This is a genomic window from Pseudoalteromonas sp. XMcav1-K (genome assembly GCF_044005875.1).
Classification (GTDB): domain Bacteria; phylum Pseudomonadota; class Gammaproteobacteria; order Enterobacterales; family Alteromonadaceae; genus Pseudoalteromonas; species Pseudoalteromonas spongiae.
Genome location: NZ_JBIPJE010000030.1, coordinates 1 through 57,477, shown reverse-complemented (window position 1 = coordinate 57,477; position 57,477 = coordinate 1). Strand labels below are relative to the sequence as shown.

Sequence of the window (57,477 nt, the reverse complement as noted above, 5' to 3'; positions counted from 1 at the left end):
TTTTCGCTATGATATGGCTGAAATGGTTCCCGTAGAGTTTTGGAGTTATTTAAATGCGCATATCAAGCGCAAAAACCCGCACGCCACGTTAATTGCAGAAGTATACAATCCAATACTTTATCGTGATTATATCCACTTAGGTAAAATGGATTACCTCTACGACAAAGTCGGTTTTTACGATACGTTAAAGTGGATCATGCAAGGAAAGCAATCGGCCACGACCTTAATGCCTGTTCACCACGACGTAAAAGACATCGCGCCACATATGCTTAACTTTTTAGAAAACCATGATGAGCAGCGCATTGCGAGCCCTGATTTTGTTGGCGATATGGATAAAGGCAAACCGGCGATGGTGGTTTCGCACCTTATCAGCCAATCACCTAGTTTAATTTACTTTGGTCAAGAAGTAGGGGAGCCAGGTGCAGAAAATGCTGGGTTTGGTAGCCCAACACGCACCAGTATTTTTGATTATGTTGGCGTGCCGCAACATCAAAAATGGGTGAATAATGGCAAATTTGATGGTGGCTTGTTATCAGACCAACAAAAAGCGTTGCGCGAATTCTACAAAACACTATTAAATTTGGCCAAGCTCGATGCCATTAAACAAGGTTCACTGATTGATATCACCAGTGACCTAGGTGAGGCTAAAGATACGGTGATTGGCTTTATACGTAATAGCGAGCATGACACTTTGCTGATACTTGCTAATTTTGGCGATAAAGCGCAGTCAGTTACATTGCCCTATAATGTGAAGCCAGCAAATCTGTTGCGCTTTGCTGGCAATAACAAAATTCAAACTAATAATAAAACAACTAACTTCACACTAGTGCCCGAGGGCGCAGTAGTTGTGGTAGTGGAGTAATTTATGACAACACCTGTGCAAGACAAACCAACGCTGTCGTTTTGGCAAATATGGAATATGTGCTTTGGTTTTATGGGCATTCAATTTGGTTTTGCCCTGCAAAATGGCAATGTGAGCCGTATTTTCCAAACCTTAGGTGCAAATATCGATGAAATTCCTATTTTATGGATTGCCGCGCCGCTTACAGGTTTAATTGTGCAGCCGATTGTTGGTTATTTTAGTGACCGCACTTGGGGGAAATTAGGTCGCCGCAGGCCTTTCTTTTTATACGGTGCACTGGCAACAACATTAGCACTGTGTATTATGCCAAATTCGCCCACCTTGTGGATTGCGGCGGGTATGTTGTGGATTATGGATGCTGCTATCAACGTGACGATGGAGCCGTTTCGTGCACTTGTAGGTGACAACCTTCCGAAGAAGCAACGCGGTATGGGTTATGCCATGCAGAGCTTTTTCATTGGTGTTGGCGCCGTGGTTGCATCGGCACTGCCTTGGATGATGACTAATTGGTTTGGTATTAGTAATACCGCAGAAGCTGGTGTTATCCCCGAATCCGTAACATTTTCATTCTATTTTGGTGCTGTGGTATTACTGATTGCGGTACTTTGGACCATTGTCACTACTAAAGAATATAGCCCTGAAGAGCTCGCGAAGTATGAAGATCCACAAGTAACACTTGCATATTCAAACCAAGGCCACTTGCCGTTTGCTCGCATTGGCGTGGCATTACTTGGCTTAGGTTTGTTAGTTTTGGCGGCAGTGTATGTGTTATCGCTAGGTAAAGATATCGTATTCTTAGGCGGCGCGCTGAGTGTATTTGGTGGGCTCTTTTTACTTTCAAACAGTATGCAAACTCGTGGTAAAACGCAAAACGGTTTTTATACGGTGATGTCTGACATGATGAGCATGCCAAGCACCATGAAACAATTGGCCGTTGTACAGTTTTTTAGTTGGTTTGCCCTTTTTGCGATGTGGATCTACACCACTCCCGCTGTAACCAGTTTCCATTTTGGCAGCAGCGATGTTGCAACAAAAGCATATAACGATGGCGCTGATTGGGTAGGGGTATTATTCGCAGCCTATAACGGCTTTTCAGTAATTGCCGCAATTGTTATACCGCTAATGGTGAAAAAGCTTGGCTTAAAAGTAAGTCATATGATCAATTTATTGCTTGGCGCTGGCGGCATGTTGAGTTTTGCCTTTATTTCGAATAGCGATCATCTTATTTATGCCATGGTAGCCATTGGCTTTGTTTGGGCATCTGTTTTATCTCTGCCATATGCCATGCTCAGTAACGCCTTGCCGAGCAATAAAATGGGCGTGTATATGGGCATCTTCAACTTTTTTATCGTTATTCCGCAAATGTTAGCTGCAACCATTTTAGGCGCATTAGTGCGCTTTGTTTTCGATGGCGAAGCAATTTATGCACTCTCTCTCGGTGGCGTTTCATACTTGATTGCTGCCATTGCGGTAACGCGTGTGACCTATAACAAGTAAATGACAACAAGTGAAAAATTAACCATGTTTAAAACTAAATTTGTTAAACAATCATTGCTTGCAAGTGCAGTAGCACTTGCAATTTCTGGCTGTGGTGCTGAAGTGGCAAAAACTAACTCAGAAAATACAGCGCAAAACAATTTAACTGCCCCAGGCGCACCAGGTAGCAAACCATTCTGGGCTTATTCAGGCAAAACTGGTATCGGTACCAGCTACGAAGCCTATTTAGATGGCAGTTACAGTGATAAGGCGGCAACAGGTGCCGTTTCAAAAGTGTGGTTCTCGTTAGCGCAGGGGATTATTACCGAAACCATGTTTGGTTTAATTCATCAAGCACAGTTAAAAGAAATGCAATTTGTAGTGAAAGGCGATAATTTCATTGCTACAGAACTTGATGATACCCAGTGGCAAATTGACTACCTACAAAAAGATGAGCTAGGCAGACCCTTGTCACTTGCTTACAAGCTGACGAATACTGACAAACAAGGCCGCTTTAAAATTGAAAAGCACATTTTTACTGATAGCAACAATCAAACGTTATTTGTAAAAGTGGTTTTAGAATCACTTAAAGGCGAGCCATTATCACTTTATGTGCATGCTAACCCGTATGTAAATAATAACGGTGTTGGCGATAAAGCTATGGTGAAAGAAGGTAAATTAGTAGCAGTTGATGGCGATAATTATCTGACACTTTCAAGTAACACAACATTTGAACAAGCGAGTGTAGGTTTTGTTGGTACATCTGATCTGATATCACAAATGAAGTCGGGCAAAACGTTCATAAGCTATGCAACAACCGGTGATAAACCTGGTAACGTGTCGCTTGACGCCTTACTTGGCAGCACATCAAGCAAAGCAGAATTTGATTTAACACTGTCATTTGGTAACACCTTGGATGAGAGTATTGCGGCAGCAAACGCAAGCCAACAGAAAGGTTACCAAGCACTATTAACTGAATTTGGTGCTGATTGGCAGAGTTATTTAGCATCGCTTGATCTTGAAGCGCTAAGCTCACAATCAGCTGATAATGGCCGCTTAGCGTATGCAAGTGCCTTAGTGTTAAAAGCGCAGGAAGATAAAACACATGCGGGCGCATTGATTGCATCACTGTCAAACCCTTGGGGTGATACCGTACCTGCAATTGAAGGGCATACCGGATATAAAGCTGTTTGGGTACGTGATTTCTACCAAGTAGCAATGGCGTTTTTAGCTATGGGTGATAAAGCCACCGCTAAAACCGCGTTTGAATATTTAGAAAAAGTACAAGTGACGGATAAAACACCGGGTAACCAAGGTGATACGGGCTGGTTTTTACAAAAGACCCATGTTGACGGTGAACTAGAATGGGTGGGTGTTCAGCTGGACCAAACAGCTATGCCAATTATGCTTGGTTGGAAGCTTTATCTTGCCGATGTGCTTAGCAAAGAAGAACTGATCCTTTGGTTTAACAAAATGCTCAAACCTGCGGCTGATTTTCTAGTTGAAGGTGGTCTTGCTAAAATTTTATGGAATGACACCGAAATAAAGCCGCCATTTACTCAGCAAGAACGTTGGGAAGAGCAAGCGGGACATTCGCCATCAACCACAGCTGCTGTAATTGCTGGTCTTATTACGGCAAGTGAAATTGCAAAGCTGGCAGGCGATGATACCTTGGCTACTAAGTACTTAAATGTAGCAAAAGATTACAATGCCAAAGTTGAATCGCGCATGTATACCACTAAAAGTACGTTACCAAGTGATGCATCAAACGGCCAGCACTATGTACGCATTAGCCAAGATGACGATGCAAACTCAGCGACGGTGCTAGGCGATAACAATGGCCGCAAAGGTTTAGTCAAACAAAGCATTTTGGATGGCGGCTTTTTGGAACTTGTGCGTTACGGTGTAAGAAGCGCTGAAGATAAGCATATTATTGATACGCTTGATGAATATGATGCACAAAATTTACCTGAAAACCTTAAAGTAAAATATAACTTTACTTTTGAGGGGGTAAAGGGGCAATTCCCAGGCTGGCGTCGCTACGGTAATGACGGTTATGGTGAAGACGAAGTTACTGGCACCAACTACGCCGAAGGTGGTAATAATACCCCAGGGCAACGTGGACGTGTTTGGCCGTTCTTTACCGGTGAACGAGGCCACTATGAAATTGCAAAACTCGTGCAATCTGATTCGTTCGATACGAAACAGCAAGCCGCATTGACGCAAACCTATGTAAAAGGCATGGAACAATTCGCCAACGAAGGCTTAATGTTACCAGAGCAAGTGTGGGATGGTGTTGGTGTTAACCCGCATAATTACACATTTGGCGAAGGCACAAATTCAGCGACACCACTTGCATGGACACACGCCGAATATATTAAATTATTGCGTTCAATGTCAGACAAACAAGTTTGGGACTACTACCCAGTAGTCAAAGAAAAGTTGAATTAAAAAAGGCGCTTAACGCGCCTTTTTTAATTCAGTTTCAAAGATTAGCACTTCTGGAAGCCCTGCAGTAAGTGATTTGAAAAATATGTTTTTAAGTGATAACGTTCCAATTAGTAATTATTAATTTACAAGGAGTGTATATGGCAAAAAGATTGATTTACATTGCGACAGCAATTGTTTTATTCGGGTGTAATTCAACTGCTGATAAAGAAAGTCGTAAATACGCTGATTTGAGCGTATCAAACGATTTTTCGGAATTATTGCAGTTTAATTCAGTAAAGAGATTTGCACCACGTTATCCTGAAGATCAAGTGGTTTCACGCAAGCAAGGGTGTGCAACTATTGAATATGTAGTAACAGCGGAACACAAAATTGAAGATATAACGTTAATAAACTCTACTCATAAAAGCTTTGCGAGAGAGGCAAAAAACGTTATTCCTAAATGGAATTGGCAAGCGTTAAGTGGAGCAGGGATGGATAAACCTATAAAGCTCCGAACTCGGTTTGAGTATTGCTTAGAAGATGGAAAAGGAAACTGTGCAATAAATAAATTAATTGCAAGGAGTCAATGTCCTGGCAATGATGTTGTGGCATCTGTTGGCACTTTAATAAGTAAAGAAATAGCATTTTAAAAGGCGCGTTAAGCGCCTTTTTTATGCTGAATGCCTCACAACCAAGGTGGGCTTTAGCTGGGTTTGTGCTGGTGGCTCGTCTTTTAATTGGGCTAGCAAATTCGCCACAAGCATTTCTCCCGCAACAGACGTACTTTGATTAACTGTGGTGAGGGCGGGCTCAGTAAAGCTCGCAACAGGAATATCATCAAAACCAATCACGCTAATATCTTCAGGTACATTTAATCCCGCTTCTTTGATTGCGCGAATAGCGCCAATTGCAATTAAGTCACTAGCAGCAAAAATAGCATTAATAGGGCGTTTTAAGCTAAGCAAAGTCTTGGTGGCGTTATAGCCTGACTCATCGGTTGAAATGGCATTAATAATTTGGCGCGCATCAACATCTAACCCATGTTTATTAAGCGTGTCCTTAAAGCCATTAAAACGGGCGAAAAATTCAGGGCTGTGTTCTGATGCATCACCGATAAACGCACATTGGGTGCGCTTTTTAGCAACTAAAAACTCTGCAACTTGCTCACCGCCAAAATAGTTATCACAGGAAATAGAAAGCTCTGGACGCGAATCAACACGTGCGCCCCAACAAACAAACTTAGTGTTGTTTTGTAACAGTGTGGCAAGTCGCGCTTGGTAATCTATGTAATCGCCGTAGCCCAGCAAAATTAAGCCATCAGCGCGGTGACTGTCTTCGTATTGCGCTTGCCAATCTTGATCCATTTGCTGAAATGACACAAGCAAATCATAGCCTTGATTAGCACAGGCACGTGTGATTGAGCCCAACATTGATAGAAAAAACGGATTGATCATTGATTCATCGCTGGTGGGATCTTCAAATAGTAACAGTGCAATGGTATTGCTTTGTTGCGTGCGCAGGTTACTGGCGTTCTTATCGACTTTGTAATTAAGTTTTTTGGCAATCTCAAAGACTTTCTTTTTGGTTTCCTCGTTCACTAACGGGCTGTTGCGCAATGCGCGCGAAACCGTAGATTGTGATACGCCTGCATAGTGGGCAATATCGAACGATGTGGCTTTGGATTTACTCAACTGTGCACCTTTTTATGATAAACACGCTAATTTAGACGGTATTTTAGCCATAAACTTAATAAAAAAACTAACTTTATGTGATGAGATATTGAATTTAATCTGACACCGGTGTCATAATTAGTCAACTTAACCGAAGTCAATTGGGTTTGTTGCCATTTAGTTGATTGTCTGTAGCAGGGCAAGATATAACTAGTTACGAGTTGCAATTGCTGCACTTAAAAATTAGCTAATTCAATTGAGAGAATTAATATGTTTGAGCCTATATTAGTTGCGGATGTTGGCGGTACAAATGCACGCTTTGCACTCGTTACAGCATTTGATAAAACGACAAAAGAAATTGTATTTAACAACATTCAAAAGTTTTCAAGTTTAGACTTTGATAGCTTTGCTGATGTTGTTGCAGCCTACATTGATACGCTAGAAAGCGTGCCCAACAATGCATGTTTTGCCGTTGCGGGTCCACGGAAAAAAGACACGGTCTTTTTAACTAACTTAGGTTGGCAATTTAATGTAAGCGATATTAAACAGCAATTCGGCTTTGCTAATTTTAAAGTGATCAATGACTTTGCTGCATTTGCACACGCATCTCCTTACATTGATAACTCTGCAAACTTAGTCATTAAAGACGGGCATAGTCACAATGATGGTAATATTGCAGTGATTGGTCCTGGTACAGGGTTTGGCGCTGCTGCACTTGTGAAATGCGAAGAGCAGAATGTGGTATTGAGCTGTGAAGCCGGCCATATCAGCTTAGCGGCATGTAATGAACTTGAACGCAACTTAATTACTGCATTAAGCGAAGAATTTGAACATGTTTCAGTTGAACATGTATTTTCCGGTCAAGGCATTGAAAACTTGTACCGTGCGATGGCGAAAGTCCATGGGCAAACAGCAAAGAACTTTGATGCGCCAACAATTACACAACTGGCGCTCGCAAATGATGACGACATTTGTGTAAAAACACTCAACCAATTCTGCGATTGGATTGGCGCTGTAGCAGGTGATTTGAGCCTGACCTTTAACGCGACCGGTGGTGTGTATATTGGCGGCGGTATTTTGCCCCGTTTTCAAGATAAGCTACAGGCGAGTGAGTTTGTAAAACGTTTTGTTGCAAAAGGAAAAATGCAGCACATTGTTAACGATATTCCGGTAATTTTAATCACTCAAGACAATATTCCGTTGTTGGGTGCGGCTGCCAGTTTAGATACGAAGTAATAATTAGAGATTTATATGGAAAAAGTGACGATAAATAGTGTGGCTAAACACGCTGGGGTATCAAAAAAGACGGTATCTCGCGTGCTTAATAACGAGCCAAACGTGTCTGATGCGACCCGAGAGAAGGTTCAGCAAGCGTTTAAAGAACTAAATTATCGTCCTAATCCGATTGCCCGAGGCCTTGCGCATAACCGCAGCTTTATCATTGGTTGTTTGTATGACAACCCGTCAAAAAGTTATATCACCCGTGTACAGTCAGGCGCGTTAGAAGCCTGCCAAGAGCGCAACTATAACTTACTGATCCACCCGTGTGAATTACGTGGTGAGCCGCTGATTGATAATATTGAAACACTTATTAGCACATCGCGCTTAGATGGTATTGTATTAACGCCCCCATTTTCAGATAACCAAGAGTTAGTAGACCATTTAAAGCTACGCAATATCCCATATGCGCGCGTCGCACCGGTGACCTTAGACGACCAATCAATCTCGATTAAAAGTAACGATACGCAAGCGGCTTACGATATTACCAAGTTATTGCTAAAACTCGGCCACAAAGAAATTGCGTTTATTAAAGGCCACCCAGATCACAGTGCTACTGAAGCGCGTTTCGCCGGCTATGTTGATGCCTTGAACGAAGAGGGCATAACCCTTAAAAGTGAGCTAGTTGCCGAGGGTAACTTTAGTTATCATTCTGGTGAAGACAGTGCGCGACAAATCCTTGAATCAGCAGCTCGACCAAGTGCGGTATTTGCGTCGAATGATTACATGGCCGCAGCGGTATTAAAAGTTGCCTCGCAAATGTCATTGAAAGTACCTGATGAGCTTTCAATTGCAGGCTTTGATAATGCCCCGATTGCACGCCATATTTGGCCAGGCCTTACAACGATTGCGCAACCGGTAGAAGATATGACATTTCGTGCGGTTAACTTATTAATCGATAAGATCAATGCGCCTGAAAGTGAAGACATTGAAGAAGTGTTCGCTGGCAAATTAATTGAGCGTGAATCGACAGCGCCTGTGCAAAAATAATTTGTCACGTAAGACTTCACGCCTTACGAAACATAACGGTTGATAATTCCCAGTTAAAACAAAGCGTTTCTTTTATGTAAGAGGCGCTTAACATTTCACTTATACCACAGCAATACGCGGTTCCTTTGCCGCGTTTTTTCTTTATCGCTTTATATCTAAGCGTTCCTCGTAAATTATTTTTTCTGTCATTTTAATGTCATTGTCACTTGTTGAACTCAATTTATGCTTTTTATTGTAGATAAATTGGGCAGTTCACAAGAAAAGCACTAAAATTAGGGTTGACACCGGTGTCATGGATCGGTTTTAATAATGTGACACCGGTGTCATAGAGTGGTTGTGAGAGACGCTCGATATCGGACCTTTGAACGGGTAGACAAAGTCGCTCGGTACTTAGACTAGCAGGAGTCTCTAATTTAAGTACTGAGCCTTTTTCCCAAATCTTTATGAATGAGTGCGAAAATGCTACACCCAAGAATCCAAGAAGTAACCGAACGAATCATTGAACGCAGTAAAGCAACGCGTCAAGCGTATTTAGCGCGTATGACAGCAGCTAAATCTAAAAAACGCGTACGTGCTGGCTTAGGTTGCGGTAACCTTGCACACGTAATGGCAGCCTGTTCAAGCTCAGACAAAGCATTATTAACCAAAGACGAACAACCTAATCTTGGTATTATCAATTCTTACAACGACATGCTTTCAGCGCATGTGCCTTACAAAGAATACCCAGATCTAATCAAAAAGGTTGCAACCAAATTTAATGCCACTGCACAAGTTGCCGGTGGTGTACCTGCTATGTGTGATGGTGTAACGCAAGGCCGTGATGGCATGGAGCTTTCACTGTTTTCCCGTGACGTGATTGCAATGTCTACGGCTGTTTCACTGTCGCACGACGTTTTTGATGGCGTATTTTGTTTAGGTCTGTGTGACAAAATTGTCCCGGGCCTTGTAATTGGCTCACTGTCTTTTGGCCACTTGCCAATTTACTTTTTACCAGCAGGCCCAATGCCTTCAGGTATTCCAAATAAAGAAAAAGCGCGTGTACGCCAAAAATTTGCGCAAGGTTTAATCGGTCGTGATGAATTACTTGCAGCAGAAAGCGCGTCATATCACAGCGCCGGTACATGTACTTTCTACGGTACTGCTAATTCTAACCAAATGTTGATGGAAATTATGGGTCTGCACCTGCCAGGCAGCTCGTTTGTAAATCCATACACAGAATTACGTGATGGTTTAACGGTTAACGCAGTAGAAATGATGCTTAACCAGCTTATCACCAGCCAAGATGCCAATCCAATTGGTGAAATTGTCAGTGAAAAAACCATTGTGAATGGTTTAGTTGGCTTACTTGCGACGGGTGGTTCAACTAACCATGCAATTCACTTAGTTGCAATGGCAAAAGCAGCAGGCGTAGAAATTACGTGGAAAGACATGTCAGATATTTCTGAAGTTGTGCCATTACTTGCACGTGTTTATCCAAATGGCTCGGCAGATGTTAACCATTTCCATGCAGCAGGTGGTTTACCGTTCTTAGTGAAAGAGCTATTAAAAGGCGGTTTCTTACATGAAGATGTGAAGACCATTGTTGGTAATAGCCTAAACGATTACACCAAAGAGCCAGTAATCGATACTTCAGTAATTGCTACCGACAACCAAATTGCAGCGAAAGTGAAATGGCAAGATTGCCCAGAAAATTCGCACGATGAAGAAGTACTTCGCCCAGTTACAAATCCATTTAACCCGCAAGGTGGCTTGCAGCTATTAACGGGTAACTTGGGCCATGCGGTGATTAAAGTTTCTGCGGTACAAGAGCAGCATCAAACAGTGACTGCACCTGCAAAAGTATTTAATTCGCAAGCAGGATTGCAAGATGCCTTTGCTCGCGGCGAACTTGAAACTGACTTTATCGCTGTAATTAAAGAGCAAGGCCCCAAAGCGAAAGGTATGCCGGAGCTACACAAGCTAACGCCAATTATGGCAACGTTGCAAGACAAAGGCTTTAAAGTGGCGATTGTTACTGACGGCCGCATGTCGGGCGCGTCAGGTAAAGTGCCAGCGGCTATTCACCTTGCGCCAGAAGCAGTCGAGGGTGGCTTTATTGCAAAAATCCGCGAAGGTGATGTGGTAACACTTGATGCACCAAATGGCGTATTAAATGTACATGTTGCTGATGATGAATTTGCACAGCGTGAAATTGAAATTAGCGAACAAGTTCAAACTTTTGGTACAGGTCGTGAGTTGTTTGAAGGTATTCGCCAAACGGTATCTAGCGCAGATTTAGGTGCCAGTGCATTTGGTCTTATCTACCCAAATACAAACCAATAACAGGAAGTAAAAATGAGTATTGAAAAAATTCTTCAAGCAGCACCGGTAGTCCCTGTTGTTGTTATTAATAACCTTGAAGATGCAGTGCCACTTGCAAAGGCATTGTACAACGGTGGTTTGCGCGCATTAGAGATTACCCTGCGTACACCGGTAGCGGTAGAAGCAATTAAACAAATTAAGCAAGCATTGCCAGAAGCTTACGTTGGTACTGGCACTGTAATAGATAAAGCAACTTTTAATGCATCAATTGAAGCGGGCGCTGATTTTATGGTGAGCCCTGGTGTTAACGATGAGTTGTTAGCGCTTGCCAGTGAAACGGATGTGCCATTTTTACCAGGTGCTGCAACACCAAGTGAAGTGATGCAGCTGGCAGCAAAAGGCTTCGGCTTTTTAAAGTTTTTCCCAGCAGAAGCCGCCGGTGGTGTGCCAATGTTGAAGTCAATTTTTGGTCCACTACCACATGTTAAGTTTTGCCCAACTGGCGGTGTAAGCCTTGCCAGTGCGCCTAACTATTTAGCACTGCCAAATGTAGTGTGTGTGGGTGGTACTTGGATGTTAGATAAAGAATTAATCGCAAATAAAGACTGGCAAGCAATCGAAGAGTTAGCGCGCCAAGCAAGTAAAGTGAATGAGGGTGAATAAGATGATCAGAGTAGCTATTAACGGTTATGGCCGTATTGGACGCAACGTATTACGCGCGCTTTATGAGTCAAATCGCGAACAAGAAATTAAAATTGTTGCAATTAACGACTTAGCACCAGCTAATGTAAATGCACACCTTACACAGTACGATTCAGTGCATGGTACATTTGGTAAAAAAGTAACGCTTGCTGAAAACACACTGGTTATCGATAACGACGAAATTGCATTAGTACAAGAACGCGATCCTGCAAACTTGCCTTGGGCTGATTTAGCTGTGGACATCGTGCTTGAATGTACTGGTCTTTTCACATCACGTGACGCGGCAGCAAAACACATTGAAGCGGGTGCAAAACGTGTAATCGTATCTGCACCAGGTACAGATATGGACGCAACGGTTGTGCACGGTGTTAACTCAGATGTGTTAAACGCTGATAGCATTATTATTTCAAATGCGTCGTGTACAACTAACTGTTTAGCGCCTGTTGCTAAAGCGCTTAACGATACAATTGGTATTGAGCAAGGCAGCATGACAACAATTCATGCTTACACTAACGACCAAAACTTATCGGACGTGTACCACAGCGATTTATACCGTGCACGTAGCGCAACACAAAGCATGATCCCAACTAAAACGGGCGCAGCAAAAGCAGTAGGCTTAGTACTACCTGAGCTTGCTGGTAAGCTAGACGGCATGGCGGTACGTGTTCCAACTATCAATGTATCACTTGTGGATTTAACCTTTGTTGCTAAGCGTGACACGACAGCTGAAGAAGTAAACGCAGCGGTTAAAGCAGCAGCTGAAGGTGCAATGGCAGAAGTACTTGAGTACAATGAAGCACCGCTTGTATCAATTGATTTTAACCACAACCCAGCATCATCAGTATTCGATGCAACGCAAACTAAGGTTGATGGTAAATTAGTTAAAGTAATGGCTTGGTACGATAACGAGTGGGGTTTCTCAAACCGCATGCTTGACCAAGTAACAGCATTAGGTAAGTTCTTATAATTTACTCTACCGACTAAGTAAAAACGGCTGCATTTGCAGCCGTTTTTGTTTTACAATGCTAAAAAACAAAGGATTGTTTATGAGTTTAGCATCACACCCCGCGACATGGTCGCACTCAATTGCCAAGTCTAAATTGCGCGTTATCGCATTTTCGCTTCTTCATTTCGCTTTACTGTTTTTTGCCCTTTGGCTGCTGTTTGACCAAATGTCCCTTAAGCAGGATATTAAGGCACTTACGTTTACTGATTTACTTAGTGCGAGCAGCTTAGTGTTATTTATTGGTGGGTTTTATCCGTGTTTCTATCTGTATGCCATTTATCGTTTACTTCAAACGAATGCGTCAGACTCTAAGTTATAAAAGTCTTATGGTCACTGTAAGCTTGTTATAAAATGCGCATTATCACCTAATTTTATTTACGTTTATTTTGTTTTAGTTTTTGTGAGGGAATATGAAAAAATCATTATTGGTTATTTTTGCTTTATTATTTTTAAGTGCATGTAGCGAACCGTTACCAGACGATAGGTTATCGTATGCGGGTGAGTGGTCGAGTAAAGAAATGTATTTGCTAATCTTGCCTGACGGCACAGTATCTTATAAGCGCCTAAAGGGCGGCGGTAGCACCGAGGTTAATGGGCCACTTAAAGAGTTTCAAGGTGATGATTTCATTGTGGGTGTGGGATTTTTAACGACTACCTTTGATGTAACAGAGCCACCTTCGATTGAAAACGATCAGTGGGTAATGACAGTCGATGGTGTTAAGCTCACTAAACGTGAAGAATAATACCAATTCTGTTAAGTATGAGAGCAGGAGTAGCGCTGGATAAATGAAATGGTAACAAGGCAGAATTTTTCTTATGTAGTTGTTCTACATTGATAAATTCTAACGCAGTTAGCATGATATTTAGTTCGCTAGGATGAGCTGCTATTTAAGTGAATTGGTATAATCCCAGCTCTGATTAAAAAAGCCGACACTGTTTGTCGGCTTTTTTATACGTTATAAACGGCTTCAGTTAGCTTGAAAGCGTTTCTGCTACATCGGCAATTTGTTGGCGTAGCCAAATATGGCTTGCATCGCGGTGTAATAATGGACTCCAAATCATATCGAGTTCAAACGGTGGAATTGGGAACGGTGGCTCGACTATTTTTAGCGCGTTATCACTTTCATAAATTTTAGCTACTTTGGTTGGTAGCGTGGCGATTAGGTTTTGTGCTTTAGCAAGGTGGATAGCCACATGGTAATTACGGGTAAATGATGCAATATTGCGGTGTTTACCAAAATGAGCAAGCGCTTCGTCAACCCAGCCAAGTTTTTGTACATCGGCAGGATCCATGCCCACCCCCACACCAAAACCCGTTTTACTTACCCAAATATGACGGGCTTTTAAGTATGCATCTAAGCTGTAGTTTTCTAATACGGGATTGTTGGCATTCACTACGCACGAAAAACTGTCTTTCCATATACGCTTTTGGTGAAACGATTGCGGTAAATTATCAAACCGGTTAATCGCCATATCCACTTTACCGTTTTCTACGTCGTGAAAGGTTACATCACTGGGCGTAACAATATCGAGCGTTGTATCAGGGGCTAAGGATTGTAAGCGATTTAATAACATAGGCGCGAGGGTGCTTGCAGCGTAATCGCTGGCCATGATACGAAATACGCGATTACTGCTTGCTGGTTCGAAATCGCGGTTAGGCTGCAGTGTTTCTTCAAGGGTTAATAATACCCCGCGGATCACAGGTTGTAATTCTTTAGCGCGTTCAGTCGGTACCATGCCATCACTGGTTCTCACCAAGATTGGGTCGTTTAACAGCGCTCGCAGGCGTTTTAAACCATTACTCATAGCGGGTTGTGTAATGTTTAACTGATTCGCAGCACGCGTCACATTACATTCTCTAAGCAGGGTATCTAAATACACCAAAAGGTTTAAATCGACTTTACTAATATTCATTTTATTTATGTGGCTAAAGTATTTTATAAAAGACTTTAATAAACGAATGAATAAATAACAAGATGTTATCGTAATTTAAATCTTAGACTTTCGGGGTAAGGGTAAATATCTGTACTTATGCCTTGTTTAATTTTTTGTTGTTCATCACGCCAGAAACTTGCGGTACTGAGCTCAGGGTGTTGGTCGAGCAGTAAGGCTTTTATATGTGGATCTGTGGTAACAAACGTGGTGAGTTGTTCAATAAAGACATCTTGTGGCGCAACTGAATAGGCATCGGGGTAATCAAAATAACCGTCGGATTTAGGTAAATCGCGGAAATTCATATCGGTTAAATACTGCACTTCGTCATAATCATAGAAAATAACGCGTTTGTGCTTAGTTACACCAAAGTTCTTTAACAGCATATCGCCTGGAAAAATGTTGGCCGACATCATTTCTTTAAGTGCTTGGCCATATTCGCCCATCACATGGCGTTTATCTTGCTCGTTGGCATCTTGTAAAAACAAATTAAGCGGTGTCATACGCCTTTCAATGTAAAGATGTTTAATGATTAATAAGTCACCGTCAAATTCGAGTGAACCGGCAATTGATTTTTTAAGCCGATTTAACAAAGGCTCTGGAAAGCGCGAAATTGGGAAGGCAACATCTGAAAATTCAATGGTATCGGCCATGCGCCCGACTTTATCGTGTTGTTTTACCAATTGATATCGCTCAAGTACGGTGCGTCTGCCAAAGGGTTTACCATCACCAAATTTATCGCGAATAACTTTAAATACATACGGAAAAGTAGGGTGGGTAAATACTTCCATAACCATGCCAGGTGTACCTGCCGCTACTTCGAAATCTTCCTTACACGAAGCTAAATGGTTTAAAAACTCGCGATAAAACTCACTTTTACCTTGTTTATGAAAACCAATGGCGTTGTATAGCTCAGCAGGTGTGCGGTTCGGCATAAGCTGATTTAAAAAGCTTACAACACCAGATGGCGAGCGAGTATTGACCATAAAGTATGCCCGAGCAAAGCCAAACACCACCCGCATTTGAATTGAATTTGTTAGCACGGCATCAATATACAGCCCTTTATTTTTTTTGTGCAAAATAGGAATAATAAACGGCTGTACGCCATTTTTACTAACAATACGGCCGACAATGTAAGCTGCTTTGTTGCGATAAAACGGTGCTTTCAATATATCAAAGCGCATTTGATGATTGCGCGAGTTAACATTCGGTGCTTGCTTAACAAAGGCCTTAACAATATTTTTTATATCTGATTCAAGGTCGATAAACGGTGCTTTTAAGTCGAATTGGGCGAATATTTGTTTAATGGTGGGCAATAAACCATCGACGACGGGAAAAAAGCTTTTGTATTCTTCTTCAACCGGAACCAGTGGCGCGGTTAAAGTACTTTCAACAAAAATAAAGTCGTTATTAAAATATTTGCGGTGGTATAAGCGGCAAAATACCGAATTAAAAAAGGTTTCAGCCAGCTCGGCTTGTGGGTGAAAACTCAGTAAATCGGTATACTCGGCTTTCGTGGCAAGCCATAATTCGGTATCGATATGCGAGGCATCAATGCGGCGCTTTAACTTTTCAATACATTCATTTACGCGCTTGTCGTAGTAACTAATGCGCTCAGCGCTAATACGCTGCATTGATTGCCAATCGGCATTGGCAAAATGCACTTGAGCTTGCGAGGTTAACCCTTGAAACAATGAATAGTGATGGCTAAACCCTTTTAAAATTAGGTTAGCAATAACCTGGCTCAATTGCATTTTTATATCCCTTTATTGTTATTATGGTTGTTGACGACCTCGAGCGTGTTTAACAATAATCGCCACCGCTTCTTCGATATCATCGGTTACAGTGAACAACGAAAAGTCACTTTGGTCAATCAATCCTTTTTTAACTAGCTGTGCTTGCATCCAATCAACCAGCCCTTGCCAAAATTCTGAGCCAAATAGCACGATAGGCATTTTTGAAATGCGGCCGGTTTGTAGTAGCGTAAGCGATTCAAATGTTTCATCGAGTGTACCAAAGCCACCAGGCATACAAATATAGCCCATAGAGTATTTTAAAAACATCACTTTACGGGTAAAAAAATAGCGAAAATCAAGAGGTTGATTTTGATATGGGTTAGGCACTTGTTCGTGTGGCAGTTCAATGTTTAGGCCAATGCTTTTGCCGTTTGTTGCACCGCGATTGGCTGCTTCCATGATCCCAGGCCCACCGCCAGAAATCACCGCAAACCCTTCTTCTACAAAGCGTTTGGCAATATCGACGGTTGCTTGATAGTACGTATCGCTTGGCTCTAAGCGTGCTGAGCCAAAAATAGAGATGGCAGGACCCGTATCTGATAATTTATCAAATCCATCGGCAAACTCACTGATAATACGAAACATGCGCCATGATTCGTCACCCTTTAAATCATCGATCATTGTGCATCTCCTTTTAACACCATAAACCACGCGTCAATATAATCCGGCATATGTCGGTTTGCATCGTAATAGGCGTTAATGCCTGGGTAACTGCCTGCTAAATAGTCCAGCTGATACAAGTTATTTTCAAACGCGCCACCGGTATCGGCCATCACTGCCATTCGGTATTCGCTATGACTTTTAAAATCAAATTGCGCAAAAACTAATGCGCCCAGCCCGAGTTGATAAATATCACCCGCAAACGTTACTTCCGGTAATACTTCAATTTTATGGTCTGCGTCTTTGCCATAGCCTAAAATGCCATCTACTTGTTTAAAGTACCAGTAACGATTTTGTAAATATGGCTTAATTGCTCGGTCGTAGGTAATGCCGTTATTGCGATGCACATTGTAAACACGCTGCTGTCCCTTAATATCAACAACGATAGTACCTTGTAACAGTGCTGACTCTATATCTTCTCGTGACAAATAAACAAGCGGTTTTGCTAGCTTTTTGGCGTCAATCACACCACCTAAAATAGCTTGTTTACCGTATTTGAATCGCGTTAGGTGTTTTTTTGTATTTGCTTCTTCTAGTGATAAATGGTGTTCATCAAACGGCAGCGCATAAAGTGGAAACGGTGTTTCGCTTGTTTTGCTGTCACTGCCGCTCGCTAAATGCACATAGTATTTTGTCATTAACACTTTATCGGCGGTGAGATTTTTAAGTAATGGTTTTTTGTTACTTAGTTTTTTCGCATGTTTTGTGTCTGAACTAATACGATAGAAATCATAATGTTTCGTTAGAAACTCAAAGTTTGTCAGCTGATGGGTATTATTCATATCATCGTGTTTAGCAAATTCACACAGTGATTTAAGCGTTCGTTCGATGTCTTTTTCAGTAATCCCAAATTGCGAAAGTTTATTTGCATGGATCACCGCGGGATCGTATGCGTTACCCAGTGCACGATAGGCAAGGGTATTATCTGCAACCTGACAAAGCTTATCGCTGTCAGTATTAATTTTAAGGCTTGTTGGCGGTGTTTGTTTGCTAATTGAAAAAGCATTCGCGAACAGGTGAGTTGAGTATATAGCGCACACTAGAAAAGAAAGTAGAACATTAAACTTCATTTAAACATCAATAAGTAAGCTAAGTGATAGATGCCAGTTTACTAATTTCAAAAGTGAGAAGCTAGAAAAACGCATAGATGATGAAGCTAATAGAAGAAACTTATGAACGTAGAATAAAATTAGAAACAACGAATATTTAAGGGGGAAGATATTTTGGAATTAAATGGTGGGTCTGAGTGAATTCGAATCACCGACCTCCACGATGTCAACGTGGCGCTCTAACCAACTGAGCTACAGACCCTCTATTTATGGTTCGCATTCTACATAGAATTTTTTGTTGCACAAGCAGAATTTTCACCAAACGCGTTTAACTGATGGATTTATATGCAGTTTGCTGTGTTCTTTTATATTCATGTTAGACAGATGTAGATATTGAGCGTAAGTCTAAGACGACGCCAACTCAACCACAAAAGAACATCGGGCTTAGCCTGGTTGAATGTTGCAGCGTTTATACAGTTGTTGCCACCAAGTAACATGCGTAACTGAATAGTGCTTAAGGCTGGTATCGAGCGAAAGCGGATGAATTTTTAAATCACTTTTGTAAGGTTGTTGGTTCTGATTTTGCCAAAGGCCAAGTAATGCAGGCTTTACTTGCATATATTCCTGCAACAGATAGTTGTGATAGCCTTGAATTTTGCTGCCATAGAATTTGCTAAAAATATTTGTTAGTACGGTGGCGCTTTGATTGTTATGTCCGGTTTTACAAATATCGTTAAACGATACAGATTCGAGTGCTTTATTTTGTTGCTGCAGTATAAAAATTTGTTCGTACAAAGCTCGCAACAAACTTGGCAAATAGCTGTTTTTGAATAGTGTTGCTAAATGCGCTTCTAATTCAGCGCTGTTTATTTGGTTAAATTCTTGATTTACCAACGCGCTTTTAACGCTCGCTAAATAATTTAAGGTATTAAGTGTGTGTTGCTTTTGCGTTTGGTTAACATCGAGCAGTGAATAAGATACAGGTAAATAAAGCGAGGCAAGTTGCTTGTCTAAAAACAGCATTTTTTCCCAATAAGTAAACAGCAAGTCAGCTTTTTGTTGTTTTACTTCGTTGAGCTGCTTTGTAAGCTCAGCGTCGTTAAGTGTTGTAACACAATTAGGTACCATCTGGATAAAACGCACGTTATATACAAACTCGCTGCTTGGACCGCTGACTTTCCCCAGCTGTGAATTGCGCTCAGCAATCAATTGACCTAATTGGCAATGCTGTAACTTATTAAGTTGTAGAATGCCAATAGTGCTAGCATCGATGTTGGAAAAGGTTGGTAAAACCAACTTTTTACTGTCTTGATAGGGGCTAAGCTCGGGTAACGTGAGCTGTGTATTTAAGCGTGCGTGGTAATCCAAATTAATCTCGCTAGGTGCCTTTGAGCACCCAGCAAGTATTAAAATAATTAAGGTTGTGGTACTAAGCGTTATTAAATGGCGCGTTAGCAAGACGTTTCCTCACGGTATAAATTAATAAAACGGCTGCGGTTGATAAACCAACAATAATGCCGAGCCAAAAGCCTTCTGGTCCCATAGGCTCAACAATTAAATCAGTTAATGCTAATACGTAACCTAAACTAAAACCGATTAACCAGTACGATATAAACGTAATATACGAAATAGGCGCGGTGTACTTTAAGCCACGTAAAATACCTGTTGCAGCGACTTGCAGCGCATCGGGTAATTGATAAAAACACGCCAAAATTAAAATCGCGCTGGCGAGGGCGATCACTTCGCTATTATCACTGTAAACACTACCGATCACGCTACGTGACAAGAACGTAATAAGCGCTACTAGTGTTGAAATCATCAATGCTAATAACAAACTAGTTGATACGGTACTTTTTACTGCGGCATAGTTTTTTTGTCCGGTAAGATTACCAACACGAATGCAAATGGCGAGCGCAAGGCTTAATGGGATCATAAATAATACCGTTGATACACTTGCAGCCACTTGGTGACCTGATACCGCAATAGCCCCAAGCGGTGCAATAAAAAGTGGAATACAGGCAAATAGCGTTACTTCAAAAAAGTGTGCAAGGGCAATGGGTGTGCCAAGCTTGGTAATCGTTAGCTGTGTAGCAAAGTGTGGTTTAATTGCGCGAGAAAATAGAAAACGACCTTTTAGGCGTTTTGAATACAGCATATAAATAAACAAACTGAACGCCATTGACCAATACACAATAGCCGTGGCGATTCCGCAGCCAGCACTGCCGTAGGCGTCGATACCGAATTTACCGTGAATGAAAATATAGTTGGCGGGAATATTAATTGCTAAGCCAATTGCGGCAATGTAAACCGCAGGCTTGGTGTATGCCATACCTTCACAGACACAGCGAAGTACATTGTAAATTAAAAAGCCAAGTAAGCCCCATTTAACATAGCTAATATAACCAAGAGCAAGACCTGCTACTTCCGGTTCCATTTTGATATAAGAAAGCGGAATATCAACAAAGAATATGAGTGCTAAACCAAGTGCCGCAAGCAGCAAAGCTAAGTAAAACCCTTGATACATATCATGGCGAATTGCAAATAGCTTCTTTGCCCCAAAGTTTTGCGCTACCATACCCGTTAAAGCTAATAAGACACCCAGTAGTGTCAGTAAAACTGGGTTCCAAATACCTAACGCAATGGCAAGCGCTGCTAAATCATAGGCACTTACTTGTCCCGCCATTACGGTATCCACAACGCCCATTAAAATCATGGTAACTTGGGCAATAAAAACAGGGATAGCCAAGCGAAGAATAAATCTCGCTTCAAAAACATTAAAGGTCATACTTGCGCATTCTAGCAAAATAAGGAAAATCGTAGTTTACTGAATGTAGAGATAGATAGGAATTAAATGTTTACTGGTATTGTACAAACAAAGGCGTCGGTGGTATCTGTTTCCAAAAGTGGTGAAATTATGCGTCTAGTTTTGTCTACTCCCAACGCATATTTAAATCATTTGGACATTGGTGCGAGCATTTCAATCAATGGTTGTTGTCTTACTGTGGTGGAATACGAGCTCGGTCATAAAGACGTAGTTGGCCAAGTGCATTTTGATGTGATCGACGAAACCTTGAAGCTCACTAACTTAGGTAAATTAAAACAAGGCGAAAAAGTAAACTTTGAACGCTCGGTTACCTTTGGTACTGAGTTGGGCGGACATATTGTCTCTGGGCATATTCACACCGTTGCTAAGCTTACGCGTATTGAACGTGAGCAAGATAACTGCGCAATGTTTCTTTCGTTACCGGAAAAATGGCTCAAATACATTAACTACAAAGGCTTTATTAGTGTAAACGGCTGCAGCTTAACGGTTGGCGAAGTTACTCACAACGGATTTTATCTACACCTAATTCCAGAAACGCTAGAAGTAACCAATTTGGGTCTTGCACACATTGGTAGCGAATTTAATATCGAGGTGGACCAACAAACCTATACTATTGTTGAAACTATCGAACGTTATATGAAAGCGAAAGGTCTCTAATTGCTGCCGAAAGGTTTAAAAAACCTGTTCGTCATCACTGTCGACACTGAGTTCCACTTTGTTGTAAATCCTATTTATGTGCATATTTAAATGGATAGGATTGCAACAGGCTGCACAGTCTTCGTAGTATTCTTGGTCGCCGAGTGTTGTATCAAGTTCTACATCGACATGATTGCCACAATGCGGGCAAGTGATCCGTTGAAATTTATGGTCTCTCATAGCAGTTTCCAACAATAAAGACACTTGTTAAAGTGTAGTCGAAAACCTTAATTTTACCCGCTAGTCTAGACCATATCGTTGCTGGATTTTAACAACTTGCATATGCGCATCTTCAATATATTGATTACCAAAAATATTTCCATGATTAAGCACGTGGTACAAGTTATAAATATGCTTTCTTTCTTGGTAAGTTTCGGGCAGTGGATAGGTATCTTGATAGCCAACATAAAAATCATGGTGAAATTTGCCAAACAGCTCGGTCATAGCAATATCGGCTTCGCGGTCGCCATAATAGCATGCTGGGTCAAACACGCTCGGTTTGTGTTGGCAAAAGCCTACATTGCCTCGCCATAAATCACCATGCAGTAATGATGGCTGACAACGATGGGTATGCAGTATTTGCTTTATTAAATCGACAAAGCGGTCAATATCCACCAAATGAATGCGTTTTTCCGCCAGCAGTTGCAGTTGAAAACCAATTCGCTGTTCGGCAAAAAAAGTATCCCATTTTTTATGCCACTCATTAGGCTGAGCAGTTAAACCTATGTAGTTATCTAAATCAAAGCCAAACATTTGTTGTTGATGTTTTTTATGAAGTTCAGCTAATGTCACACCAAAGTGATACCAATCGGTTTCTCTGCCGTCATCTAAATCAAGCCATTCAATTACATGGTAGGCAAACTCATTACTTTGACCGACAAGCAGCGAATCGGCAACGTAAAAAGTGCTTTCTTTGGTAAGGGTGTTTAAACCAATGCGTTCTTGTTCAAAGTTATCGAGTTTGTCTTTACTTGCGACTTTAACAAAAAAACTCTGTTTATCATCTGAAAGTTTATAAAGCAGATCATCTCCAGAGTTCGACAGTTGAATTTTGTTCGATATAGCGAGGTTACAATGTAGGGTTTTTGACAGTTCGGTGATTAGGGCATTCCACATGATTAAGTCCTTCGCGCGATTTAGTTTGCTAGTGGCGCAAGCACACAGTTGAGCAACAAACTAACTATAGTCAAGGCTCATTATTTTTGAGCACCGTTTACAAAAAAGCACATAAAATAAGAAGAAATTCGGCTTTTTGCCCTTGCTTCTAGCCAAACCCAAACTTTAAAATAGCGGCGATTTGGGTTTAGCTGGAATTTGGAGGGTTAGTTGAACAAGCACGCTATCACCAATCTTGTCGCTGTGGTGTTAACAGTGGCGGGTTTTGTATTGTCTTTACCGTGGTTACTTAGCATTGGTTTATTTGCGTTATCAGGTGCGCTAACAAACTGGCTTGCTGTGCACATGTTATTTGAAAAAGTACCCGGTCTTTACGGTTCGGGTGTGATTCCAAATCAGTTTGAACAGATTAAATTAGCCATTAAGCGCTTATTTATGTCGCAGTTCTTTACTCAAGAAAATATTAATAAGCTCATGTCAGCAGAGCTGGATAATAGCGATAATGGCATCGATTTCACGCCGATCATTGAAAATACCGATTTAAACCCTGCGTTTGACTCGTTGGTAGACGTGGTTGAAAACTCGCAGTTTGGCGCGATGCTTGGCATGTTTGGTGGTACAGCAGTACTTGAACCAATGAAACAGCCGTTTATTGAAAAAATGCAGTCATCGCTTATTGAGATCAGTAGCTCTGAAGTATTCCATAAAACTGTGCAAGCACAGCTAACATCTAACACCAGTGCGGAAAAGCTCCAATCAAAAATTGAAGCGATTATTGAGGCGCGTTTAACCGAGTTAACGCCTGAACTTGTCAAAGAGCTTATTCAAAACCTTATTAAAGAGCACCTAGGCTGGTTGGTTGTTTGGGGTGGAGTATTCGGTGGTTTATTTGGCTTACTTGCTCATTTTATTTAAAGCCGATTATCTATTAAAAAGAATTACGTAAAAACGGAGGCAGAGCCTCCGTTTTCTTGTCTTATTCCTGTCATTATCCAAACACCATGTTAAGGTTACTTGCTGCCTGAAACATAGATGATTTGTTTTTTCGCCATTGCTAAGTCTTGAATACTGGTTGATGTTTTAACTTCTAAGTTTAAATATTTGCCAGTGCGGTTAAGGCCATATGTATTTGCAAATTTCGCCAGCGACATATCATTACAAGTTAGTTTATCCGCCAGTGAATGCTTTTTAAGATAAGTTTCTTTAAGTTCACGATGTAGTTTAAGCGGTTTGTTTGTTGTCATTGCCATACAAAGCGCAGTACCCGGCGAATTATCTGCTGCGACAAATTGTGTATCTGCAGATGCGTTTACTGAAGCGAAAAGGGTGGTGCTAATAAGTGCTGCTGCTAAAATTTTCATGTTAAATTCCTCATTCCAACATTAATTAAAGTAAATGTTCACGTTTTCAATTGAACGTACTTATATAGTCGCTGAAACTCGAAAAAATGCTGTTAACCGAACGTGACAGGGTGTAAAAGAGTATTTCAAATGTGTCATTAGCGCATAAAAAACGCCACTTTTCATGGCGTTAATATGTGACATTTGCAATAAATAGCTGAAATTATTTTTTAACTTTTTTCATTGCTGAAGTAATTACACGTCGCTTTGTGTTAATTTACCAGTCGATGCCTTTACGCGCTTTAACGCCGTTTTCAAAGGCATGTTTGACATTACGTACTTCGGAGACTGTGTCAGCGAGCTCTTCTAACTTACGGTGTGCTGCGCGACCGGTCACAATCACGGATTGCTCTTTTGGGCGTTTGGCAATTGCCATTAGTACGTCATCAAGGTCAATATAGTCGTAATTAATCATGTAGGTGATTTCATCAAGTACGACCAAATCTATGGTGTCATCTGATAAACACTGTTTGATGTCTTGCCACACAGCTTGCGCGGCTTGTGTATCTGATTCTCGGTTTTGCGTTTCCCAAGTGAAGCCTGTCGACATAACAAAAAAAGTGGCGCCGGCATTTTCAAGTAAATTGCGCTCACCACACTCCCAGCCGCCTTTAACAAATTGTGCTACAGCTGCTTTTTGCCCATGACCTACAGCACGTGCAACCGTGCCAAACGCACTGGTCGACTTCCCTTTGCCATTACCAGTGATAACGAGAAATAGTCCTTTCTCTATGGTTGCTTTGGCAACTTTCTCATCGACCGCTTTTTTGATTTTTTCTTGACGCTTTTGATGTTGTTCAAATTTATCTGACATTGTTATTCCAAAAATAATAAAACTAAGCAATATATCAATACTTCGAAAATTTGCTGAGCCGCGCCCAAACAATCTCCGGTATAGCCATTAATGTGTTTTTTAAACCAAGCGATAAGTACGCTGCGAACCGCGAAACAGGTCACAAAGAGTGCTATAAGCTGTAGTAAACTCATGCCATACAAAAATAACACAGCACATAGTACACAAAAGGTAAGCCATAAACGGTTCTGAGCGCTGCTTGGCAAGTGTTTGGCAATTGGTTTTACTTTGCTTATGGTGTCTTCTGTGACATAAGGGCATGTGCCAATAATACTAGTGGCAAATGCACGGCTAATACCATGTGCTGCGATTAATGCCATGACAATATGACTTGTTGCAACGAGGGTTTGATACTTGATTGCAAACAGCGAAATCAGAGCTAGTGTACCATAGGTGCCAAGGCGTGAGTCTTTCATAATTTCCAGTTTTCTATGGGCATCGAATGCACCGCCAAAGCCATCGGCAATATCTGCTAGGCCATCTTCATGAAAACCGCCCGTAAGTAATAAACCAATTATTATTACAAGCACAACCGATACGCTAATTGGCAACACAAGTTGTAAAAGGTAAACACATAACCCGAGTAAACACCCAATAAATACGCCAACTAGCGGAAAATAACCAGACGCCTTGTTGAGTTTGTCATCACTGTAGTCGTCTATATGAATGGGAATACGCGTTAAAAAGCTGAGCGCTAACTTAAATAACGCGATTTCATGTTGTAGCGTCATTACAAGGCAATTCCCAAATCTTCAAAACTGGCCATCTCATTGTAAAAGTTAACGGCTGCCTCAATTAACCCAAGGCAAAGTGCGGCGCCAGTGCCTTCTCCTAGCCTTAAAGAAAGATCAAGCAATGGCTCTACCGCTAATTTGTCTAACATTTGGCCATGTGCGGATTCGTTTGATTTATGGGCAAATACTAAATTAGTTCTAATACTTGGTTTGATTGCCAGAGCAATAGCCGCTGCGCTTGTTACAATAAATCCATCAACCAATATTAATTTGTTGTGTATAGAAGCTTCCAGCATGGTAAAGGTCATGGTAGCAATCTCAAAACTACCTAGCTGGCGCAAAATTTCGAGCGGCTGGTCGCTGTCTACACGCTTAACCGCCTTACTTATAAGCAAACGTTTGTTGTTAAATTGTTGCTGGTCAATGCCAGTGCCATGTCCAACCACATTTTCTACAGGTAGCTTAAATAGTTTTGCAAATATAGCACTTGCTGGACTGGTATTACCGATCCCCATTTCGCCAAAGGCTATTAGATTAGTATCTAGCTGTTGTAGCAACTTTTCACTATGCAAGCGTGCTTCATCGAACTGTGTTTCAGTTAAAGCGGGCTCTACGCTTATATCACCACAAACATTACCTAAGCGCGCGTTTATTAAATTATTATGCGTTGGTAATTGGGTCTGAATACCGCAATCGACTACCTTTAATTGCCAATTTGTTGACTTTATAAAGCTATTGATCGCAGCTTGCCCGCTTAAAAAGCAACTCACCATCAACGTGGTAACGTCACTTGGGGCAATACTGATATTGTGTTTAGCAATACCATGGTCACCAGCAAACACAAGTAACGTAGGATTTAGAATAGATAATGAATTTTCACTGCTAGGGGTAAGGTGTAGCGTAGCGATTTGCGCTGCAAGTTGTTCTATTTTACCAAGCGAGCCTAACGGTTTAATCTTACCGTTAATGGTGTTTTGAATTGTGTCGGCAATATTGTTGCTGGTAGACATCTGGATTTCCAAATATTTTTTAGTTATTGTGCGTGACAAACCCAGCAGTAACAAGGGCTTTTGCTTTTAATGAAGAAAAATTTAGTAATTGGTGGTGTGCGTTCTGGTAAATCCCGTTATGCCGAACAAACAGCGCAAGAATACGCAACTCAGCTAGGACTTCCGGTTGTTTATATTGCAACCGCTGAAGCGTTTGACGATGAAATGAAAAGCCGTATCGAGCGCCACAAACACACGCGCCCTAAGCAGTGGCAAACCATTGAAAGCGGTCCCAAACTTGTTGACTCATTGAATGCAGTTGAAGAACCTTGCATTATATTGATTGATTGCTTAACGGTTTGGCTAAATAACTGTTTGTATTATCAACAAATTGATTGGCAAGAAGAAAAGCAACGCTTTCTTGATTGGTTAACGCGAACTAAAAATGCTGTGATTATGGTAAGTAATGAGGTTGGTTTTTCTATAACCCCCGATAATGCATTAGCGCGCCAATTTGCCGATGAGCAAGGTTGGTTAAATCAAGATGTTGCGCGTATTGCAAGCACGGTTACGTTTACCATTGCTGGGATCGCTCATGAACTCAAACACGACTAACATTTACTTACTACGGCATGGGTTACCAGAGGGTGATAAATGCTTACGTGGATTGACGGATTTTGCGATCACCGAACACGGGCTTTCACAAATGCAGCAAGCTAGCGATGGGCTAACTATCGATGCCGTTATAAGCTCGCCACTTAAACGCTGTTGCTACTTTGCAAAAACCTACGCCGATGACAAAAACCTCAGTTTTGAAACGATGAGTGATTTTGCTGAAATGAATTTTGGCGATTGGGATGGCAAACCATTTAGCGAATTATTTGAGCACCATAACAGCCAAATTATGGCATTTTTTAAATCGCCGTATTCGGTATCGCCTCCTAATGGTGAAACCATGGTGGCGTTTAATCAACGTGTAACCACAGCGTTTAAATTTGTCTGTCAGCAGTATCAAGGAAAGAATCTATTACTGGTAAGTCACGCTGGCGTGATGCGCGAAATTCTTCAGTTAGTACTCGGGGTACAACAATCCGATGGGCAGTTTCAGCAATCCATTGATTTAGCCTACGCTAGTTTGTTAAAGATTAGCGTGATAAATGACAAGGGCGACTATTTTTACCGATTACATTTGTAGCGTTTACATTTGTTTATAGCAAATAAGCGGGTGTTTACCGTAAAAATGTGCAATTGCGGCTTTTATTCGCTACATTTGAGCAGTATTTTTTCGGAGAATAACAATAATGCAAAGATTTATCCCTTCTGCGTTAGTTGTTGCTATGTCACTGGGGCTGGCAGCTTGTAATAAACAAGCACCACAAGGTGAGCACGTTTCAATTAACAAAAATCCATACCCGAGTACTTATCAACCTTATGAAAGTACAGAATTACTGATTAAGAATGCTACCGTATTAACAGGTACTGGCGAACGTCTTGATAATGCAGATGTATTGATTTTAAATGGCCAAATTTCAAAAGTAGGCGAAAACTTAAGTCATGCAAGTGCACGCGTAATTGACGCCAATGGCAAGTGGGTTACTCCGGGTATTATTGATGTACACTCGCATTTAGGTGCCTACCCAAGCCCGTCGGTTGAATCGCACCAAGACGGCAATGAAATGACTAGCCCAAATACCGCTTACGTATGGGTTGAACACTCAATCTGGCCACAAGATCCTGGTTTTAATACTGCCCGTGCTGGTGGTATTACATCACTGCAAGTTTTACCAGGCTCAGCTAATTTATTTGGCGGCCGCGGCGTAACGCTTAAAAACGTACCAGCGCACACCATGCAAGCAATGAAATTCCCAGATGCACCTTATGGTTTAAAAATGGCATGTGGTGAGAACCCGAAACGCGTATATGGTAGCCGCAAAGAGTCACCAGCAACACGTATGGGTAACATGGCTGGCTATCGCAGCGCATGGGCTGAGGCAACAGAATACAAACTTGCTTGGGAAAAATACGATCGCGAGCATAAGTTAGGTTTAACCGTTGATGCACCAGAGCGTGATATTAAACTAGATACACTACGTGGCGTTTTAGATGGCGAGATCATGATCCATAACCACTGCTACAAAGCAGAAGAAATGGCGATGATGATTGACCTATCAAAAGAATTTGGTTACCACGCAGGTACGTTCCACCATGGTATTGAAGCATACAAAATTGCAGACTTACTAGCAGATAACGGCAGCTGTGCTGCACTTTGGCCTGATTGGTGGGGCTTTAAGATGGAAGCTTACGACATGGTGCAAGAAAACATTGCCATTGTTGATGCGGTTAAAAATTCATGTGCCATCGTTCACTCAGATTCAGACACAACAATTCAGCGTCTAAACCAAGAAGCGGCAAAAGTAATGTACCGCGCTAATGAAAACGGTTTTGATATTAAAGAAGAGCATGCTATTCGTTGGATCACGCAAAACGCTGCGATATCGCTGGGTGTTGAAGATAAAGTGGGTAGCCTAGAAGCCGGCAAGCAAGCAGATGTTGTTATTTGGAATCAAAGCCCATTTAGTGTTTACGCACAGGCAGAGCAAGTATTTATTGACGGCGCAAAAGTATATGACCGCAACGATGAAAAATACCAAGCGAAAAGCGACTTTATGTTAGGCCAGCAATAAGGAATACAGTGATGAAATTATTTAAACAGACCTTACTTGCTGCAGCGGTGTTAAGTTCAGCAGGCGCAATGGCGCAAACAACTGCAATTATTAATGCACAAATCCATACTGCATCTGAGCAAGGTGTTATTAAAAACGGTAGTGTGATCATCGAAGACGGCAAAATCAAAGCCGTTACTACTGACGCAGCAACCGCAGATGTGATTATTGATGCACAAGGTAAAATTGTAACGCCTGGTTTTATTGGCAGCATGAACCAACTTGGTTTAGTGGAAGTGGGCGCCGTTGCTTCATCGCGTGATGGCAACGAGAAAAAAGGTGGTATTACCTTTGACCCATCACTTGCGTTTAACCCAAAATCAACACTGATTGCGTATGCACGTAAAGGCGGGATCACCCGTGATGTTATTGCGCCAAGTTGGGGTGAAAGTCCATTTGTTGGTTTAAGCTCAACGGTTAATTTAAGCGGCGAGTTTGGTACAAGTGTGGTTGATAGCCAAAATGCGATTATTGTTAATCTAGGCGGTACTAAAGACGGTTCACGTGCAGCGTCTTTAAGTGAATTTATCGATACGCTAGAAGAGCAGCAAACGAAAATTGCGAAAGCAAAAAAATCTGACAAAAAAGACGATAAAGCAGAGCCTTCTAAAAAAGAAAAGCTATTAACAGCGGCATTAAACGGTGAAAAACCTGTTGTTGTGCGTGTATCACGTGCACAAGACATGCTTGAGCTAATTAAAGTGAAAGAGCGCTTTGGTATCGATTTGGTGATTTCAGGCGCGGAAGATGCATTGCCAATCAAAGCAGAACTGGCGGCAGCTAAGGTACCTGTTATTTTAAGTGCGATGGCAAATTTACCGGGTGATTTTGATTCGTTAAATGCGTCACTTGAAACAGCTGGCGAGTTAGAAAAAGCCGGTGTGCTGGTGGCACTTACTATTGCAGGCGATAGCAGCCACAATGTGTATCAACTGCGTTATGATGCGGGTAATGCAATTGCCAATGGCATGAGCCGAGAAGGTGCACTGAAAGCGATTACAAGTAATGTTGCTGAAATCTTTAATATTGAAGATGCAGGTAGCATTGAAGTTGGCAAGGCTGCAGATTTAGCTGTATGGTCGGCAGACCCATTTGAATTCAGCACTACACTTGAAAAAGTGATGATTAATGGTGTTGAAGTATCGACTGAGTCGCGTCACGATAAATTACGTGACCGTTATATGGCTGAAACCAATATGCCACGTGCTTACACTAAGTAAACTCAAGCACATTAAAAAAGGCGCCAATTGGCGCCTTTTTACTTACGCTTTATTATAAGTGCGGTGCGTTAGGTCTATGTAGGCTGTAAAAAATGCCGTTTCTTGAAACTTTTTAAGGCCGGTATCTTCAAAATCAATTGGCAACGGATTTTTCTTCAGCTGTTCTTTCATTGCCGTTGGATTAAGTAATACCACACGCATATCGTCAATCAGTTGCAGTGCCGCTTCAATTTTAAAGCCTTGTGGGCTGCCCGCGAATTTCCCTTTTTGTTGACGCTCTTTGATAGCAATGCTATCAACTTGGTAATCTTGCATTAGTTTTGCAAAATCAAACTGAAATTTACGGATTTCTTCAGCATCATCGCTTTTTGGTAATACAAATCGTGTTTGGCGCACATCACGAATATCAAATACATCGTTGTCTTTTGCTAATACACAAATTAAGGCTTCAGAGCCTTTAATTTCAACACCACATGTTCTCATTGGGGCATTCCTAACTAAAAATTTTCGCTAGTTTACCACAGGCCTTATAAATAACATTAGTGTGTTCAGATAAATTACGATGATTAATGGCGCTGTTAGGAAAGGGTAATACAGACCATTGCATGATCGGTTGTTACGTTGATTTCGTCTTGGCTAATATGCTCGTCCTGCACCTTGAAATCAAGTGTACCCAAATTTAATTCACTTAAAATCGATTCAGGGCAAACGATGTAGTCGAGCACACTGCCTTTGCCATAATAATAGTGAGTTGGTTTACGGGTTTGTAATTGGCTCAAATAAAAGCTGTCGAGCAGTTTTAAATCGCCATCAAGGTCTTGTTTAAATTCAGTTTCTTCGGTAAAAAATGCTAAGTTCGATTGCACCGCTTGTTGATTAAAATCTCCCATAATAAAACTGGGAAGCGGGTGTTTAAGTTGCTGACTGATAAAATCAAAATACAGTGCCATGGCTTCATCGGCACGTTGTTTATCAGATAGTATTCGGCCAATATGGGAGATTGCGACAGGTGATATTTCGTCTGCGTTAGGCAGTTCGTCGGCAATGTCGGTTGCGCGTTTTGATTTTAAATGTGTGCCGTATAATCGTATATGGCCATATTCAGGGTGAGTGATTTCACAATTAATAATTTCACGCGACAGCGCCGACATTTTTAAAAATGGCGGCACATCAATGCGCCTGACATTGGTAATAGGAAACCGCGATGCAATTAAAACAATTGGACGTTTATATAAATAAGGATTGTGCTCATCGAGCGCAGGTTCATCGCAAATAGCAAAGTGGGGAAGCCCGCATTGGGCGATTAGTTCAGTTAATGCGCATACTGAGAACACTTCTTGAAAACAAATGACATCGGGGCGGGTGTTTAATAACAATTGACTCAGCCACGCTTCTTTTTGCTGCCATTGCGCTTTAGTGTAGGTCGATTCGAAGTCATAAAAGCTGTAAGGTGGCTTGCAGTAATTGCATAAATTTAGAGAGGCTATGGTCAGTGACATTGTCTTTACTTCGCTTGCTGATTACCCCTAAGTATGTGTGATTTGGAAAATTAGTCAATCGGCTCGGTTTCTCCTTGTAATTCATAATTTGCTAGTTAAAATAACTGTTTTACTTTCATGAGCCGAGTATTTAAGTAACCACACTTATTGTAAAAGTGTTTTGAATGCTGGACTCACTTTATTAACTGCATGTGATGCATTGTAGGCATCACCACTGTAGCAAGGACAAAACATGCCAATTATTACTCTTCCAGATGGCTCACAACGAGCATTTGATAATCCTGTTTCTGTATTAGACGTTGCACTAGACATCGGCCCTGGTTTAGCTAAAGCAACCATTGCTGGTCGTATCAATGGCGAACGTGTAGACGCATGCCAGCTAATCACCGAAGACAGCCAGCTGGAAATCATTACCGCAAAAGATGACGATGGTTTAGAAATCATTCGTCACTCATGTGCTCACCTATTAGGTCATGCAATTAAGCAGCTTTACCCAGATGTTAAAATGGCGATTGGTCCAACAATCGACAACGGTTTTTACTACGACATCGATATGGAGCACTCATTAACAGCGGAAGATCTAGAAAAACTAGAAAAGCGTATGTTAGAACTTGCGAAAACAAATTACGACGTTGTTAAAAAAGTTGTTACTTGGCAAGAAGCGCGCGATGCATTTGAAGCGCGTGGTGAAACGTACAAGATGGAAATCTTAGACGAAAACATCAGCCGTGATGATACTCCAGGTCTATACCACCACGAAGAATACATTGATATGTGTCGTGGTCCACACGTACCTAATATGAAATTCTGTCAGCACTTTAAAATTATGAAAGTGGCAGGTGCATACTGGCGTGGTGACTCAGATAACAAAATGCTACAACGTGTTTATGGCACAGCGTGGGCAGATAAAAAACAATTAAAAGCGTATTTAAAGCGTCTTGAAGAAGCAGAAAAACGTGATCACCGTAAAATTGGTAAAGCACTGGATTTATGGCACTGGCAAGAAGAAGCGCCAGGCATGGTGTTTTGGCACAATGACGGCTGGAGCATTTACCGCGAGCTAGAAGACTTTGTGCGTGAGAAACTGCGCGAATATAAGTACGAAGAAGTAAAAGGCCCATTAATGATGGACCGTGTACTTTGGGAAAAATCAGGTCACTGGGATAAATATGGCGATGCGATGTTTACCACTGAATCTGAAAAGCGCGAATATGCGATTAAGCCAATGAACTGTCCAGGTCACGTTCAGATCTTTAACCAAGGTTTAAAATCATACCGTGATTTACCACTGCGTATGGCTGAATTTGGTTGTTGTCACCGTAACGAACCATCGGGTGCACTACACGGCCTAATGCGTGTACGTGGCTTTACACAAGACGATGCGCACGTATTCTGTACTGAAGAGCAGGTAATGGAAGAAGTATCATCGTGTATCAAAATGGTATACGACACATACGAAACATTCGGCTTCGAAAAAATCGTGGTAAAACTATCAACGCGTCCGGAAAAGCGCATTGGTGAAGACGAAATGTGGGACAAGTCAGAAAAAGCACTGGCTGATGCACTTGATGCAAATGGTATTGAATTTGAATACCTACCAGGTGAAGGTGCATTCTACGGTCCGAAAATTGAATTCACATTATACGACTGTTTAGAGCGTGCGTGGCAATGTGGTACGGTTCAGTTAGACTTTGCATTACCAGGTCGTTTAGGTGCAACTTATGTTGCAGAAAATAACGAACGTAAAACGCCAGTGATGATACACCGTGCGATTTTAGGTTCAATTGAGCGTTTCATCGGTATTTTAACTGAAGAATATGCGGGATTATTCCCAACTTGGTTGGCACCAAAACAGGTTGTGGTAATGAATATTACCGATAAACAGTCTGAATATGTTACAGAAGTTGTAGAAAAATTGAATAATCTTGGATTTAGAGCCTGTGCTGACTTGAGAAATGAGAAGATAGGCTTTAAAATTCGCGAGCATACTTTAAAACGTATTCCGTATTTACTAGTTGTTGGTGATAAAGAAGTAGAACAACAAGAACTAGCAGTTAGAACACGTACTGGTGAAGACCTTGGCAAGTTATCAGTTGATGACTTTATTGCTAAGCTTGCTGAAGAAGTTAAAAATAGAAAATAAAATAGTGCAAGGTGTGTATAAATAATGTACATTACGCACCTTGTTTTTAATCTTGGTATTTCGTGGAGGAACGAACCATTAGAGGCGGAAAAAAGGGCCCAGCGGCTCAAAAAAATCGTATCAACGAAGAAATTACAGCAAAAGAAGTCCGTTTAGTCGGCTTTGAAGGTGAGCCATTAGGCGTAGTTAGCCTGCAAGAAGCATTTGATAAAGCAGATGCTGCCGGTGTTGATTTAGTTGAAATTAGCCCAAATGCAGAGCCACCTGTTTGTAAAGTGATGGATTTCGGTAAGTTCATCTTTGAAAAAAGCAAAGCACAAAAAGAACAAAAGAAAAAGCAGAAGCAGATCCAGATTAAGGAAATCAAATTCCGTCCAGGTACTGACATCGGTGATTATCAAGTTAAATTACGCAATTTAACTAAGTTCTTAGAAGCGGGCGATAAAGCAAAAGTTACTATTCGTTTCCGTGGTCGTGAAATGGCGCACCAAGAAATCGGTATTGATTTATTAAACCGCATTAAAGACGATTTACAAGACATCGCTCAAGTTGAGTCTTTCCCTAAAAAAGTGGAAGGCCGTCAAATGATTATGATGTTATCACCAATTGCTAAAAAGTAATGGTGCAAAGATAAACTAGGTATAAAGTGAGGCTTTTAGCCTCCACCTTGTTTAGCCGGTTAAAGTGAACTTTGTTCCACCGGTAATTGGTAGTAAGTTAGGCCTGCAAAGTGAATGTAAATTCCGCCTACTTGCTGAATATTAAAGCAATATCAATTGGAGTTATTGCAATGGGCTATAAATTAAAAAGCCACAGAGGTGCTGCAAAGCGCTTCAAAAAGACTGCTTCAGGCGGTTTCAAGCGTAAACAAGCGCACTTACGTCACATTCTGACTAAGAAATCTTCTAAGCGTAAGCTTCACTTACGTCCTAAGGCTATGGTTCATAAGAACGATATCGGCCTTATCAACCGTATGTTACCATTCGCTTAATAGGGGTTTTTAGTCATGGCAAGAGTTAAACGCGGTGTTATCGCACGTGCACGTCACAAGAAAGTTTTAAAGCAAGCTAAAGGTTACTACGGAGCACGTTCACGTGTTTATCGCGTAGCGTTCCAAGCAGTAACTAAAGCAGGTCAATACGCTTACCGCGACCGTCGCGCTAAGAAACGTACTTTCCGTCAATTATGGATTGCACGTATCAACGCGGCAGCACGTCAGAACGGTCTATCTTACAGCCGTTTCATTAACGGTCTTAAGAAGTCATCTGTTGAAATCGATCGTAAGATCCTTGCAGATATCGCTGTATACGACCAAGTAGCTTTCGCAGCACTAGTTGCTAAAGCAAAAGAAGGTCTAGCTGCTTAATCTTTGATTAAAACGCTTTACAGATTTAAAGGGAGCTTTTGCTCCCTTTTTTAATTTCTAAGTATTGAGTGTTCAGATTTAAGATTTCAGAATACTCCAGAACCCAGAACCCAGAACCCAGAACCCAGAACCCAGAACCCAGAACCCAGAACCCAGAACCCTATCTCGACTTGGTTAAAATGCTGTCCATTAAGCGGGTCGATAAAATACGCTTTAAGTAGCCAAATAAATAGGTAGGGAAGGTCACGTAGTAGCGTGGTTTCGCACGTTTTGCTTCAATGGCATGCAGTAACTTTTTATAAACCGCTTCTGGGCCAAGTGTAAATGGTTGCGCTTTACCTTTTACTTCAAGACGTGCCTGTTGTTTTAAATAGTTTTCATAGTGGGCACTGTTTTCAGCGTCAATCTCAGCACTAAAAAATGCGGCTAATGCGTTGTCTCTAAATTTCGATTCAATTGGCCCAGGCTCAATTAAACTAACCTGAATATTGGTATCTGATAGCTCTTGGCGCAGAGTGTCGGTTAAGCCTTCTAGTGCAAATTTACTGGCATTATAGGCACCACGATAAGGTAAAGTGACTAAACCTAACACAGATGAATTTTGAATAATGCGGCCTTGGCCACGTTCACGCATATGCTTTATGGCTAGGCAGGTTAAATGGTGCCAACCGAATAAATTGGTTTCAAATTGGGTTCTCAGTGCATGTGTTGGCAAGTCTTCTACTGCGCCCGGCTGGCCATATGCACCGTTATTAAATAGCACATCAATATGACCGAGAATATCGAGCGCTTGGCGATAACCACTTTCAATACTGGCTTCACTCGCAAGGTCGAGCTGGACACTGTGAATACCTTCTTGTTGTAGGCGCGCAACGTCTTCTAATTTACGGCAAGTTGCGACGACCTTATAGCCACGTTCAACGAGCGCTTTTGCACAGTAATAGCCAATGCCGCTTGAACTACCTGTTATTAGTACTGTTTTAGTCATATGTTCTGATTTTAAAGAATAATTGGCCCTACCTTAACGCGTTCAATTGCAAATTCAAGTTAATTTGATTACCGTAAAGCCAAATTATTATAAAGAAATAACACGCATGTTTTTAAACGCTTTATTACTGACTGCGAGCCTTTCTGCAGTTGACCACTTACCGCCACTTACCGCGTGGCAAGGGCAAAGTGAACGCCTATTACAACCAACCAATCCACTGGCAACACAATTTGAACGTTCAGGTGGTATGGAATCCCCTAATTATCACGATACCATGGTGTATCTCGATAAACTGGTTGAGGCAAATAGTAAGCAGTTTAAAATCGAGTCGATTGGTACCAGTGACGCGGGTCGGCCAATAAAAATGCTTATCGCCAGTGAAACAGGTCAAATCGATAACAATAAAGCGACTATTTTGCTACAAGCGGGTATTCACTCTGGTGAAATAGATGGCAAAGATGCCACCTTTATGTTGCTGCGTGATATCGCTCAAGGGCAGCGAAATGATATTTTAAAACGCGTAAATTTACTGTTTATTCCGATTTTAAATGTCGATGGACATGAAAATGCGAGCCGCTTTAACCGTATTAATCAGCGTGGTCCTGAGGTCATGGGGTTTCGTACTAATGGTCGCAATTTAAACTTAAACCGAGATTACACTAAGCTTGAAACCCCTGGCGTTCAGGCGGTGATGCGCGTGATTAATCAATATCAACCAGATATGTACGTTGATATGCATGTAACCGACGGTGCGGACTATCAGTATGATATTACCTATGGCTCAACGCCTAGTTTCGCTTCGGAATCACCAAAAATTGCGCAATTTATTACAGAAAAGATCAATCCGGTAATTGACGCGAAACTGTCACGTTTTGGCCATATCCCAGGCCCACTGGTGTTTGTTATGAATAAGCGTGAAATGAGCGAAGGTCTAGCAGGTTGGGTTGCCACGCCGCGCTATTCTAATGGCTGGGGTGATATTACTAATTTGCCAACCATTTTATTAGAAAATCATTCATTAAAACCATACAAACAACGTGTACTTGGCACTTACGTATTTTTAGATGGTGTGATTGATGCCGTTTCAAATAATTTGAGCAAGTTACGCCGCACAGTGAAAATTGAAAAAGACTTTATGCCGCGTGAATTAGTTGTTGCCCGTAGTTATAGCAAGGTACCGGTAAATATTGACTTTTTGGGTATTGAATATGAAAAGTACTTCAGCGAATTAAGCGCTCAACAAGAAGTGCGTTACACAGGTAAGGCAATAACGTACAAAGGGTTACCGGTTTTTTGGCGTAAAGAGGTGGTTGAAAAAGTGAAAGTGCCTGCCGCATATTATTTACCAAAAGCGTGGAGTAATATCGCAGCAAAATTACAGCAACATGGTATTAAGCTTGAGCGTGCCTATGGTGTTGTAAATAACTTAAAAGCAATTACGGTTACCGATCACACTTTTTCATCAACACCATTTGAAAGCCGATTGCAGGTATCTGGCCAATTTGAGTATTCAAATGCCGCTAAAGTTGATTTAAGTACGTATTACAAAATAAGCACTGCGCAACCAAATGGTAAATTGGCGGTGCATTTACTGCAACCAGAAGCGGAAGACTCGTTCTTTAAGTGGGGCTTTTTTAATAGTATCTTTCAACGCACTGAATATTCAGAAAACTATGCGTTATTGCCGTTTGCAGAAAAAATGCTAGCAAATGACCCAGCGTTGAAGCGTGCGTTTGACGAAAAGCTAGACAGCGATAGTGAGTTTAAAAACAGCGCGCAAAAACGTTTAGCGTGGCTGTACAGCAAAACCCCATTTTACGATGGCGGGTACTTAAATTACCCCGTTTTAATTGAGTATGAGTGATTATGTTAGACGTTTTTACAAATCCTGTTACGCCGTTTGCACAAAATGCTAATTTATTAGTGTGTAAAACAACTAAACATGCTGCAATTATTGATCCCGGTGGGGATATTGAAAAGTTAATCGCGGCAATTAATAGTGCAAATGCCTCACTAAAAGCGATTTTATTAACACATGGTCATTTAGATCATGTTGGTGCTGCGAAGCAATTGGCCGAAACTTACGATGTGGACATTGTTGGTCCTCATCTAGGCGATAAGTTTTGGCTAGATGCATTGCCACGACAAAGTGAAATGTTTAACTTTCCGCTTGCTGAGGTGTTTACCCCTAATACCTGGCTAGCGGACGGTGATACCTTTTCATTTGGTGAAATCACCCTAGAAGTGCGTTTTACCCCAGGGCATACGCCAGGTCACGTTGTTTTCATTGAACATGACTCTAAACGGATATTCGTTGGTGATGTTTTGTTTAACGGTTCGGTAGGGCGCACTGATTTTCCAGGTGGCAATGCACAGCAGCTAAAGCAGTCGATTGAATCACAGATTTATTCGCTGCCAGAGGATTATACGGTTTACCCAGGTCATGGGCCAACCACAACTGTAGGTCATGAAAAACGTACCAACCCATTTACCAGTGGTCGCTTTGGCTAAATTATTAATAAATCAGCAGACGCAAAGACTATTGTATAGTATTATTTAACCATTAATGAGTAAATTTAAGAATAAGCTATGTCATTAAACCAAGTAGATCGTCAAATACTCGCATTGATTCAAAAAGACGCGAGCTTATCAACGGCAGAGATTGCCGACAAAGTAGGGCTATCACAGTCTCCTTGTTGGCGTCGTATTTCTCGTTTAGAACAAGAAGGATACATTAAAGGCAAGGTAGCGATTTTAGAGCCGAAAAAACTCGGTTTTGATATGTTGGTTTACGCGCATGTGCGCCTGTCTAGCCATGGCCGCGCGCAGCTAGCTGAATTTGAAGAACTTATTCAAAGCTATGATGAAGTAACTGAGTGTTACACCATGGCAGGCACTATGGACTTTATGCTTCGTATTATTTCAAAAGGCATTGAAGGCTATGAGCAGTTTGTGCGTGATAAATTATTAAGTTTAGATTACGTTCAAGAAGTACACTCGAACGTAACCATGACCTGCGTAAAGCGCTCAACTTCGCTGCCGTTATAATTTTGAGTTATTGAGCACTACAACGGGGCTCACAGTTAACAAAATTTGTATTTAAACCGCCTTTAGGCGGTTTTTTTGTGAAATTTAATAAATTGTTATAAATCGTCGATTCTGCTAAACTTCGCGCCCTCAAAATAGACTAAAATAAACGCATTACAGCAAGTTTTGCTCAATGTTGTGCTACTCAATGGGAGATCCATGTTTAACTTATTATCTAGAGCCCCTAAATCGGCAAAGAACGATATTCTGTCTGGTTTAACCGTCGCACTAGCCCTTGTGCCAGAAGCGGTGGCTTTCGCATTTGTTGCGCACGTAGAACCTTTGGTTGGCTTGTATGCAGCATTTATTGTTGGTCTAATTACTGCTGTATTTGGTGGTCGCCCAGGTATGATTTCAGGTGCAACGGGTGCGTTAGCGGTTGTTATGGTGAGTCTAGTTGTCACCCACGGTGTAGAGTATTTATTTGCAACCGTACTCTTGATGGGTATTTTGCAGATATTAGCGGGTGTGCTAAAGCTTGGTAAATTTATTCGCATGGTGCCGCACCCTGTAATGCTCGGGTTTGTTAATGGTTTGGCTATTGTTATTTTCTTAGCGCAGCTAGGGCAATTTAAAGCGCCTGATGCAAATGGTGAAATGCAATGGATGACAGGCGAACCAATGTTTATCATGGCAGGCCTTGTTGCGTTAACCATGGCGATTATTCATTTCTTACCAAAACTCACATCTGCAATTCCTTCATCACTTGCGGCAATTGTTGTAGTAACTGGTTTGGTGATTGGTTTAGATTTAGAAGCACGTACTGTTGTTGATTTCTTAAAAGATATGACGGGTGACGTAAACGCGACGATGGCAGGCGGCTTACCTGAATTTCATATTCCGAACGTACCTATGACACTTGAAACTCTGTGGATTATTTTACCGTATGCTTTAGTACTTGCGGCAATTGGTTTAATTGAGTCGTTATTAACGCTAACCTTAATTGACGAAATTACTGAAACACGAGGCAACGGAAACCAAGAATGTATTGGCCAAGGTGCGGCAAACGTAACATGCGGTTTCTTTGGTGCGATGGGGGGCTGTGCGATGATTGGTCAGTCAATGATCAACATTAACTCAGGCGGTCGCTCACGTCTTTCAGGTATTACAGCGGCAGTTATGCTACTGATGTTTATTTTGTTTGCAGCCAGCCTAATTGAAATGATCCCGCTTGCAGCACTTGTAGGCGTAATGTTTATGGTAGTACTTGGCACATTTGAGTGGTCAAGCTTCCGTATTATGAAAAAGGTGCCTAAAACAGACGCGTTTGTGATTGTGTTAGTATCGGGTGTTACGGTAGTAACCGATCTTGCCGTAGCGGTATGTGTTGGTGTTATTGTGTCTGCGTTAGTGTTTGCTTGGGAACACGCAAAACATATTTACACGACGTCTTACATCGATGAAAACGGCTCAAAAGTATATGAATTGCACGGTCCGGTATTCTTTGGCTCAGTTAAAAACTTCTTAGAGCTATTTGATGTTAAAAATGACCCAGCGGATGTGATTGTTGAGTTTAAACACAGTCGCGTTGCCGATCACAGCGCCATTGAAGCAATTGATAGTCTTGCAGAACGTTACACTAAGCAAGGTAAAAAGTTACATTTACGTCATGTTTCTAAAGACTGTCAGAAGTTATTGTCTCGCGCAAAAGACTTAGTCGAAGTTAACGTAATTGAAGATCCAACCTATAAAGTTGCGTCTGATAAATTAGGTTGATTTATAATCACTTAACTATTGAAAGCTGGCTTCTGCCAGCTTTTTTTATGGCAAATTGCAACTGCCTTGCGATGAGTTGCATGGAAAGCAAGGTAGCTGTCAGTGCCTTTCTGGCCCACATTCTTATAATAAGAGATACCAAGTATACATGAATTTAAGAATTTTGAACTGGCAAAGACTAGTAGAAGACAGACAAAAGTTTTTTTGGGTATTACAAATAGCCGGCTGGGTTGGTTATGCCTTAGTAAACTATATTGGCTCACGCGTTTTCGAAATGCGCGACATCTACGTATTTGTTATCGTGCTAAATGCCTATGCAGGATGCTTGTTAACGATCCCTCTGCGTTATTTATATCGTAAGATTTGGAATGCCAAGCCGCTATTTTTGATTTTTGTGGTATTTGTCGCCTCCTATATTGTCGGTACATCTTGGTCAGTTATTCAAAAATTTAACTTGTGGGAAATTTATCGCCATGGTTATCGCCCTGATGAATGGTTTTATTATTTCAAACAAGGCTTAGATTCAGTTTACATTGTGCTGTGTTGGAGTGGTTTGTATTTTGGTATTAAATACTATCAACTACTGCAAGGCGAAAAGCAAAAGGCGTTAAAAGCCAATACCATGGCACATGAAGCGCAATTAAAAATGTTGCGTTATCAACTTAATCCACATTTCTTATTTAATACGCTTAACGCAATTTCGACGTTGATTTTGGTAGAAGAGAATAAAAACGCTAACCAAATGGTCTCTAAGTTAAGTGAGTTTTTACGTTATACCTTAAACACCGATCCCATTAAACGCGTGCCGTTTGAACAAGAACTACATGTTTTGGGGTTATACCTTGATATTGAAAAAGTACGCTTTGACGATCGCTTAAGCATAGAAATTGATGTAAGCGAAGAAGCAAAACATGCGCTGGTACCCAGTATGATTTTGCAGCCCTTGATTGAAAACTCAATTAAGTACGCCATTGCCAATTTAGAAAGTGGTGGGGCGATAGCAATTAAGGCACAGGTGTTTGCTAACGAATTATTATTAGAAGTATCCGATAACGGTCCTGGTACGGATATCAGTGAGGGTGAATTAGTGAAAAGTTCAGGCGTAGGGCTTGCAAATACGCAAGATCGCTTAAAGACGCTTTACGAACATAACTATTCATTTGTATTATCTAACAATCAGCCGCAAGGTCTTGTTGTAAATATACGTATACCGTTTGAAAAAGGATAACCATGAACACAATAAAAACACTTATTGTTGATGACGAACCTCTTGCACGAAAGGGGTTATCAATAAGGTTAAGAGATTTCCCACAAATTGAAGTAGTGGGCCTTTGTAAAAACGGTGAAGAAGCGTTGGCGGAATGTAAACGTCAGCAAGTAGATCTAATGTTTTTAGATATACAAATGCCAGGGTTGTCGGGGTTAGAAGTTGTAAAACAACTGTCTGAATCGGCGTTAGGGATCCCTGCAATTGTATTTGTTACTGCATTTGATCAATACGCAGTGAAAGCATTTGAAATTCACGCATTAGACTACCTTCTTAAACCAGTAGACGACAACAGATTGAAGAAGGCGGTAGAAAAAGTGCAAACATATTTAAAATCACAAGAAGATACAAGCCATAAACGTAAACTTGCTAGCTTTGTTGCGGGTATTACGGGTAACAACTGTGAAGAAATTCTTAAAAAGCTTGCTGCTGGCGATAAACTAGAAGAAACCCGTTTCCCAGAGTCCATTGCGGTAAAAGAGCAAGGCGAAATTGTTCGTGTGCAGGTGAGCAGTATTCAATGGGTTGACGCCGCAGGCGACTACATGTGTTTACACTGTGCTGATGGTAAAACACATATTTTACGCAAAACCATGAAAGAGCTGGAAGCCGAACTTGATCCAAAAGAGTTTGTGCGCGTACACCGTAGCGCTATTGTAAATAGCAAGCAAATCAACAAGCTAGTCACGCAGGTAAGTGGCGAATACTTACTGGTACTAGAAAACGGTCAAGAATTAAAAGTAAGCCGCAGCTACCGCGATAAAGTAAAAGCCGCCTTAGCGAGCTAAGTTGATAAATCGCTAGCATGCAGTATCTGTTGCGCATATCGAGCAACAGATACTTTATTCACGGCGTGTTGCCAAATTTTCACTGTGGCAATTTAATCGCGCTTCTTATGTTTCACTTCTCAATTGCTAATAACCAATAGCCAAATTATTCGAAATTGAGCACAACACGACCACGTCGCCCTTTTTGTAAAAATCGTGAAATAGCACTTTGGTAGTCTTCGAATAGAAACTCACTATCAACACAGGTTTGGATTTCCCCTTGCGCGACCCAATTTGCGATCTGTGTTAATTTTGCGCTATCACCTTTATCCACGTACAAGTATTTGGTTTTTCGCTTTCTAAATGCATTCATAACAAAACTTAAAAAGTGTTTGTTAGGCTCAGCAGGTATAAAGACCCCATCACTCACTAGCAAGTGCTTAACTTGTTTATATAATTTTGTATTGGATAAGTCTAAAACAACGTCGTACTTGTCTTTTAAAGATTCTAAAGGGCTCGCGTGATAGTCGATTACATCATCGGCGCCAAATGATTTTAAAAATTGCAGATGTTTATCACCTGTAAGCGCTGTGACGTGTGAGCCAGCGCGCTTAGCAATTTGAATTGCATATACACCAAGTCCGCCTGATGCACCGATTATAAGCACTTTGCTGTTACTCGTGAGATTAACTAATTCGTTAAGCGCAACATAACTTGTTAGTGCACCAAGCGGTAGGGCCGCTGCGTGTGAAAACGACAAGTTCGCGGGTATTTTTGCAATGTATTGCTCGTGTACGCTAACAAATTCTTGGTGAGTTTTATCGCTTTTTAGCAGATTGACGTAACCAAAAACCCTGTCGCCTTTTTTAAATGCGTGACCATCCGTTGCCACTAGACCTGAAAACTCGATACCCGTCTTAACTGTGTGGTTATTTCTTGCCAATTTAAGAAACAAATCATACTTACCTTTCGCAAACTCTAAATCGATTAAATTAATCGTTGTGCTTTTAACTTGAACTAGTACTTCTCCTTCACCAACTAGTGGCATGTTCAAATCGCGTTTAATTACTAATTGCCTATTTTCAGCGACAAGTCCTTTCATATTTCACCTTATATAATTATTAGGTCACTCGACCTATTGTTATGTTTGGTCAGTCGACCTAAAATGTCAATAGTTGGTGTATTTAAAATTTTAACGTTAGTAGATATCCCGTAATGACTAAACAAAACGATAAAAATAAAAAGATATTGCAGGTGGCAACTCAGTTATTAAAAAGTGAAGGTGATATGGGCTTGACGATGCGTAAAGTGGCAACCTCAGCAGGTATCTCGCTTAGTAACGTGCAATATTATTACACCAACAAAAATGTCCTGCTTCAGGCGATAGCAGATCAATATTTTGATGATTGCGTAACACAGTTAAAGCAACAAACTCCGCTTGAGAACTTTGAGCAGTTACAAGTGTTAATTACATCTCAGCTTAATTATGCTCGAGAAGTATCGGATATGTGTCGAATATTCAGAGAGTATTGGGCGATTTCAACACGAAATGACGATATAAATGAATATTTACGCCGCTACTATGAAACGGTGTTTACGGTGATATGCGATGTGTTAAGGCCGTTAAGCAGTGATGATTGCACGCTTAAAACATCAGCAGCACTGCTTGTGTCTTTTGTTGAAGGTTACTCAGTAACAGGTAAATTTATGCCTGTTGAGAGTGAGCGTATCGCAAGTACCTTACTAGAGGCTGTGCGTGGCAGTTTAACTAAGTAATAAGCTTTGTCACCCAGCAACAATTAAAGTGTTTGCTGGGCGCAGTGAAAGGGGCTTGGTAGGCCAAAGCTAATCGGTTTTAATCTAAATTAAAGTTCAACTGGTTAAGACGTCTGATAATTTTCTGATTATACGTGTTTCTGTAACTGGTGGCGCTAAAGGCAGTTTCGGTGGCGGTGTTATTTAGCATGCCAACCATAATATTGCTTTTATTCGCTTTTATTGCTTCAACCGCCGCGACACCTAACTGAGTTGCGAGTACTCTGTCAGGCGCAACCGGACTGCCGCCGCGTTGAATATACCCTAAAATCGCTGCTTTGCTGTCTACACCGGTATAGCGTTCGATTTTCTTACTCAAGTCATGAGCGCTAAAGCTAAGAGAATTTTCCGCCATAACGATAATGTAGCTGTCGGTTCGATGATTGCGAATGGCTTTATTGATGTTGACGAGTAGGTTATCAATAAACTGAACTTCGTCTTCAATAATTTCTTTGCAAACAATATGTTCCGCACCAGAACCTATGGCGGACTCAACCGCTAAAAAGCCACAGTTTCGGCCCATTACCTCAACAATAAAAATACGCTCAAACGCGTTAGCGGTATCGCGAATTTTATCTATGCTGTCGAGCGCGGTTTCTACTGCGGTCCAAAACCCGATTGTTTGATCTGTGCCGTTAATATCGTTATCTATGGTGCCTGGAATACCAATGATATTACCTTGCCACAGTTCGCTAATAGCTAAACAGCCTTTAAAACTGCCATCACCACCAATCACAATTAATGAGTCGATGTTATTGCTGTCTAAGGTGTCAACTACGCGTTTTGGACCACTACTGTCAAGCATTTCAGGGCAGCGCGCTGACTTTAAAATGGTACCACCTTTACGAATAATATCGTCGACTTTATGGCAATCAAGGGTAATAAAGTGATTGTCAATTAACCCGTTATAACCGCCGATAAATCCAAGTACCTGATACTGATATTTTTCAGCTTGCAGTGTTACGGCGCGAATAGCGGCATTCATGCCGGGCGCATCGCCGCCAGAGGTAATTAATGCAATTTTTTTAGACATAGTAACGCGAGCCATATTGAGGGCTGATAAGCCAATACTAGTAAAAAACAGTATTAAATTAAATAGTTGTTTGATATGAAAAAGAAAGCCGAAGCTTCCTTTTATAAAGAGATAAGTAGTAAATTGATTAGAGTTGTATAACGTTCACGTCTTGTTCGTCAATTTCTAACCCAACGGGTACCGCAGGCACATCAGGTTTATCAAGGGCGATATCACCTTCATCAATCTGCGAATCTTTATTTAACTCAGCAAAATTAAAGATTGATGGGTCCGCTAAATGCGATGGCACCACGTTTTGCATTGATGTAAAAATAGTTTCTACACGGCCTGGGTGAGTTTTATCCCATTCATTTAACATTGCTTTAATGTGCTTACGTTGCAAGTTTTCTTGCGAACCACATAAGTTACACGGAATAATTGGAAATTCTCTTGCTTCAGCGTATTTTACAATATCTTTTTCTTTACAGTAGGCAAGTGGACGAATAACCATGTGCTGACCATCATCGCTTAATAGCTTTGCTGGCATACCTTTCAATTTGCCACCATAAAACATATTTAAGAACATGGTTTCAATCATGTCATCACGGTGGTGACCGAGTGCGATTTTAGTTGCGCCCATTTCTTTTGCTGTACGGTATAAAATACCGCGACGCAAGCGTGAGCACAGTGAGCAGGTGGTTTTACCTTCAGGAATTTTATCCTTTACGATGCTGTAGGTATCTTCTTCTACGATTTTAAACTCAATGCCCAGAGACTCCAGGTATTCAGGTAAAATATGCTCAGGGAAACCAGGTTGCTTTTGATCTAGGTTGATTGCAAAAAGCTCAAAGTTAACCGGCGCAGAGCGTTGCAAGTTTTGCAAAATATCAAGCAGTGTATAGCTGTCTTTACCGCCTGATAAGCACACCATTATGCGGTCGCCTTCTTCAATCATATTGAAGTCTGCAATTGCTTGACCAGTAAAACGACGAAGTCGTTTCTGTAACTTATTAAGGTTATATTTCGCTTTAGCTTCTGCTGAATGCGACATACAAATACGCCCCTAGAACAAATAAAGGGGCGTATTATAGGTGAAAATATTAGCGAGGTTAAGACTTATCTAAAGGGCTTTTATAACCTTGTGGTTTTAAGGCTAATACATCGCAATTTAAACTATCAATTACATGTTCAGCGGTGTTACCAATAAGTGCTGCACTAATGCCAGTGCGCCCAACGGTGCCCATGACAACCAGTTCTGCATCTAATTGGTTTGCTACTTGTGGCAGTACATCTTCAGGTAAGCCTTCGTTAATATAGCAATGACTTGGCTCGACTTGATATTGCTCTGCAAGCTTATGGGTAGTTGCAACATGGTGTGCCTTTACTGACTCTGCGTATTGACCTGCGTCGAATTCTGGAATTTCAATTGCAATATTAACCGGTGTACCTGGATAGGCATTGACTAGGTTAAGATTACCGTCAATTAAATCAGCCAGATAAGCGGCTTCTTTCATAATTGTATGGTTAAGCGCTTGATGGGTTTCTTCTTCGCTTGATGCATTAACTGCAGCTAAAATTTGTCCGCCTGCTGGCCAATCATGCTCTTTTACAAGTAACAAAGGCACTGGGCATTTTCGAATTAGGTGCCAATCGGTCGGCGTGAAAATAACCGATTTAAGCGTATCATGCTGGTGCGTGCCTTTTACAACCATGTCGTAGTTTTGCTCTAGCACCGCTTCAATAATGGATTCGAAAGGGCGGTTATGCCAAACCACTTGGCAATCCACTTTTATGTCACCGCCATGCTGGTTAATTAAAGATGTGATCCATTCTTTTCTGTCGTTGATAACCGCGTCGCGCATGGCATCGCGCTCTTCACGACTGAGCATAGTTGTCATCTCATATGAAAAGTCGTAAATAGACAAAAAGGCAGTAATTTGAGCGCCGGACTTCCTTGCCAACTCGAATGAGCGGTTTAGCGCGATTTGCTTATCTTTACTTGGGTCGATAACCGCAAGAATTTTTTTGATGGTATTCATAAAAACCTCCCAAATTATAAATTCAGTGTACTGGATCTATACTAATTTGAAAGGTTTCTAATAGATTATTTTGTTTTAGATCAAGACTTAATAGAAGCGACTTTGAATAATTCGTCAGCATCTAAAATGGTAATGAACTTACCTTCAACATTGATGATCTCGGCTTTTTGGAAGCGGCTTAATAAACGGCTGATAGTTTCAACGGTTAGGCCAAGGTAATTACCAATTTCACCACGGGTCATGGTTAAACGGAATTCTTTTTTACTAAAACCACGCTCACCAAAACGGGTAGAAAGATTCGCTAAAAACGCAGCTAGGCGCTCTTCAGCTGTCTTTTTGTTCAGCATCAGTAACATTTCTTGGTCGTAATTGATCTCATTGCTCATCATACGCATCACTTGGTGACGTAATTTAGGCAATTTCCCTGAAAGGTCATCTAATGTAGTGAATGGAATTTCACATACCATGGCTGTTTCCATCGCTTGTGCGTAGCTTTTATGGCTCATCGTGCTAATGCCATCAAAGCCAACAATGTCGCCCGCTAAATGAAAGCCAGTGATTTGCTCTTCGCCACTTTCAGTTAAGGTATATGATTTAAACGAGCCTGAACGCACGGCGTAAATAGAACGAAGTGGTTGTCCGGCTTCAAATAAGTAATCACCTTTATGAAGCGGTTTCTTTCGCTCGATGATGTCATCTAACTTGCCCATTTCTTCCGCGTTAAGAGAAACCGGAATACACAGCTGACTGATACTACAATCCTGACACTTAATCGCGCAGTTTTTCGATACTGATTTTTTGTTCAATTCCATGACACACCTAGAGAAAAGGAAATACCAGAATAATTTATACTAAAACCTTATAGTAACGCAATTATCAAAAGGTATAAACCGTAGAAAATGAAGATGTTACCAAACACCATACGCATCATCGTATGATTAAGTATTTGCTTAAATTTTTCTGCCGCAAATGCCAGTCCAACCATGGCAGGTAACGTGCCAATGGCAAACAACAACATAAAGGCAGCACCTTGCACTGCTGATTGGGTTGATATAGCAAAAAGCAGGGCAGAATAGACTAAGCCACAAGGCAACCAGCCCCACAACATACCATACGCAAGTGCTTTTGATTTTGTGTTAATCGGTAATAAGCGTTTGTTTAGTTTAACTAAATGTTGCCAGATAGCGACTTTACCAACACTTTCAATCCAATTAAGCGAAAACGTAAGGCGCATAATATAAAGTCCAACCAAAATCATAAACACACCGCTTAATATTGATAAAGCATGTGAAAATGAGGTTGATTGCGAAGCAAACTGCTGACTGATGCCTGCTGCCAGAGCACCGGCGATGCAATAGCTTAGTACGCGGCCTAAATTATAGAGTAGGGTATAGCGTTTAATTTGTGCTTTGTCTTTAACGGCGAGCGTTAATGATGACGCAACACCGCCACACATTGCTAAGCAGTGTCCGCTGCCTAACAACCCCATAATAAGCGCTGATATTAAGTGACTAGTTGTCATTACTTTTGTTGTGCTGCTCTTTATCGTCTTCGAATAATATGCTGTGTGCTTGTTTATCAAGATTATTAAACTGCTCACTGCGAACAGCCCAAAAGAACACGCCAATTGCGACAATTACCAACAAAATAGCGATGGGAATTAATACATAAATAATGCTCACTGTTACGTGCCCCTTTATTTAAGTAAACGTAATGAATTACCGATTACAATTAGTGAACTTGCCGACATACCGATAACAGCTACCCATGGCGGTACCATACCCATTGCCGCAAGTGGTAATATAGAACCATTGTAACATAGCGAAATAGCAAGGTTTTGCTTTATCACTCGGCGAGTCAATTTAGCGGTATTAAATAATCGACTGATGCCATTAAGTTCGCTGTTTAGCAAAACAACATCGGCGGTGTTTTTCGATATATCTGCACCCGATGCCATCGCAATTGATAAATGCGCGCTATTAAATACCGGGCTGTCATTCACGCCATCACCGACCATAGCAACAATTTTGCCTTGATGCGAAAGTTGCTCAACCTCTTTTTGTTTATCGCTTGGGCTACAACCTGTTTTTACATGATCAATATCTAAGCTTGATACTAGTTGTTTACCTGCAAGTGAAGGGTCGCCCGTTAAAACTTGCAGCTGTAAATTATTAGCTTTAAGTGCACTTAAGGTATCTGCCGCATGGTCGCGAATTTTATCCTGCAATTTAAAGCCCGCGATCACGCGCTCGTTTAGGTATAAAAACACGTCGTGCGTTGTATCTGCTACTTGGCAATGCCAGTTTGCTTTACCGATAGCAACAGTTTGCTGTTGGAATTCTGCAGAGATACCTTTTCCTGTTTCAATTTCAACATCACTAATTGCGACAGGTGGCACATCTAATTCGGTAAAAGCTTTACTAATAGGGTGCTCTGAATAGGTTTCCAAGGTTTTTGCCAGCGCGTAAACCTGTTCTAATGACACGCTGTCATCAAACAATTTGGTATCAAGTAAGGTGAATTTACCTTCGGTTAACGTACCCGTTTTATCAAACGCAATATCAGTAACCTTAGTTAAGGTTTCGAGCACGTGGGAGCGTTTAATTAGTACTCCTTGCTGGGTGAGTTTGGCAACAGCACAGGTAAGTGCTGTGGGGATAGCTAAACTCAGAGCACATGGACAGGTAGCTACCAGTACTGCGATGGTCACCCAAAACGCATGTTCTGGTTCGATGTGGTACCACGAAAAAGCGGTAATCGATGCAAATACAAGTAAACATGCCACAAACCATTGCGCCACTTTATCGGTAATTTCTGCGATTTTAGGGCGCGAAGTGAGCGCTTGATGTTGCAGGCGGACTATCTGATTGATAAGAGTGTCTTGCCCAATTTGGTTAACTTCAATGCTAATAACGCCATCATGATTGACCGTGCCGGCATAAACTTGGTCGCCAACCGTTTTTGCAACGGCGGCGTGTTCGCCTGTCATCATTGCTTCGTCAACAGACGTTTTACCGTCAATTAAAATACCATCCGCAGGGATTGTTTCACCTGCTTTGATCATCACTTTGTCGTTTAATTTAAGACGTTTTGCCGCAATGATTTCTTCTTCATCATTTACTAAACGGGCGGTAAGCGGTAACAGTTTTTGCAAGTTGGCAGTAAACTCAGAGGCTTTTAATCGGGCGCGGAATTCTAGATATTTACCTAACAATAATAAGAAGGTAAACATGCAGATAGATTCAAAATACACTTCGCCAGTTTCAAACACGGTTGCCCAGCAACTTGCACCATACGCACCAAAAATAGCAAGTGATACCGGTAAGTCCATATTCAGTTGCTTGGCTTTTAAACCGCGAATAGCTGACGTAAGAAATGGTAGGGCAGAGTAGAGAATAACCGGTGTGGCAAGCACTAAGCTGATCCAACGGAAGTATTGTTCAAAGCCTTCATCCATTCCTGAGAACATACCAAAGTACATGGCAAAAGCGAACATCATGACTTGCATGGTCATCAGGCCAGCGACACCTAACCTGCGCACATAGGATTGCGCTGTTTGTCGCTTTTGTTGCTCTTCGTGATCTTGTTGAAAGGGGTAGGCACGGTAACCAATGCGTGCCAATGACTCAATAATGGTACTGAGTTTTAGGTTAGACTGATCCCATTTTACCATGGCGCGATAGGTTGATGTATTTACATCAACACGCACCACGTGACCTAGATTAAGTAACTGTTTTTCAATAAGCCAAGCACATGCCGCGCAACTAATGCCTTCGACACTCAGCAAGATTTCTGCGATATCACCTTGCTTGGTGAGAAATTCTGACTGAATATCTTCATCATCGTAGCTTTGGAACATTTTAATCTGTTCCGGCACAAGTTCTTGAACTTTACCTGCGCTGTCGGTGCGGTATGTGTAATAATCCGACATACCTTGGTCGATAATCGCCTCGGCAACTGCTTGGCAGCCCAAACAACACATCGGCTTTTCGTCATTTTCAAAGGTAATGCTTAATGAAATACCTGCTGGAATAGGCTCTAAGCAATGAAAACAGTTTTTAGACATAGGTTACTTATATTCTGGCTTAATCTTAAATGCGCTGTCGTAAGGTAGTTTTATGTTTTCCTTTAATTTCCATTCGCCACCAATCGGTTCAATAAATACCGTGTAGCGTGCATCAAGCAATTCGTCTGTAACGCTTGAATACGCACCGTTGGCGTTAGGTGCTAGCATTAAGTCAACGTCTTTATCTTTTAATGTGGTGTGATAAAACGATACTTTTAGTGCTGCTGGCTTAAGTGAGTCGCCCTTTGTGAAATTAACGGTAACAACACCGTTACTAACGGTCAGGTCTGCGTGCAAGTAAAGTGCTTTAGCACGGTCAAACTTAGAGAGTTCTAAGTTAATTGCTTTGCCTTTTTTGTAGTAGTCGTCAACAACCATTGAAGGCCCTTTGTCAGACATATAAAAAAGCAGGGTAATACATGCGATAACGGCACTCGCTGGTACAAAGATGATAAACCAAGGCCAAAATTGTTTATACCAAGGGGTTGTAGACATAGTGAATAATCGTTAAATCAAATGTGGCGTTATTCTACTTGATGTGGTGTGAAAAGGGTAAAAAAAAGCTCCCGATTGGGAGCTTTTTTGATCTAGATTCGTACTCTTAACGCAATTTTAAAATTAGTTTAAATAACGCGTTAAGTTTAACTAATCAATTACTTATCTTGAGATAAGCTGTATACGTACGCTGTTAAGATATGTACTTTATCTTCGCCTAGGATATCTTTCCACGCTGGCATTACACCGGCACGGCCATTGCGAAGCGTTTCTTCAACCGCGCGTTGTGAACCACCGTATAACCAAACATTATCTGTTAGGTTAGGTGCACCAAACGCGTAGTTACCTTTACCGTCCATACCGTGACACGCAGCACACATTGCAAATTTAGCTTGGCCTGCAGCTGCATCTTTTTGGTTAACAGTACGACCAGAAAGGCTTAGTACATAAGCTGTCATTTCTTTAACGCCATCTTCACCAAGTGCATCAATCCACGCAGGCATTGCAGCAACACGACCGTGAAGAAGTGTTTGTTTGATAGCTTCAGGTGAACCACCGTATAACCAATCGTTATCCGTTAGGTTAGGGAAGCCTTGGCCGCCACGTGCATCAGAGCCGTGACACTGTGCACAGTTTTGCGAGAATAAACGTTGACCGATTTCTAGTGCTTCTTCGTTAGTCGCAAGATCTTTAATATCTTGTTTTGCGAATTGCTGGAATACCGGGCCGAAACGCTCTTCTGCAGCTTCCATTTCTTTATCAAGCTGTACGCGTTTGTCTGCGTTAGCTATTACAGCGTCTTTCGACTCTTGGATATTCAAAACACCTTGGTTTGAACTCGTCCAGTCTAAAACACCTTTAAAGTTACCCATACCCGGATAAAGGATAAGGTATACAACGCCCCATACGAAGGTTGCGAAGAACATAATTGTCCACCACTTAGGTAGTGGGTTGTTTATCTCTTCGATACCATCGAATTCGTGGCCACATGTTTCATTTTCTTCAACGCCTACGTAGTTCTTTAAGTTCCAAACTAGTAGTCCGAAGCAGATTGCTAAGCATGCTATGGTTAATACAATAACCCAAATGCTCCAAAACGTAGTCATTTCTCAGACTCCTTTTTTTCCTTTTCGCCAACTGTATTGTTATGTACGTTTTCGTCTTCGAAAATCGCGTTTGCTGCTTCATCAAAGTTCTTTTTAGAACGTTTGCTGTAAGCCCACCATACAATGGCAATAAAAAGTACTAATAATACCAGAGTAAATATGCCTCTGAATGTGCCGTAATCCATAGTGGTTTACTTTAAGTGAGTACCAAGCTGCTGTAGATACGCGATAAGCGCTTCCATTTCAGTTTTACCTTCAATAGATTTAACATCAGCTTGTAATTCTTCATCACTGCCGTAACCACGACCTGGATACGCTTCTTGGCTAATACCAAAGTTGTCACGGAACACTTGTAATTTCTTAAGTGTATGCGTTGTGTCAACTTTGTTTGTCGCTAACCAAGGGTAACCTGGCATGTTTGACTCTGGAACTACATCACGTGGGTTTACCAAGTGAGCATAGTGCCAATCGTCTGAGTAACGACCACCTACGCGAGCTAGATCTGGACCAGTACGCTTAGAACCCCACTGGAATGGGTGATCCCAAACGCTTTCACCCGCTACCGAGTAGTGGCCGTAACGCTCAACTTCGTCACGGAATGGGCGGATCATTTGTGAGTGACAGTTGTAACAACCTTCACGCACGTAGATATCACGACCTTCCATTTCTAACGCTGTTAGCGGACGTAAGCCATCTACAGGTTTTGTCGTATCTTCTTGGAACATTAGTGGTGTAATTTCCACAAGTGCACCAAAGCTGATTGCGAAAACCGTTAGGATAGCCATTAGGCCAACGTTCTTTTCAACAATCTCGTGTTTGTTTTGTGAATTATTCTGGCTCATACATTACTCCTTAAGCAGGCTGAGCTTCAGCTTGCAATGCACCTTTTTCAGCTGCAACAGTTTTAACAACGTTGTATAACATAATTAGCATACCAACAACGATGAATACACCGCCTACAAAGCGCATGAAGTAGAATGGATACGATGCTTCAAGTGACTGAACAAAGCTATACATTAATGTACCGTCAGAGTTAACTGCACGCCACATTAGACCTTGCATTACACCTGAAATCCACATTGCAACGATGTACAGTACAACACCTACTGTGTGTAACCAGAAGTGTGTGTTGATAAGCTTAGTACTGTACATGCGAGCTTGACCAAATAGGTTAGGGATTAAGTGATAAACCGCACCGATTGATACCATTGCAACCCAACCTAATGCACCTGAGTGTACGTGACCAACAGTCCAGTCAGTGTAGTGAGATAGTGCATTTACAGATTTAATTGCCATCATTGGGCCTTCGAATGTTGACATACCGTAGAAAGATAGTGAAACAACTAAGAAACGAAGAATTGGATCGTGGCGAAGTTTATGCCATGCGCCAGATAGCGTCATGATACCGTTAATCATACCACCCCATGATGGTACAAATAGAATTACTGACATAACCATACCTAAAGACTGAGTCCAGTCAGGTAGAGCAGTGTAGTGTAGGTGGTGAGGACCTGCCCAAATATAAAGCGAAATTAGTGCCCAGAAGTGAACTACCGATAAACGGTAAGAGTAAACTGGACGGCCAGCTTGCTTAGGAACGAAGTAGTACATCATACCTAGGAAACCAGCTGTCAGTAGGAAACCTACTGCGTTGTGACCGTACCACCATTGCACCATGGCATCTACTGCGCCCGCGTAGATTGAGTACGACTTAGTTAGGGAAACTGGAATTGCCATGCTGTTTACAATGTGTAAAACAGCAACAGTGATAATGAAACCACCATAGAACCAGTTAGCAACATAAATATGCGACACTTTACGCTTGATTAAGGTACCAAAGAATACAACCGCATAAGCAACCCAAACAACCGTAATTAGGATGTCGATTGGCCACTCTAGCTCAGCGTACTCTTTACCACTTGTGAAACCAAGAGGCAGTGTAATTGCTGCTAATACAATAACAAGTTGCCAACCCCAAAAGGTAAATGCTGCAAGCTTGTCTGAGAATAAACGCGTTTGACAGGTACGTTGTACAACGTAGTAAGACGTTGCAAATAGTGCACTTGTACCAAATGCGAAAATAACTGCGTTCGTATGTAACGGACGAAGTCGAGAGTAAGTTAACCATGGAATGTCAAAGTTTAACGCAGGCCATACTAGCTGAGCTGCGATGAAAACCCCGGCACCCATGCCAACAATGCCCCAAATCACCGTCATAATGGCGAATTGGCGTACAACTTTATAGTTGTATTCTGTTTGTGATGCTACTGTTGTTTGGCTCATTTTCCGGTTTCCGCTGCAATAAATTGCAATAAGAAATGAATTTCCCAGTTCTAATTAAAGAAATGGGGCCTCTAAAATATTTACCAAATTCGTTACCTTACTAACTCGAACTTTTTTGTACGACTAAAGTCAAAGATTAAGCTGGCAAGAAAACAAACCCAGTAAAACTCTTTTTTTGCATGAGAAATAATAAAATTTTTGCTTTTAAAAAGATAGCGCATTTGCCCAAAATTATGACCTCAATCAAATATTCTCGGTGAGGGTGATTTATTTTTGTGCAAATTTAGTCTAAATTCGCGGCCATCTTACAAACGCCCGTTATTGAAGAGAAATTAATGCGCATTTTAACCATCATTTTTACAGCACTAATTTTAACAAGCTGTGGTGAGTTTAGTCGTTCACAAAAAGCACCGAGTAAAGAGCAACACATAAACTCTTCTGAGCTCAAAATTAATGAACAAACCGTCAAACCAGAAACCGAGTTTGAGATTGTTTTTACCCCGCGTAATAAAATTGACATCATCGACGCGCATATTGAAGGGGTAAATATGTATATGGGAAAAATCCCATTATTTTTTTCGCAAAAAGATGACTCAACTTATCACGCCATGGGCATGGTTGGGGTATGTAGCAAGCGCGAAATGGTGTGGCAAATTCAGCTACGTTACCGTGATGTTTCAAGCCAGCGTGAAAAAACAGCAACTCTCAACTTTGTCGTAACAAATGCTTAACTGAGCGTCTACAGATGTAGCTTGGTTACAATTGATTACATCTGGTAACGCACGAAAACGAGTATCAATAAAAGCACGTTATTAGTGTGTAACATGCTGATAAATAAGCGGTACAGATGTTATTTCTGTTAATCTAATAGTAACAAACGGCGCATCCTAAGCGCCGTTTTTTATATCTGAACAAAAGCTGAACTCGCATTCAGTTTTCATTCATTTTCACAAGCCTAGTTTGCTGCATCCGTTTTCAGATTTCTCCCTGGTTTTATATCCGAAGCCATGTTTCTAGCGTCAATTTAGGAACAACAATCTGTATCTGAAAGTGGGTAATGCAACAAGTTATTCACTTAGTTGAAGTGCTTTCAACTAAAGGGTTAGACAACTAATAAAGGT

General features: G+C 41.3%; 58 protein-coding genes and 1 tRNA gene (1 of these 59 only partly in view). 29 read left to right on the top strand and 30 right to left on the bottom strand.

All coding sequences use genetic code 11. The features are described from left to right. From ACHSBP_RS04595 to ACHSBP_RS04580, 4 genes are all read left to right on the top strand, one after another. Window positions 1–862 carry the final stretch of an alpha-amylase family protein gene (locus ACHSBP_RS04595; RefSeq protein ID WP_395388227.1) on the top strand. 941 nt of this gene lie to the left of the window's left edge, so only the last 862 of its 1,803 coding nucleotides appear in the window; the start codon falls outside the window, past its left edge; the stop codon is at window positions 860–862. 3 nt (window positions 863–865) lie between these two features. Next, on the top strand, window positions 866–2,359 hold the full coding sequence (locus ACHSBP_RS04590; protein WP_138628708.1) for an MFS transporter: 1,494 nt from the start codon (window positions 866–868) through the stop codon (window positions 2,357–2,359). 24 nt (window positions 2,360–2,383) lie between these two features. Further along, entirely contained in the window at window positions 2,384–4,789 is a 2,406-nt protein-coding gene (locus ACHSBP_RS04585; RefSeq protein ID WP_395388226.1) for a glycoside hydrolase family 15 protein, read from the top strand. A 137-nt stretch (window positions 4,790–4,926) separates the two neighbouring features. Further along, window positions 4,927–5,418 (top strand): energy transducer TonB, encoded by a 492-nt coding sequence (locus ACHSBP_RS04580; protein WP_395388225.1) that lies wholly within the window; start codon window positions 4,927–4,929, stop codon window positions 5,416–5,418. 21 nt (window positions 5,419–5,439) lie between these two features. Here ACHSBP_RS04580 and ACHSBP_RS04575 read toward each other — a convergent pair whose 3' ends face one another. Then, window positions 5,440–6,459 (bottom strand): LacI family DNA-binding transcriptional regulator, encoded by a 1,020-nt coding sequence (locus ACHSBP_RS04575; RefSeq protein ID WP_105171502.1) that lies wholly within the window; start codon window positions 6,457–6,459, stop codon window positions 5,440–5,442. A gap of 249 nt (window positions 6,460–6,708) precedes the next feature. On the opposite strand from ACHSBP_RS04575, the gene glk reads away from it, so the two are divergent. The 7 genes from glk to ACHSBP_RS04540 all read left to right on the top strand — a co-directional run bounded on the left by glk (window position 6,709) and on the right by ACHSBP_RS04540 (window position 13,458). Continuing rightward, window positions 6,709–7,674 (top strand): glucokinase, encoded by a 966-nt coding sequence (gene glk, locus ACHSBP_RS04570; RefSeq protein WP_395388224.1) that lies wholly within the window; start codon window positions 6,709–6,711, stop codon window positions 7,672–7,674. 15 nt (window positions 7,675–7,689) lie between these two features. Beyond that, the gene (locus ACHSBP_RS04565; RefSeq protein ID WP_100913254.1) at window positions 7,690–8,706 is read left to right on the top strand and encodes a LacI family DNA-binding transcriptional regulator; all 1,017 of its coding nucleotides are present in this window, start codon (window positions 7,690–7,692) and stop codon (window positions 8,704–8,706) included. Between the two features lie 459 nt (window positions 8,707–9,165). Then, window positions 9,166–11,028 (top strand): phosphogluconate dehydratase, encoded by a 1,863-nt coding sequence (gene edd, locus ACHSBP_RS04560; protein WP_395388223.1) that lies wholly within the window; start codon window positions 9,166–9,168, stop codon window positions 11,026–11,028. A gap of 12 nt (window positions 11,029–11,040) precedes the next feature. Continuing rightward, complete coding sequence (locus ACHSBP_RS04555; RefSeq protein WP_010560260.1) at window positions 11,041–11,670, top strand: bifunctional 4-hydroxy-2-oxoglutarate aldolase/2-dehydro-3-deoxy-phosphogluconate aldolase; 630 nt, start codon at window positions 11,041–11,043, stop codon at window positions 11,668–11,670. A gap of 1 nt (window position 11,671) precedes the next feature. After that, window positions 11,672–12,676, top strand: a complete 1,005-nt coding sequence (gene gap / locus ACHSBP_RS04550; protein WP_010560259.1) for a type I glyceraldehyde-3-phosphate dehydrogenase — start codon at window positions 11,672–11,674, stop codon at window positions 12,674–12,676. Window positions 12,677–12,755: 79 nt separating this feature from the next. Further along, window positions 12,756–13,034 (top strand): hypothetical protein, encoded by a 279-nt coding sequence (locus tag ACHSBP_RS04545; RefSeq protein ID WP_395388222.1) that lies wholly within the window; start codon window positions 12,756–12,758, stop codon window positions 13,032–13,034. A 91-nt stretch (window positions 13,035–13,125) separates the two neighbouring features. Beyond that, complete coding sequence (locus ACHSBP_RS04540) at window positions 13,126–13,458, top strand: membrane lipoprotein lipid attachment site-containing protein (protein ID WP_010560257.1); 333 nt, start codon at window positions 13,126–13,128, stop codon at window positions 13,456–13,458. Between the two features lie 229 nt (window positions 13,459–13,687). Here the strand turns inward: ACHSBP_RS04540 and ACHSBP_RS04535 are convergent, their stop codons facing one another. From ACHSBP_RS04535 to ACHSBP_RS04505, 7 genes are all read right to left on the bottom strand, one after another. After that, complete coding sequence (locus tag ACHSBP_RS04535) at window positions 13,688–14,629, bottom strand: LysR family transcriptional regulator (RefSeq protein ID WP_010560256.1); 942 nt, start codon at window positions 14,627–14,629, stop codon at window positions 13,688–13,690. A gap of 65 nt (window positions 14,630–14,694) precedes the next feature. After that, window positions 14,695–16,401: a bifunctional isocitrate dehydrogenase kinase/phosphatase gene (gene aceK / locus ACHSBP_RS04530; protein WP_010560255.1), complete on the bottom strand. Its 1,707-nt coding sequence runs from the start codon at window positions 16,399–16,401 to the stop codon at window positions 14,695–14,697. A 21-nt stretch (window positions 16,402–16,422) separates the two neighbouring features. Continuing rightward, entirely contained in the window at window positions 16,423–17,064 is a 642-nt protein-coding gene (locus tag ACHSBP_RS04525; RefSeq protein WP_010560254.1) for a TIGR00730 family Rossman fold protein, read from the bottom strand. Next, window positions 17,061–18,173: a hypothetical protein gene (locus ACHSBP_RS04520; protein ID WP_395388221.1), complete on the bottom strand. Its 1,113-nt coding sequence runs from the start codon at window positions 18,171–18,173 to the stop codon at window positions 17,061–17,063. The genes ACHSBP_RS04525 and ACHSBP_RS04520 overlap by 4 nt, the downstream gene beginning before the upstream one ends. Window positions 18,174–18,337: 164 nt before the next feature. After that, window positions 18,338–18,414: transfer RNA gene (locus ACHSBP_RS04515), tRNA-Val, on the bottom strand. Window positions 18,415–18,596: 182 nt separating this feature from the next. Further along, window positions 18,597–19,520: a DUF3080 family protein gene (locus ACHSBP_RS04510; protein ID WP_010560252.1), complete on the bottom strand. Its 924-nt coding sequence runs from the start codon at window positions 19,518–19,520 to the stop codon at window positions 18,597–18,599. Between the two features lie 61 nt (window positions 19,521–19,581). Continuing rightward, entirely contained in the window at window positions 19,582–20,937 is a 1,356-nt protein-coding gene (locus ACHSBP_RS04505; RefSeq protein WP_010560251.1) for an MATE family efflux transporter, read from the bottom strand. Window positions 20,938–21,003: 66 nt separating this feature from the next. Here ACHSBP_RS04505 and ACHSBP_RS04500 point away from each other — a divergent pair, with 66 nt between their 5' ends. After that, on the top strand, window positions 21,004–21,633 hold the full coding sequence (locus ACHSBP_RS04500; protein WP_010560250.1) for a riboflavin synthase: 630 nt from the start codon (window positions 21,004–21,006) through the stop codon (window positions 21,631–21,633). Window positions 21,634–21,648: 15 nt separating this feature from the next. On the opposite strand, the gene ACHSBP_RS04495 is transcribed toward ACHSBP_RS04500, so the two are convergent. Both ACHSBP_RS04495 and ACHSBP_RS04490 read right to left on the bottom strand, forming a co-directional pair. Then, window positions 21,649–21,852 carry a CPXCG motif-containing cysteine-rich protein gene (locus tag ACHSBP_RS04495; protein WP_010560249.1) on the bottom strand — a complete coding sequence of 68 codons (204 nt, stop codon included), beginning with the start codon at window positions 21,850–21,852 and terminating at the stop codon, window positions 21,649–21,651. Between the two features lie 60 nt (window positions 21,853–21,912). After that, window positions 21,913–22,788 carry a fructosamine kinase family protein gene (locus tag ACHSBP_RS04490; RefSeq protein WP_010560248.1) on the bottom strand — a complete coding sequence of 292 codons (876 nt, stop codon included), beginning with the start codon at window positions 22,786–22,788 and terminating at the stop codon, window positions 21,913–21,915. Between the two features lie 210 nt (window positions 22,789–22,998). On the opposite strand from ACHSBP_RS04490, the gene ACHSBP_RS04485 reads away from it, so the two are divergent. Then, window positions 22,999–23,703: a hypothetical protein gene (locus tag ACHSBP_RS04485; RefSeq protein ID WP_010560247.1), complete on the top strand. Its 705-nt coding sequence runs from the start codon at window positions 22,999–23,001 to the stop codon at window positions 23,701–23,703. A gap of 95 nt (window positions 23,704–23,798) precedes the next feature. Here ACHSBP_RS04485 and ACHSBP_RS04480 read toward each other — a convergent pair whose 3' ends face one another. The 4 genes from ACHSBP_RS04480 to cobT all read right to left on the bottom strand — a co-directional run bounded on the left by ACHSBP_RS04480 (window position 23,799) and on the right by cobT (window position 26,785). Then, complete coding sequence (locus tag ACHSBP_RS04480) at window positions 23,799–24,149, bottom strand: DUF3718 domain-containing protein (RefSeq protein ID WP_010560246.1); 351 nt, start codon at window positions 24,147–24,149, stop codon at window positions 23,799–23,801. Window positions 24,150–24,405: 256 nt separating this feature from the next. Further along, window positions 24,406–25,002 carry a cob(I)yrinic acid a,c-diamide adenosyltransferase gene (gene cobO, locus ACHSBP_RS04475; protein WP_010560245.1) on the bottom strand — a complete coding sequence of 199 codons (597 nt, stop codon included), beginning with the start codon at window positions 25,000–25,002 and terminating at the stop codon, window positions 24,406–24,408. A gap of 2 nt (window positions 25,003–25,004) precedes the next feature. Beyond that, window positions 25,005–25,772, bottom strand: a complete 768-nt coding sequence (gene cobS / locus ACHSBP_RS04470) for an adenosylcobinamide-GDP ribazoletransferase (RefSeq protein WP_395388220.1) — start codon at window positions 25,770–25,772, stop codon at window positions 25,005–25,007. Beyond that, complete coding sequence (cobT, locus tag ACHSBP_RS04465) at window positions 25,772–26,785, bottom strand: nicotinate-nucleotide--dimethylbenzimidazole phosphoribosyltransferase (RefSeq protein ID WP_010560243.1); 1,014 nt, start codon at window positions 26,783–26,785, stop codon at window positions 25,772–25,774. Before cobT ends, cobS begins: the two co-directional genes overlap by 1 nt. 69 nt (window positions 26,786–26,854) lie before the next feature. Between cobT and cobU the strand changes: the two genes are divergently transcribed. The 4 genes from cobU to ACHSBP_RS04445 all read left to right on the top strand — a co-directional run bounded on the left by cobU (window position 26,855) and on the right by ACHSBP_RS04445 (window position 30,707). Next, window positions 26,855–27,379, top strand: coding sequence for a bifunctional adenosylcobinamide kinase/adenosylcobinamide-phosphate guanylyltransferase (gene cobU / locus ACHSBP_RS04460; protein WP_010560242.1), 525 nt, complete (start codon window positions 26,855–26,857; stop codon window positions 27,377–27,379). Next, window positions 27,360–27,959, top strand: a complete 600-nt coding sequence (locus ACHSBP_RS04455; protein WP_010560241.1) for a histidine phosphatase family protein — start codon at window positions 27,360–27,362, stop codon at window positions 27,957–27,959. The genes cobU and ACHSBP_RS04455 overlap by 20 nt, the downstream gene beginning before the upstream one ends. Before the next feature lie 106 nt (window positions 27,960–28,065). Beyond that, entirely contained in the window at window positions 28,066–29,448 is a 1,383-nt protein-coding gene (locus tag ACHSBP_RS04450) for an amidohydrolase (RefSeq protein ID WP_010560240.1), read from the top strand. Window positions 29,449–29,459: 11 nt separating this feature from the next. Next, a complete protein-coding gene (locus ACHSBP_RS04445; RefSeq protein WP_010560239.1) occupies window positions 29,460–30,707 on the top strand; it encodes an amidohydrolase family protein in 1,248 nt (415 codons plus the stop codon). 42 nt (window positions 30,708–30,749) lie between these two features. Here the strand turns inward: ACHSBP_RS04445 and ACHSBP_RS04440 are convergent, their stop codons facing one another. Together ACHSBP_RS04440 and ACHSBP_RS04435 are read right to left on the bottom strand one after the other, a co-directional pair. Next, on the bottom strand, window positions 30,750–31,190 hold the full coding sequence (locus ACHSBP_RS04440; protein ID WP_010560238.1) for a DUF3010 family protein: 441 nt from the start codon (window positions 31,188–31,190) through the stop codon (window positions 30,750–30,752). A gap of 95 nt (window positions 31,191–31,285) precedes the next feature. Next, entirely contained in the window at window positions 31,286–32,206 is a 921-nt protein-coding gene (locus tag ACHSBP_RS04435) for an endonuclease/exonuclease/phosphatase family protein (protein ID WP_010560237.1), read from the bottom strand. Window positions 32,207–32,438: 232 nt separating this feature from the next. Between ACHSBP_RS04435 and thrS the strand changes: the two genes are divergently transcribed. From thrS to rplT, 4 genes are all read left to right on the top strand, one after another. Continuing rightward, the gene (gene thrS, locus ACHSBP_RS04430) at window positions 32,439–34,349 is read left to right on the top strand and encodes a threonine--tRNA ligase (RefSeq protein ID WP_010560236.1); all 1,911 of its coding nucleotides are present in this window, start codon (window positions 32,439–32,441) and stop codon (window positions 34,347–34,349) included. A 62-nt stretch (window positions 34,350–34,411) separates the two neighbouring features. Then, window positions 34,412–34,969 (top strand): translation initiation factor IF-3, encoded by a 558-nt coding sequence (infC, locus tag ACHSBP_RS04425; protein WP_010560235.1) that lies wholly within the window; start codon window positions 34,412–34,414, stop codon window positions 34,967–34,969. A gap of 170 nt (window positions 34,970–35,139) precedes the next feature. Continuing rightward, the gene (gene rpmI, locus ACHSBP_RS04420) at window positions 35,140–35,340 is read left to right on the top strand and encodes a 50S ribosomal protein L35 (RefSeq protein ID WP_010560234.1); all 201 of its coding nucleotides are present in this window, start codon (window positions 35,140–35,142) and stop codon (window positions 35,338–35,340) included. A gap of 15 nt (window positions 35,341–35,355) precedes the next feature. After that, on the top strand, window positions 35,356–35,715 hold the full coding sequence (gene rplT, locus ACHSBP_RS04415) for a 50S ribosomal protein L20 (protein ID WP_010387194.1): 360 nt from the start codon (window positions 35,356–35,358) through the stop codon (window positions 35,713–35,715). Window positions 35,716–35,875: 160 nt separating this feature from the next. Here the strand turns inward: rplT and ACHSBP_RS04410 are convergent, their stop codons facing one another. Further along, window positions 35,876–36,703 (bottom strand): SDR family oxidoreductase, encoded by an 828-nt coding sequence (locus tag ACHSBP_RS04410; protein ID WP_010560233.1) that lies wholly within the window; start codon window positions 36,701–36,703, stop codon window positions 35,876–35,878. Window positions 36,704–36,809: 106 nt separating this feature from the next. Here ACHSBP_RS04410 and ACHSBP_RS04405 point away from each other — a divergent pair, with 106 nt between their 5' ends. From ACHSBP_RS04405 to ACHSBP_RS04380, 6 genes are all read left to right on the top strand, one after another. Then, complete coding sequence (locus ACHSBP_RS04405; protein WP_395388219.1) at window positions 36,810–38,567, top strand: M14 family metallopeptidase; 1,758 nt, start codon at window positions 36,810–36,812, stop codon at window positions 38,565–38,567. Window positions 38,568–38,569: 2 nt separating this feature from the next. Beyond that, on the top strand, window positions 38,570–39,214 hold the full coding sequence (locus ACHSBP_RS04400; RefSeq protein ID WP_395388218.1) for an MBL fold metallo-hydrolase: 645 nt from the start codon (window positions 38,570–38,572) through the stop codon (window positions 39,212–39,214). 78 nt (window positions 39,215–39,292) lie between these two features. After that, window positions 39,293–39,751 (top strand): Lrp/AsnC family transcriptional regulator, encoded by a 459-nt coding sequence (locus ACHSBP_RS04395; protein ID WP_010560230.1) that lies wholly within the window; start codon window positions 39,293–39,295, stop codon window positions 39,749–39,751. 198 nt (window positions 39,752–39,949) lie between these two features. Then, a complete protein-coding gene (locus ACHSBP_RS04390; RefSeq protein ID WP_010560229.1) occupies window positions 39,950–41,506 on the top strand; it encodes a SulP family inorganic anion transporter in 1,557 nt (518 codons plus the stop codon). Window positions 41,507–41,669: 163 nt separating this feature from the next. Then, window positions 41,670–42,734 (top strand): sensor histidine kinase, encoded by a 1,065-nt coding sequence (locus ACHSBP_RS04385; RefSeq protein ID WP_040641592.1) that lies wholly within the window; start codon window positions 41,670–41,672, stop codon window positions 42,732–42,734. A gap of 2 nt (window positions 42,735–42,736) precedes the next feature. After that, window positions 42,737–43,561 carry a LytTR family DNA-binding domain-containing protein gene (locus tag ACHSBP_RS04380; protein ID WP_010560227.1) on the top strand — a complete coding sequence of 275 codons (825 nt, stop codon included), beginning with the start codon at window positions 42,737–42,739 and terminating at the stop codon, window positions 43,559–43,561. A 145-nt stretch (window positions 43,562–43,706) separates the two neighbouring features. On the opposite strand, the gene ACHSBP_RS04375 is transcribed toward ACHSBP_RS04380, so the two are convergent. Next, window positions 43,707–44,642: an NAD(P)-dependent alcohol dehydrogenase gene (locus tag ACHSBP_RS04375; RefSeq protein WP_010560226.1), complete on the bottom strand. Its 936-nt coding sequence runs from the start codon at window positions 44,640–44,642 to the stop codon at window positions 43,707–43,709. Window positions 44,643–44,755: 113 nt separating this feature from the next. On the opposite strand from ACHSBP_RS04375, the gene ACHSBP_RS04370 reads away from it, so the two are divergent. After that, window positions 44,756–45,316: a TetR/AcrR family transcriptional regulator gene (locus ACHSBP_RS04370; RefSeq protein ID WP_010560225.1), complete on the top strand. Its 561-nt coding sequence runs from the start codon at window positions 44,756–44,758 to the stop codon at window positions 45,314–45,316. A gap of 79 nt (window positions 45,317–45,395) precedes the next feature. On the opposite strand, the gene ACHSBP_RS04365 is transcribed toward ACHSBP_RS04370, so the two are convergent. From ACHSBP_RS04365 to ccoN, 12 genes are all read right to left on the bottom strand, one after another. Continuing rightward, a complete protein-coding gene (locus tag ACHSBP_RS04365) occupies window positions 45,396–46,388 on the bottom strand; it encodes an ATP-dependent 6-phosphofructokinase (protein WP_395388217.1) in 993 nt (330 codons plus the stop codon). Window positions 46,389–46,515: 127 nt separating this feature from the next. Then, a complete protein-coding gene (gene ttcA / locus ACHSBP_RS04360; protein WP_010560223.1) occupies window positions 46,516–47,418 on the bottom strand; it encodes a tRNA 2-thiocytidine(32) synthetase TtcA in 903 nt (300 codons plus the stop codon). A gap of 58 nt (window positions 47,419–47,476) precedes the next feature. Further along, window positions 47,477–48,406, bottom strand: a complete 930-nt coding sequence (gene uspE / locus ACHSBP_RS04355) for a universal stress protein UspE (RefSeq protein WP_054980106.1) — start codon at window positions 48,404–48,406, stop codon at window positions 47,477–47,479. 80 nt (window positions 48,407–48,486) lie between these two features. Next, the gene (locus ACHSBP_RS04350; RefSeq protein ID WP_395388216.1) at window positions 48,487–49,218 is read right to left on the bottom strand and encodes an FNR family transcription factor; all 732 of its coding nucleotides are present in this window, start codon (window positions 49,216–49,218) and stop codon (window positions 48,487–48,489) included. Window positions 49,219–49,265: 47 nt separating this feature from the next. Further along, complete coding sequence (locus ACHSBP_RS04345; RefSeq protein ID WP_010560220.1) at window positions 49,266–49,928, bottom strand: sulfite exporter TauE/SafE family protein; 663 nt, start codon at window positions 49,926–49,928, stop codon at window positions 49,266–49,268. Next, a complete protein-coding gene (ccoS, locus tag ACHSBP_RS04340; protein WP_010560219.1) occupies window positions 49,918–50,088 on the bottom strand; it encodes a cbb3-type cytochrome oxidase assembly protein CcoS in 171 nt (56 codons plus the stop codon). Before ccoS ends, ACHSBP_RS04345 begins: the two co-directional genes overlap by 11 nt. A gap of 14 nt (window positions 50,089–50,102) precedes the next feature. Next, on the bottom strand, window positions 50,103–52,472 hold the full coding sequence (locus ACHSBP_RS04335; RefSeq protein WP_395388215.1) for a heavy metal translocating P-type ATPase: 2,370 nt from the start codon (window positions 52,470–52,472) through the stop codon (window positions 50,103–50,105). 3 nt (window positions 52,473–52,475) lie between these two features. Then, entirely contained in the window at window positions 52,476–52,967 is a 492-nt protein-coding gene (locus ACHSBP_RS04330) for a FixH family protein (protein ID WP_010560217.1), read from the bottom strand. Between the two features lie 158 nt (window positions 52,968–53,125). Further along, window positions 53,126–54,073: a cytochrome-c oxidase, cbb3-type subunit III gene (gene ccoP / locus ACHSBP_RS04325; RefSeq protein ID WP_010560216.1), complete on the bottom strand. Its 948-nt coding sequence runs from the start codon at window positions 54,071–54,073 to the stop codon at window positions 53,126–53,128. Then, window positions 54,070–54,258 (bottom strand): cbb3-type cytochrome c oxidase subunit 3, encoded by a 189-nt coding sequence (locus ACHSBP_RS04320; protein WP_010560215.1) that lies wholly within the window; start codon window positions 54,256–54,258, stop codon window positions 54,070–54,072. Before ACHSBP_RS04320 ends, ccoP begins: the two co-directional genes overlap by 4 nt. 6 nt (window positions 54,259–54,264) lie before the next feature. Then, window positions 54,265–54,915 carry a cytochrome-c oxidase, cbb3-type subunit II gene (gene ccoO, locus ACHSBP_RS04315; protein ID WP_010560214.1) on the bottom strand — a complete coding sequence of 217 codons (651 nt, stop codon included), beginning with the start codon at window positions 54,913–54,915 and terminating at the stop codon, window positions 54,265–54,267. 10 nt (window positions 54,916–54,925) lie between these two features. Next, entirely contained in the window at window positions 54,926–56,356 is a 1,431-nt protein-coding gene (gene ccoN, locus ACHSBP_RS04310; RefSeq protein WP_010560213.1) for a cytochrome-c oxidase, cbb3-type subunit I, read from the bottom strand. A gap of 335 nt (window positions 56,357–56,691) precedes the next feature. On the opposite strand from ccoN, the gene ACHSBP_RS04305 reads away from it, so the two are divergent. Beyond that, a complete protein-coding gene (locus ACHSBP_RS04305) occupies window positions 56,692–57,087 on the top strand; it encodes a hypothetical protein (protein WP_010560212.1) in 396 nt (131 codons plus the stop codon). Window positions 57,088–57,477 lie beyond the last annotated feature (390 nt).

Excerpts from the sequence above, each read along its gene's own strand:
- ACHSBP_RS04590 (WP_138628708.1), top strand. The coding sequence starts at position 866 with ATGACAACACCTGTGCAAGACAAACCAACGCTGTCGTTTTGGCAAATA.
- ACHSBP_RS04585 (WP_395388226.1), top strand. The coding sequence starts at position 2,384 with ATGTTTAAAACTAAATTTGTTAAACAATCATTGCTTGCAAGTGCAGTA.
- ACHSBP_RS04580 (WP_395388225.1), top strand. The coding sequence starts at position 4,927 with ATGGCAAAAAGATTGATTTACATTGCGACAGCAATTGTTTTATTCGGG.
- glk (WP_395388224.1), top strand. The coding sequence starts at position 6,709 with ATGTTTGAGCCTATATTAGTTGCGGATGTTGGCGGTACAAATGCACGC.
- ACHSBP_RS04565 (WP_100913254.1), top strand. The coding sequence starts at position 7,690 with ATGGAAAAAGTGACGATAAATAGTGTGGCTAAACACGCTGGGGTATCA.
- edd (WP_395388223.1), top strand. The coding sequence starts at position 9,166 with ATGCTACACCCAAGAATCCAAGAAGTAACCGAACGAATCATTGAACGC.
- ACHSBP_RS04555 (WP_010560260.1), top strand. The coding sequence starts at position 11,041 with ATGAGTATTGAAAAAATTCTTCAAGCAGCACCGGTAGTCCCTGTTGTT.
- gap (WP_010560259.1), top strand. The coding sequence starts at position 11,672 with ATGATCAGAGTAGCTATTAACGGTTATGGCCGTATTGGACGCAACGTA.
- ACHSBP_RS04545 (WP_395388222.1), top strand. The coding sequence starts at position 12,756 with ATGAGTTTAGCATCACACCCCGCGACATGGTCGCACTCAATTGCCAAG.
- ACHSBP_RS04540 (WP_010560257.1), top strand. The coding sequence starts at position 13,126 with ATGAAAAAATCATTATTGGTTATTTTTGCTTTATTATTTTTAAGTGCA.
- ACHSBP_RS04535 (WP_010560256.1), bottom strand. The coding sequence starts at position 14,629 with ATGAATATTAGTAAAGTCGATTTAAACCTTTTGGTGTATTTAGATACC.
- aceK (WP_010560255.1), bottom strand. The coding sequence starts at position 16,401 with ATGCAATTGAGCCAGGTTATTGCTAACCTAATTTTAAAAGGGTTTAGC.
- ACHSBP_RS04525 (WP_010560254.1), bottom strand. The coding sequence starts at position 17,064 with ATGATCGATGATTTAAAGGGTGACGAATCATGGCGCATGTTTCGTATT.
- ACHSBP_RS04520 (WP_395388221.1), bottom strand. The coding sequence starts at position 18,173 with ATGAAGTTTAATGTTCTACTTTCTTTTCTAGTGTGCGCTATATACTCA.
- ACHSBP_RS04505 (WP_010560251.1), bottom strand. The coding sequence starts at position 20,937 with ATGACCTTTAATGTTTTTGAAGCGAGATTTATTCTTCGCTTGGCTATC.
- ACHSBP_RS04500 (WP_010560250.1), top strand. The coding sequence starts at position 21,004 with ATGTTTACTGGTATTGTACAAACAAAGGCGTCGGTGGTATCTGTTTCC.
- ACHSBP_RS04495 (WP_010560249.1), bottom strand. The coding sequence starts at position 21,852 with ATGAGAGACCATAAATTTCAACGGATCACTTGCCCGCATTGTGGCAAT.
- ACHSBP_RS04490 (WP_010560248.1), bottom strand. The coding sequence starts at position 22,788 with ATGTGGAATGCCCTAATCACCGAACTGTCAAAAACCCTACATTGTAAC.
- ACHSBP_RS04480 (WP_010560246.1), bottom strand. The coding sequence starts at position 24,149 with ATGAAAATTTTAGCAGCAGCACTTATTAGCACCACCCTTTTCGCTTCA.
- cobO (WP_010560245.1), bottom strand. The coding sequence starts at position 25,002 with ATGTCAGATAAATTTGAACAACATCAAAAGCGTCAAGAAAAAATCAAA.
- cobS (WP_395388220.1), bottom strand. The coding sequence starts at position 25,772 with ATGACGCTACAACATGAAATCGCGTTATTTAAGTTAGCGCTCAGCTTT.
- cobT (WP_010560243.1), bottom strand. The coding sequence starts at position 26,785 with ATGTCTACCAGCAACAATATTGCCGACACAATTCAAAACACCATTAAC.
- cobU (WP_010560242.1), top strand. The coding sequence starts at position 26,855 with ATGAAGAAAAATTTAGTAATTGGTGGTGTGCGTTCTGGTAAATCCCGT.
- ACHSBP_RS04455 (WP_010560241.1), top strand. The coding sequence starts at position 27,360 with ATGAACTCAAACACGACTAACATTTACTTACTACGGCATGGGTTACCA.
- ACHSBP_RS04450 (WP_010560240.1), top strand. The coding sequence starts at position 28,066 with ATGCAAAGATTTATCCCTTCTGCGTTAGTTGTTGCTATGTCACTGGGG.
- ACHSBP_RS04445 (WP_010560239.1), top strand. The coding sequence starts at position 29,460 with ATGAAATTATTTAAACAGACCTTACTTGCTGCAGCGGTGTTAAGTTCA.
- ACHSBP_RS04440 (WP_010560238.1), bottom strand. The coding sequence starts at position 31,190 with ATGAGAACATGTGGTGTTGAAATTAAAGGCTCTGAAGCCTTAATTTGT.
- ACHSBP_RS04435 (WP_010560237.1), bottom strand. The coding sequence starts at position 32,206 with ATGTCACTGACCATAGCCTCTCTAAATTTATGCAATTACTGCAAGCCA.
- thrS (WP_010560236.1), top strand. The coding sequence starts at position 32,439 with ATGCCAATTATTACTCTTCCAGATGGCTCACAACGAGCATTTGATAAT.
- rpmI (WP_010560234.1), top strand. The coding sequence starts at position 35,140 with ATGGGCTATAAATTAAAAAGCCACAGAGGTGCTGCAAAGCGCTTCAAA.
- rplT (WP_010387194.1), top strand. The coding sequence starts at position 35,356 with ATGGCAAGAGTTAAACGCGGTGTTATCGCACGTGCACGTCACAAGAAA.
- ACHSBP_RS04410 (WP_010560233.1), bottom strand. The coding sequence starts at position 36,703 with ATGACTAAAACAGTACTAATAACAGGTAGTTCAAGCGGCATTGGCTAT.
- ACHSBP_RS04405 (WP_395388219.1), top strand. The coding sequence starts at position 36,810 with ATGTTTTTAAACGCTTTATTACTGACTGCGAGCCTTTCTGCAGTTGAC.
- ACHSBP_RS04400 (WP_395388218.1), top strand. The coding sequence starts at position 38,570 with ATGTTAGACGTTTTTACAAATCCTGTTACGCCGTTTGCACAAAATGCT.
- ACHSBP_RS04395 (WP_010560230.1), top strand. The coding sequence starts at position 39,293 with ATGTCATTAAACCAAGTAGATCGTCAAATACTCGCATTGATTCAAAAA.
- ACHSBP_RS04390 (WP_010560229.1), top strand. The coding sequence starts at position 39,950 with ATGTTTAACTTATTATCTAGAGCCCCTAAATCGGCAAAGAACGATATT.
- ACHSBP_RS04380 (WP_010560227.1), top strand. The coding sequence starts at position 42,737 with ATGAACACAATAAAAACACTTATTGTTGATGACGAACCTCTTGCACGA.
- ACHSBP_RS04375 (WP_010560226.1), bottom strand. The coding sequence starts at position 44,642 with ATGAAAGGACTTGTCGCTGAAAATAGGCAATTAGTAATTAAACGCGAT.
- ACHSBP_RS04370 (WP_010560225.1), top strand. The coding sequence starts at position 44,756 with ATGACTAAACAAAACGATAAAAATAAAAAGATATTGCAGGTGGCAACT.
- ACHSBP_RS04365 (WP_395388217.1), bottom strand. The coding sequence starts at position 46,388 with ATGTCTAAAAAAATTGCATTAATTACCTCTGGCGGCGATGCGCCCGGC.
- ttcA (WP_010560223.1), bottom strand. The coding sequence starts at position 47,418 with ATGTCGCATTCAGCAGAAGCTAAAGCGAAATATAACCTTAATAAGTTA.
- uspE (WP_054980106.1), bottom strand. The coding sequence starts at position 48,406 with ATGAATACCATCAAAAAAATTCTTGCGGTTATCGACCCAAGTAAAGAT.
- ACHSBP_RS04350 (WP_395388216.1), bottom strand. The coding sequence starts at position 49,218 with ATGGAATTGAACAAAAAATCAGTATCGAAAAACTGCGCGATTAAGTGT.
- ACHSBP_RS04345 (WP_010560220.1), bottom strand. The coding sequence starts at position 49,928 with ATGACAACTAGTCACTTAATATCAGCGCTTATTATGGGGTTGTTAGGC.
- ACHSBP_RS04335 (WP_395388215.1), bottom strand. The coding sequence starts at position 52,472 with ATGTCTAAAAACTGTTTTCATTGCTTAGAGCCTATTCCAGCAGGTATT.
- ACHSBP_RS04330 (WP_010560217.1), bottom strand. The coding sequence starts at position 52,967 with ATGTCTACAACCCCTTGGTATAAACAATTTTGGCCTTGGTTTATCATC.
- ccoP (WP_010560216.1), bottom strand. The coding sequence starts at position 54,073 with ATGACTACGTTTTGGAGCATTTGGGTTATTGTATTAACCATAGCATGC.
- ACHSBP_RS04320 (WP_010560215.1), bottom strand. The coding sequence starts at position 54,258 with ATGGATTACGGCACATTCAGAGGCATATTTACTCTGGTATTATTAGTA.
- ccoO (WP_010560214.1), bottom strand. The coding sequence starts at position 54,915 with ATGAGCCAGAATAATTCACAAAACAAACACGAGATTGTTGAAAAGAAC.
- ccoN (WP_010560213.1), bottom strand. The coding sequence starts at position 56,356 with ATGAGCCAAACAACAGTAGCATCACAAACAGAATACAACTATAAAGTT.
- ACHSBP_RS04305 (WP_010560212.1), top strand. The coding sequence starts at position 56,692 with ATGCGCATTTTAACCATCATTTTTACAGCACTAATTTTAACAAGCTGT.